Below are 57671 nucleotides of genomic sequence, written 5' to 3'. Positions count from 1 at the left end.
ACAGTCAAAAATCCCGAAAATTTTCAATTATCGACACGCAAAAATCCATCATTACATATATAGACGTTTTCGAGGACGATACTGTCGCTATGGATCCGATTCGTTTTCCATATACCAACATCAAAGAAGAAAACCTACAGGAATTCAGGAATGAGAAGAGGATAATAAACGGCTATGAATGCTTCAAAGTAATTTACACCTATAAAATCGCCTTTTCTGAAGATGAAGATCATCTTGAAGTGATAAGCAATAATGAACAAAGCACCGCAACTTATTGGGTTACCGAAAAGATTCAATCTTTATTTCATCCCGTTTGTGCCGAAAAGAGCATCCTAAAAAAATATTATCCTTTAGAAATTGCCTACAATAGTCCCTTTCATAAAGGGCTAACCCTTACCTACAAGCTAAAATCCATAAACCTCTCAAATTAATTTCTATTCAAGAAATCTCTGCCCTGCGGAGTGATAGATGCGGCCCATTGAACGCTATCTCTATCTATCTTTACATAGCCCAAAGCCTCCAGTTCTTCATAATCAGCTTCCCTACCCCCTAATATAGAGGAGCTTACCTGTTGCTCGATAACCTCTAGCAATTCTATTAATTCTACTCTTTCCATCGTATTGTTTTGTTTACGTAATAAACAATCGACAATGGATTAAAGTTTACTTTTCCTTTGTAAAATAAACCTTATTGAAGCGAGCACGAGGGGCGAACCGATCTTTAAGGAAGGACAATGTGAAGTGGAAAGAAGGACTTGCAAAGCCATAATTCACCCCCATTGTTTTCCAAATAATTAGCACTTGCAATTCCTCCAATATTTTCTGCCACTCATTTTTCTAAATTTATTTTCAATTCAAAAAATATTTAATACCTTTGCAGGCTAAAATTTAGTTACAATTGAAAGCATTAAAACAATTTTCAATCCCGTTTACCGGTTTAAAATTGGGAAAGCATCAATTCGATTTCGAAATTGATAAAAGCTTTTTTGATGCATTTGAGCATTCTTTGGTTAAAGATGGAGCGCTTAAAGCAACGGTTGAACTAGATAAACAAGAAACCATGTTGATTTTAGGTTTCCACATTAAAGGAACGATAAAATTAAACTGCGACAAATGTTTATCTGACTTTGACCAGCCAATTGAACTGAATGAAAGACAGATTGTAAAGTTTGCAGAAGAGGCAGAGGGCGAAGAGGAAGATTTAGAAATCATCATTCTGCCTAGAAAGGAAACCGCAATTGACGTTTCTGAATTGATTTATGAATTCATTACCGTTGCAGTACCTTTTATTAACAAATGCGAGCAAGCTGGACAAACCTGTGATGAGCAGATGTTGGATACCTTAAACAAGCTGCAAGCAGGAAACGAAGAACAAGAAGAACAAATTGACGACCCACGTTGGGAAGCGTTGAAAAAATTAAAATAGTAAATAAAAAACTCAGATGGCACATCCAAAGCGTAAAACTTCTAAACAAAGAAGAGATAAAAGAAGAACACACTACAAAGCTGTAGCTCCTTCGTTGACTACTTGCCAAACTACTGGTGCAGTACACGTACCTCACCAAGCTTACAACGTTGATGGTAATCTTTACTACAACGGTAAATTAGTTATAGAAAACACTTCGATAGGTTAATTTTCTGAAAAATTTTTGTGTTCCGTTAGTTTAAGGTTAACTTAGCCAATGGAAATAAAAGCCAGCTTGGCTTACACAAAAGATTTTTTACTATGAAAATAGGTCTCGATATTATGGGCGGAGACTATGCTCCCAAAGCAATTGTTTTGGGAGCAATAGCAGCTCATCAATCCCTGGCTCCAGATGAGCATTTAGTGCTAATTGGAGATACCCAGCAGATTAAACCGCTTCTTTCTGAGCAAGGATTCAATCCCGATCATTTCGAATTCGTACACACCGAAGAAGTGATTGGCATGGGCGAACACCCTACCAAAGCCATCCTTCAAAAACCCAATTCTAGCATTTCTGTTGGCTTTCAATTATTAAAAGAAGGCAAAATTGATTCGTTTGCAAGCGCAGGCAATTCTGGCGCTATGTTGGTGGGCGCTGTTTTTAGCGTTAAGCCCATTGCAGGTATTGCCAGACCTTGCCTCTGTACCATTGTGCCCAAACTAAAAGGAGGCGTTGGCCTTTTATTAGATGTTGGTGCAAATGCCGACTGCAAACCAGACAACTTGGTAGATTTTGGTATTTTGGGCAGCTTGTATGCTGAACACATCATGCAGATTGAAAAACCAAAGGTAGCGCTGATGAATATTGGCGAAGAAGATGAAAAAGGCAACATGCTTGCCATGGCTACCTTTCCCTTAATGAAACAATCCCCACATTTTAATTTCGTAGGCAACGTAGAAGGTAGAGACCTTTTTAACGATAAGGCCGACGTAATTGTGTGCGATGGTTTCACTGGAAACATTATGCTTAAACTGGCTGAATCTTTTTATGTATTAACCATCAAGAAGGGTTTAAAGGATGAGTTTTTTGACCGTTTCAATTACGAAAACTATGGTGGCAGCCCTGTATTAGGTGTAAATGCTCCTGTGTTGATTGGACATGGAATATCGAGCCCTGAAGCTGTGAAGAATATGATCTTCCAATCTAGGGACATGATTAATACTGGATTGGTTGGTAAAATACAAGCCGCATTCCAATAATTAAACAAACAACAAAATGAATAAAATTCACGCTGCTATTACCGCAGTTAATGGTTACGTTCCCGAATATGTGTTAACCAACAAGGAGTTAGAAACTATTGTTGACACCTCTGACGAGTGGATTACCACCAGAACCGGTATTAAAGAGCGAAGAATATTAAAGGGCGAAGGCCTAGGTACTTCAGATATGGCTGTACCTGCCGTAAATGGTCTTTTGAAAAAAAGGGGCATTGACGCCAAAGAAATTGACCTGATTATTTTTTGTACCACCACTCCTGATTTTACTTTCCCTGCCACGGCTAATGTATTAGCAGACAAGATCGGAGCTGTAAATGCTTGGGGTTACGACTTACAAGCAGCTTGCTCTGGATTTGTTTTCGGACTAACCACAGGGGCACAGTTCATCGAATCTGGAAAACATAAAAAAGTATTGGTAGTAGGTGGCGATAAAATGTCATCTATCATCAATTATGAAGACCGCACCACTTGTATTATTTTTGGTGACGGCTGTGGATGTGCTTTGCTAGAGCCTAATGAAGAAGGTTTTGGCATACAGGATTCTATTTTAAGAAGTGATGGTTCGGGCGGTAAATACCTAGGCATGAAAGCTGGAGGATCTGTACGCCCTGCTACCCACGAAACCATAGATGCTAAAGAACATTTCGCTTATCAGGAAGGACAAACCGTATTTAAGTTCGCGGTAACTAACATGGCTGATGTAGCTGCTGAAATTATGGAAAGAAATAGTCTTTCTTCTGATGATGTAGCATGGTTGGTACCCCACCAAGCGAACAAACGCATTATTGATGCTACCGCTTCTAGAATGGGCGTAAATAGCGATAAGGTAATGGTAAACATTGAGCGTTATGGCAATACCACCAATGGTACTATTCCACTTTGTTTATGGGAATGGGAAAAAGACCTCAAAAAAGGCGACAATATTATCATTGCTGCTTTTGGTGGAGGTTTTACCTGGGGATCAGTATATTTAAAGTGGGCCTATAACAGTTAGTTGGTTGGTTAGACGGTTAGTTGTTTAGAGGGTTACCCCCCAAGCAACCAAAAGCCAAACATCTAAAAAACTAATAAAAACCTTAACTTAGTTAATCAAAATAAGACAACAATTATTTAACATAACAAAAAGAGAATGGATATTAAACAAATTCAGGAACTTATAAAATTTGTTTCTCGGTCGGGAGTGAATGAAGTTTCTCTAGAACAGGAAAACTTTAAGATTACCATCAAAACTAACCAAAATCCAGTTTATGTAAATGCTGCCATTCCTACTCCGGCACCAGTTGCAGCAGCTGTAGCACCAGTAGCAGCACCTGCCCCAGTAGCAGCAGCACCTGCGGCACCAGCCGCCTCTTCAGCTTCAGAAGACACTTCTAAGTACATCACCATAAAATCTCCTATGATTGGTACTTTCTATCGTTCTGCAAGCCCTGAGAAACCTTCGTTTGTAAACGTTGGTGACGAAATAGGCACTGGTAAAGTGGTATGTATCATTGAAGCAATGAAACTTTTCAACGAGATTGAAAGTGAAGTTTCTGGCCGTATCGTGAAGATCTTGGTCGATAATGCTTCTCCTGTTGAGTACGACCAACCTTTATTCTTAGTAGAACCTATCTAAGGGATTTCGCAGATTATTAGATTACACAGATGATGTTTTTAAGCATCAATGTAATCCTTAAATCCGTGTAATCATTTTAAATTAGAAAGTATGTTTAAAAAAATATTAATTGCCAACAGGGGCGAAATCGCTTTGCGTATTATCCGTACCTGTAAGGAGATGGGCATTAAAACCGTGGCGGTTTACTCTACAGCTGATAGAGACAGCCTACACGTACGTTTTGCCGATGAGGCTGTTTGTATTGGCCCGCCACCAAGCAAAGACTCTTACTTGAGCATTCCTAACATTATTTCTGCTGCGGAACTAACCAATGCAGATGCCATACACCCGGGCTACGGCTTCTTATCTGAAAATGCTAAATTCTCTTCAGTTTGCCGCGATTATGGAATCAAGTTCATTGGTGCCACGCCAGAGCAAATCAACAGCATGGGCGATAAGTCGTCGGCTAAAGAAACCATGAAAAAAGCTGGAGTACCTACTATTCCGGGTTCAGAAGGTTTACTGGAGAGCGTTAGCGAAGGTATCAAATTGGCCAATGGCATGGGCTATCCTGTAATTTTAAAAGCTACCGCAGGTGGTGGTGGCCGCGGGATGCGTGTAGTTTGGAAAGATGAAGAATTTGAGAATGCCTGGGACAGCGCACGTCAAGAGTCGGGTGCTGCTTTTGGTAACGACGGCCTTTATTTAGAAAAATACATCGAAGATCCTCGCCACATCGAGATTCAAATCATTGGTGACCAATATGGCAAAGCTTGCCACTTATCAGAAAGAGATTGTTCTATCCAACGCCGTCATCAAAAATTGGTGGAAGAAGCTCCTTCTCCTTTCATGACTGATGAATTGCGTCAGAAAATGGGAGAAGCTGCGATCAAAGGTGCTTTGGCTGTAAATTACGAGGGTGCTGGAACTATTGAGTTTTTGGTAGATAAACATCGTAACTTCTACTTCATGGAAATGAACACTCGTATCCAAGTAGAACACCCCGTAACTGAAGAAGTAATCAACTTTGACTTGATCAAAGAACAGATTAAAGTTGCTGCCGGCATTCCTATTTCTGGTAAAAACTATACCCCTGATATGCATGCGATCGAGTGTCGTATCAATGCGGAGGATCCTTTCAATGGTTTCCGTCCTTCACCGGGCAGAATTACCAATTTCCACTCACCAGGTGGTCATGGGGTTCGTGTAGATACGCACGTATATGCAGGTTACCAAATTCCACCTAACTATGATTCAATGATTGCCAAGCTGATCACCGTAGCTCAAACTAGGGAAGAAGCAATTTGCACCATGGAACGTGCCTTAAGCGAATTTGTAATTGAAGGTATTAAAACCACGATTCCTTTCCACTTGAAATTAATGAAAGACCCTAACTTTAGAGCTGGTAATTTTACCACCAAGTTTATGGAGACTTTTGATTTCTCGGAATAAGCGATATTTAATTTTAATGAAAGTGCCCCGACAAATTGTTGGGGCATTTTTGTTTTAAAAGAAACCACCTCAGACACCTAAGAAAACCTAAGTTTTTAAATAGTATTTGTTCTAAAGTGAACTAAGGTGTCTAAGGTGGTAAAATATAATGATTCGATAGCTTAAAACTTTTCACTTTCAACTATCAACTATCAACACTACCTTTACACCTATTAAATATGCAGGGATTAGTCATTAAATCTACCGGGAGTTGGTACCAAGTATTTGCCGAAGACGGCCATACTTATTCTTGTCGCATCAAGGGTAAGTTTCGTATTAAGGGTATACAAACCACCAATCCTATTGCCGTTGGCGATCAGGTAGATTTTGAGCTGGAACCTAATGCCGAAACAGGCGTGATCAATCATTTGCATGACCGGAAGAATTACATCATCCGTAAATCCATTAACCTAAGTAAGCAATCGCAAATCATTGCGGCCAACTTGGATCAGGCTTTTTTAATTGTCACATTGGCCTCACCCCGTACCTCCCTAGGCTTTATAGATCGCTTTTTAGTTGTTGCCGAGGCTTATGATATTCCAACTTGCCTGGTTTTTAACAAATTAGACCTGTACAGCGAAGATGGCTTAGAAATATTGGCTGATTACAAATCTATTTACGAAAACATTGGCTACCCTTGTTATGAAGTTTCTGCACTCGAAGGCACTAACATTCCTCAAATTGAAGCATTGCTAAAAGACAAGACTACGTTATTTTCGGGCCACTCAGGCGTTGGAAAATCGAGTTTAATTAATGCCATTCTGCCGGATTTTGAGTTAAAAACTGGCGAGGTGAGCGAATGGAGTGATAAAGGACAACATACTACTACTTTTGCCGAAATGCACCAGTTACCTTTTGGCGGTTATTTGGTAGATACTCCCGGGATTAGAGAGTTAGGTATTGTAGACATTGAAAAAGAGGAGCTCAGCCACTTTTTTGTAGAGATGAGGGAAAGGCTCAACCAATGCAAGTTTAACAATTGTAGACACATCAATGAGCCTGGTTGCGCCGTAATTAAAGCTGTGGAAAAGGGAGAAATTGAGCCTTCACGTTATGACAGCTACCAAAGCATCTATTTCGGGAACGATACGAGAGCTTAACTTTAATTAGGAACTAGTGAATAGGGGTTAGGTATTATAGTGATTGGCTTAATCTAAAAAGCACCCTTATTCCTTACAATCTGATCAAAACAGGAGGTTTTTCGAAGCGCAATGACAGTATCAAAATGAAAGTTAATCCTTTTTTCCGCTATATTTTTAAGGATCGCTACGCTTCCTTAAAAGATACCGCTGCAATAAGGGCTATTAAACTTAGGCCGTTGCAAGCAAGCCCCCGTCATCCTTGCAGGCATTGCTAACTAAACCTGATGGCAGCGTAAATCCTTTTTGTTTGAAGTCCCCTCCAAATCGTTTGTCATGCTGAGTTTATCGAAGCATTTTTTGCGATGAAAAAGACCCTTCGACAAGCCCGGATGACAGTGGTTGAAACAAAAAGATTACAGCGTACAGCAGGGCAAGCCCCCTGATAGTTGCTTCTGTGATTGATTTTCAAATCCTTTTAAAAAGACTATCTTCCGACGGCTTCCCGCCACAACGGCAAGTGTTTTTATTTTTGTCTGAAATAAATTTGGATAGGCACGCCCGAAAAATCGAAGTTTTCACGCAGCTTATTCTCAATAAATCGCTTGTAAGGCTCTTTGATATATTGTGGTAGGTTACAGAAAAAAGCAAACATTGGTGCCACCCCATTTATTTGGGTAATGTATTTAATCTTAATGTACTTTCCTTTGGTTGCTGGCGGCGGGTACGCCTCAATAATTGGCAATAATACATCATTAAGCTTTGAAGTAGGGATTTTCTTCGCCCTGTTTTTCTGTACTTCTAAAGCAGTTTCTATGGCTTTGAAAATACGTTGTTTATTTAGCACCGAGATAAAAAGAATAGGTACATCGGTAAATGGCTGCAGCTTATGCTTAATTTGCTCTTCAAATGCTTTCATGGTCTTGTCGTTCTTTTCGATCAAATCCCATTTATTCACCAAAATCACCACTCCTTTTTTGTTCTTCTCCGCTAGGTGAAAAATATTGATATCCTGTGATTCTAAGCCTTCTTCCGCATCCAACATCAGCATCACCACGTCAGAATCTTCCAAAGCTTTAATGGTCCGCATTACCGAATAAAATTCGATATTTTCCTTTACCTTGGTTTTTTTACGCAAACCGGCGGTATCAATAAACATAAACTCGTGTCCATATTGATTATAATGGATGTGGATCGAATCACGTGTAGTTCCAGCAATTGGGGTTACAATATTTCTGTCTCTACCAATTAGGGCATTAATTAAAGAAGATTTACCTACGTTCGGTCTACCTACAATGGTAATTTTTGGCAAAGTATTTTCTTCTTCCTGAATATCTTCGAAGTGCTTAACAACTTCATCCAACAGATCACCTGTACCAGAACCAGTCATCGAAGAGATGGTATAAATTTCGCCCAAACCAAAGCTATAGAATACTGAAGACTCAGTTTCCAGACTGGTGTTATCGACTTTGTTCACCACTACAAAAACAGGCTTTTTGCTCTTGCGAAGTAAATTGGCAATGTCATCATCTAAATCGGTAATACCAGTAGTTACATCAACCATGAAGATAATTACAGAAGCTTCTTCTATAGCAATTACCACTTGCTCGCGGATGGCTACTTCGAACAAATCTTCAGAATTGGCCACATAGCCACCAGTATCAATTACCGTAAATTCTTTATCTGTCCACTCGGCTTTGCCGTAATGTCTATCTCTGGTTACCCCACTAAAATCATCAACAATAGCCTTACGACTTTCGGTTAAGCGGTTAAAAAGGGTTGATTTTCCTACGTTGGGTCTGCCTACAATGGCGATGATATTGCTCATTTTAATATACGATTTTGCTTGCCTGCGTTTAGGCAGGGGTTTACGATTTCAGCATTTTGAACGACATACGATCATTCGGAACCTGTTTCTCGTTTCATTCCCTTTTTGCGTAAAGGGTTTGACTTGCAAAAGTACGCTTATTTTTTGAACAATTGGCGAGGAACTTTACAAGCGGCTATGAAGGGATACAATAAACATCGATTTCTATTTATGCTGTTGCAATAGCTTCATTGCTTCTGGTCCTTTCATCGCAGCATAAATAATACCTCCTATAATTACCAAAAGGATATAAACCAAAAACACAAAAAGCAAAATGAGAAATACTTTGAGTATAATAATTCCTATAGATTGATCAGGATAAAACCCTCGATAAAACCAAACAAAAATGAAAGGTATAGTGAATACCGACCCCGAAAATATCAACATAAACGAATCAACATTACCCCTGAATGCAAACAGAATGGGATAAATAACAACGATTGTAGTTAGGGTATAAAAAGAGAGACCAAAAGCATTCATCACAATATGCTCGAAATAATTTTGCCCCCATGTACGAAATACAATCCACGTAAAAATGGCAAAAAAAGGCACCATTGCTAGCATCAAGAATGAATTATAGCTGGAGATGAAAGCAAATATGCTATTAGACATTTCAGGGGCACCCGATTTGGCACTAACTTCACGTATGATTTCATTCATCCCCAGAAACTTATATGATATAAGCGCTGAGATACCGCTTAATACAAACGCCAAAAGAAGTGGTTTGTAATGGTTAACCCTATTTCCCTCGATAAAATCCCTAGCTGTTTTACCAGGATTTTTAAGAATGTTTTTCACGGAATACAAAAAGCCCTTATTGGTATGCACCAGCAAGTATTGCGCCTCATCTACAACGTATTTTCGGTCAATTCGTTTAAATTTTTTCTGTCCGCAGTTGCCACAAAAGTTTTCAGTAATAGGAGTTTGACAGTTCAAACAGTTACTTGCCATTTTAATAAGTTGTTTTGCTTTCTATTTTATTTTTCACCAGCCATTCTTCGGCTAAAGATTAAAATCTAAAGCCAAAAAATGATGTTACAAGTATAAAAAAAAGCCATAAATAAGCCAAGGTAAAACCTTAGGCTCTAAAAGAAAATTAGCACATTTTCCAGTAAAAGTTGTCGGCTATATTAACTGTCGTAGCCGAAGTTTTTAAGATAGTTCTTTTTGCTTCTCCAATCAGGAATCACCTTCACAAAGGTTTCCAAAAATACTTTTGAATCGATGAACTTCTCTATATCCTTACGGGCTTCCATACCTACTTTTTTCAAACTAGCCCCGCCCTTTCCTATCAGGATATTTTTTTGCGACTCACGCTCTACAATGATTTCAGCACTAATCCTGGTCAAATTTTCCTCTTCCTTAAAAGCGGTAACAATTACTTCTGTACTATAAGGAATTTCTTTTTGATAGTTATTAAAAATCTTTTCCCTGATGATTTCCGAAGCAAAGAAACGCACATGTCTATCGGTAAGATCCTCTTTATCATAATAAGCCGGGTGCTCTGGGATTACATCCAAGATTAACGGCAACAACCCTTCTAGATTATAACCATGCAATGCCGAAATGGCGAAGATGTGCATAGGATTTAATTTCTCCTTCCAATAGTTCATCTTCTCTAGCACCTGTTCCTGTGTGGCATTGTCTACTTTATTGATAAGCACTACCAGAGGAATGCTGGTATTGGCAATTTTTTCGAGTACATCATTTTCGTCATGACGTTCGTTAATATCGGTCACAAAGAAAATAAGATCGGCATCTTGCAAAGCTCCACCAACCGCAGTCATCATCGAATCTTGCAACCCATATTTAGGTTTAATAATTCCTGGGGTGTCAGAAAATACAATCTGAAAATCTTCCTCATTTACAATTCCCAATATACGATGACGGGTAGTTTGTGCTTTTGGGGTAATGATGGAGAGCTTCTCTCCGATCAATGCATTCATCAGCGTAGACTTTCCCACGTTTGGCTTTCCGATAATACTTACAAAACCTGCTTTATGTGCCATATAATATTTTTTTAAAAAAAATTTGCGTTACAAAGAAACGAATTATATCTTTGCATTCCAATTCGGAAGCAAGCTGTGTAGGATTAGGCAGCAAAAATTGAATTGTTTATAGTGCGGGGTGGAGCAGTTGGTAGCTCGTCGGGCTCATAACCCGAAGGTCGCACGTTCGAGTCGTGTCCCCGCTACCAAGTAAATCTACAAATGTAGATTTACGATTTACGAATGGTTAATCGTAAATCAAAAAAATTGAAAGATGGAAGAAATAAGATTAGCATTGTTTAGCAATTGTAAATCTAAAATCCTAAGTCTAAAATCAATTTGGCCCGTTCGTCTAGGGGTGAGGACGCCAGATTTTCATTCTGGAAACAGGGGTTCGATTCCCCTACGGGCTACTATCAAAAAGGCTGTAAATTAAGTTTACAGCCTTTTTTGCGTTATGGCCTTCGCATAATGTCCCAAATCTTTAAATATTCCTTCCGAAATTTTACTGTGGCTTTCTTTTTTACATCTCCATTTTTGGAAGAGTTTTTGCGGCGTAGTTCCGCATTTAACTTCCTATGGACAAGCATTATAAACTTATTTTTGAAGAAAATCCGCTGCACATTAAAAATGTCGCCAAAAATGTACCCAAAACCTGCATGTATCCACTCAAATCGGCCACAGAAGTTTTGGAGTACAACTTCCCAAAGGCTACTCTTTTCAAACAAAAATGCTGTTTTGAAAATTTTCTGATAGAGTCCTTTCAACTGGACACTACCGTACCATTCACCATTGGTTACGAGCTGCTAACCCCTCGTATATTCTTTACTTTTGTGGCCCATAATGATATTGAATTTACCACAGGTACGGGCCAGCCCATTGTTCAGGTAAAAGCCTGCCATTTTTATTTATCCACCGAGCTTGAAGGCATTTACCACGTTCATTGCAAAACCGGCAGGTCAGTAGTTATTGCAATATCTGTACATCCTGAGTGGCTCATGAAAATAGCCAAAGATTATCCCATTTTGAGGACATCCGTTCAGCATTTACTTAGCTCAGATGCCCAATTTGAAGTCCTACCCCGCTGTAAGATTGATGAGCAAGTGCATCAGTGGCTGTTTGATGTACGCAAATTTGCACACCAGAATAGTTTTGCCGAAGAGCTGTATCTATCTTCATGCTTGGTAATGGGGCTTGGACATTATGAAACACTATTGAACAGCACCACTTTAGGCAAAGTATACCACATTAAACAGTATATTGCCCAACACTACGCTGAACCTGAGCTGGACCTAGGCAACCTGCTCAAAAAATTTGGACTGGAAAGAAGAACCGCAGCACGTCAATTCAAAAACCTATATGGCATGTCCATGCGCAGCTACCAAATGTGGACAAGGCTCAGCAAGGCACACCAATTGATCAACAACGAAAAAGTGCCCATTCCAAAGGTCATTGAAAAGGTAGGCTATCTTAATGCCAACTCATTCCGAAAAGCCTATCGTAAATTTCTTGCCCACCAAAGGGAAAAATCCCCAACGTCATAAAGGGACTGAAAAGACAGGCACAGAAAAAACAAGGCTAAATTTTGTCGCTTTAGCTATTTCCCAATCCCGCGGTTGCTCCGAAATTTACCCATCAAAAGCAACTAGAAAAACATGCAAAATCCAATTGAGGCAAGCATTAACACTAGGCACAATAGCAAAGTCTACGTAAGCAATTATCAACCAAAATGTTGCCATTTCCCTATCATGGGCATTCCTTATCATGTTGTGGAACATAAAAATTGTCAAATGTCTACACAAGAGATTGATTTTTTAGGCAACCACCTACAGCTCATAGAAATAAAAGTAAAAAAGGAAGTATCTCTGGCGTTAAATGTCATGAATCCCTGTGCTTTCTTCGTGATCATGGTACAAGGCCTTTTGCGCTATTACCATCACAATACCTTCAATTTTTATGGTGTTGGCCATACCATGTATATGGCCTATTGTCCTGCTACCCAACTCCAGTTGCACATAGGCCCTGGAAAACACAGCTTATTGGTAGTGGCCCTTCACCAAGAATGGTTCCCCCACTTGAGCGGCAACACCGCAGCACTGGCACCTCTGGTACGCTCACTTGAAGAAGAAAGCCAACACATCAGCATTCTTCCCATGTGCAAAACCGACCATTTCATCCAACATCTTTTCTACAAAATCCGCATGGTAAATTCCAATCCGTTTAGGCGGAAGGCCAAAATTGCCGCCATCATTTCAAAATTGATGGGCAGGTACCATCATCAACTGGCCAAAAACAATGTCATTAAAAGATATGTATCCATGGAAACCGCCAACCTGATCTTCAATTATGTATCACAAAACTTTAATGCCGCAAAAAAAATCACCGAAGAAAAAATAGCCCGCCATGTTAACCTACCGTGCTGGAAATTACGTGAATGCTCCAAACTGATCTTTGGCAAATCATTGCACAAACAAGTGCAGGAGTTAAGGATGATGAAAGCGGCCGAACTGCTCAGAATGACAGACATTCCTATTTATGCCATTGGCCTTAAACTAGGTTACAACAGCGATTCCCATTTCTACAGAATTTTCAAAACGTTTTTTGAGGTCTCGCCAAAAACCTACCGTAACCAACATAGAACGTAGCTTTTTAGGGATTGACCGCCCGATTTGTGATAAAATTCGAAAAATAGGCACTTTTTATCACAAATCGGGCGGTAGCCTGCTTTCCATTACCCTTTAATTTTGGTATAACCAATTAGAAAGGAGGTATACCCTTAGCAGTTGAAACAAATGCCTAGGCCCCAGCCCAGCCTAAACCATTAAAAACATCCGTGCAGATTTCGGGCTGCCAGGGAAATCTAAACCCTAACCGCCCGAAAACGGGCATAAACAAAAATTACAATGAAAAGTAAATTAATGTATGGCCTTGCAGCGCTGGTATTGGCGTTCGGCCTAGTGCTTGGCTTAAGTGCTTTTAAGCAAAGCGCACCAAATAAAAAAATGTATACTTATTGGAGATACAATCCCAATACTGAAGCTGGCACTCTTTCAGGGTACAATTATACCAAAATAGACGCCCCAGAGGAGCCAGGATGTGAAGATGAGAACGAAATTCCTTGCGTTATTCGAGTAGATGAGACGATTACTTCACAAACTGCCCTCGACACCTATTTAAATAACGCCTTCACCACAGAAGATCAGGTTATCCAAATTGCAGTACATACCAAAGCTGAATTGTAGACCAGAATGGCGGACAATGTCCGCCATATTTTTGTACTAAGGCTCATTCTGTTTCATCCCACTTAACTCTATCACATCTTCCGGTATTGCCAATGCATATGAATTACTGCGGGGGATTAACGTAAAGGTTTTCCCATTAATGGTACGCCTGATTACGATTCCATCTCCCTCTTCATTAAAACGCCTAATATCCAACCATCGCATACACCTAAAAGCAAGCTCTTTTCTTCGTTCAGCTTTAACCAGCACTAGAGCATCTTCTTTAGCGACTACATTTATTGACGAAAAGGTCCCTGTCTTGTATCTATGGCGTAAAAGCGTATTTAAATCATCCAATCCTTTTTGGACATCTCCATTCCTTATTAAGCACTCTGACCTGCTCAATAACATCTCGGCTGTAGTAATCCCATTAAAAATAGAGGCCGCAGCTTCATAACTTCCCTTAAATACAAAATTTTTACCGCTTGCCTTAAAGAATATGGTTTTGCGCAAATCATTAGCTTCATACAATTGATATAAGTCGGGCTTAATCAGGGCTCTTTCTTGGACTAGCGGTGCCGCCATTTCGCCTCGTCCTTCAAAAACAACTTCTACGTTCAGTTTTGGCACAGGGTAATTGCTACCTGCATTTAAAGTATTGTAATCCAACAGACCGCTTTTCAATTGTAAGCAGCTATCGGCGTATTTCTCGGCTTGTACATAGTCCCTCATTTGCAGATAAACGCGGGAAAGCATGCCGTACGCCGAGGCTTTAGATGGCCTCATTGGGGTTAGGGCATGTAGCGGCAAAACTGCACAGCTTTCTTTAAAATCAGCTATAACCTGTCTATATCCCTCAGCGATAGTTGAACGGGTTGATGAAAGATTGAAATTTGCATTTAGGCGAAGCGGGATACCAGGCAGAGCACCCGCGCTATTTACGTTGTAAGGCATGGTCCAAACATTCAATGCATTAAAAAATGCTTTTGCCCTAAAAAATAGGGCCTGTGCCCTTATCAGCGAAATTCCATTCCTATCGTTTATTCGCTGCTCCTTATCTCTAACGGCTTGTAGCACAATGTTTGCAATATTGACCTGTGTGTACACATTGTTCCACACATTTAGTTTGGGCTGAAAAATACGAGCATCCGCAAAGACATACATATTTCTATCATATTCATTTCTGGCATTGAACACCTCATCGGCCATAAAATAATTATCACCGTACACCTCGGCCATGGCTGGATCACTGTAGTTTAACTTGGCATAATCATCCAACAATGCCTGCATATCCTTAATGGTTTCTATAGTAGCCAACCGTTGATCAGGCTTTTCCGCTAAAAACTCTTCGCAACCTAATAGGCAGCATACACTCCCTAATAAAAAGGCCATTTTGTTTAGTTTCATGATCTAAAATTTTAAATTAATGCCAAAACTGTATGTCGCCGATGGTCTAAGCACTTGAATATAATCAGGATCAATATCATGGGCATTGGCAGCCCATAATATTCCAAGGCTACTTGCATTCAAGAATACCCTAACACTTTTTAGCTGTTTTATTTCCTGCGGCAATTTCGGCTCCCATGCTACATTGATATATTGCAAACGTATATGGCTAGCCGAGGACACCAGTACGTCTGATTTTTGATAAAAAAGATTCCGAGCAGCATTTACGGGATACTGGAAAGCAGGTACTTTAGTGATAGTCTCATCTCCAGGCCGCTGCCAACGCAGCGCATAGTCCGGATGCCCACGATTGGCACTCACCAGATTGGCATAGTCAATACTACTCCGCCTAAAAAAGTAACCCAATTTATAACTAATAGATAATTCCACGCTAAACTTTCCGTAAGCTAAACGGTTCAGCACATTGCCAAATTTGGTGGGCAATGCAGAACCGTGAAACTTCAAATCACTAATGGAAGTTCCCGTTCCGGTAATGGCGGCATAATCCTTGGAGTAAACACGTTGCAAATAACCTATCGGATCACCAACAGCATCAAGTCCAACATAAGGATAAGAAAACACCGAATAAACCGGCCTGCCTACCAATCCCGTAATGGTAGCATTGCCAATATAATCGTTTCCTTTGGTGGCCGTAGTATAGTAATGTGTAACCTTATCGCGGTTAATACTCAGGTTAAGAACGGTATGCCATGAAAATACTTTGTCCTGAAAATGCCTACGCTCTATATTAATGTCAATCCCACTACCAACCATTGAAGCTACGTTTTTTACAATAGTTGGCCCAACGCCCGAAGTATAGTCAATCGGATAGACACCAAATAGATCGCGGGCTGTTTTCTGATAGTAATCTATACCTAAATTTAAACCTCCGGAAAATAGCCGAAAATCCAACCCAATATTCATTGTACTTACGGTTTCCCATTTAAGATCTGGGTTATAAAATTGATTGATGGAAGCAAATAAAGTATTGGTGTATGGTGATACACTTTGATAGGAAATAGTTGTTAATCCAGTGCGATTGGGATCTGCATTACCGCTCCTACCGTAGCTTGCCCTCAACTTTAGCAAATCTACAAAATCGGGCAGTCGCCATTGCCTACTTGCTACCCATCCTAATCCTAAACTCCACAACGGTTTCCATTTATCATTAATATTTACACCAAAAAGATTGGAGGCATCAAAACGTGCACTGGCATATGCAAAATAGGTATCACGAAAGCTATAGCTCATATTACCCAACAGGCTCAAAAATTTATTAGTTGTACTTGATTGGCTCTGTCCATTGGGGATATAACTGTTGGCCCCTGTTAGTACGTTAGGATAACGGTTCACTAAATCTACTGGGGAAGCAATCATGGTATTAACATCATATCCATAATAGCGATTGGCACTGCGCCCAATATTCAGACTCCTAGCCTCCGCACTTGTAAATGCCGTAAATCGATGAGCATCAAGCTGTTTTTCATAACTAACCTGCAAGCGAAAATCTTGTGCAAATAAGTTGTTGGTGGTAAAATTTCGTATACCTCCAAAAGGTACGATGTAGTTTACGCCCGTTGTGGTCAATTGACTAAATCTGTTGATTAAATTTCTGGCTTCATAGCTTTCTAAATCCTGTATACTATTGGTAGTAGCTGTTTGCCGCTGTATACGGTATAGCAGATTAATTTTAAAACTACTATACTGATAAGCCAGAGAGGTGTTGATATTCACATCGTCCGCTTGCCCCACTGTAGTATAGTGTTCGCTATTAGCTAGGGGATAATATTTCCAATCGAGCAGACGTTGGTCCAAGCTTTCCAAATAGCTTAAGCTATAATCCCTAACTATGGCTAGAGCATTGCCTTCGGTATCTGCAAGCGATGCATAAGGATATAAGGTACCATTTAATGGTGCTATGCTATTATAGTCATCTTTCCCACTATTGCTTCTGCTGGCAGCGTAATTAAGCGTTGCACTAAGTTTAAGCCGCTTAAGCAGTGTAGCGTTCAGTGCATATCGTAATGCTATTCGCCCGTAAAGAGCGTTTAGATTGTCTCGGTTATAATCGTACACCACACTGGCCATCCAGCTATAGTTATTAGCTCCCGCACTGGCCTGTATATTGTATTGTTGGTTAAGCCCCTTAGCATATATCCATTTGTTAAAATCATCCCTTACATCTTTATTGCGCCATTGGCTAATCAGATCTTGTTTTTCCTGTTGCGACATATTGAGGTTGGTCATCAATTCTATTACTGGTGTTTGTCCCAACCTAGGGTTACTATTGAGTGCCGCATTATAATACCCCTTTTCAAAAAGGAATAGCTCCACATCAATATAATCGCTACTCCCCATTTGCTTTAGGCTGTACAGATTGGGCTTGTTAATGATACTTGTGGCTGTAAGCGCCTGTAATTGCATGGGCGTATTGAGTCTGCCGCTTTTACTAGTGATTACAATAACGCCGTTGCCCGCTCTACTTCCCCAAATGGAAGTGGCTGCCGCATCTTTTAGTATGGTAATACTTTCAACATCATTGGGATTAATACTGTTGATGTCACCATCATAAGGAAAGTTATCAAGAACGATAAGCACCCCCTTTGGCCCATTTATACTGCTTAGCCCACGTACCGAAATCCCGTTTGGCGTAGTACTCCTATTTACCATAAGCCCATTGGCCAAACCTTCTAATCTGGAAAGCACGTTAGTACCTATCTGATTTTGCAGTAAATCATGGCCTATATGGTCTACCGCTCCCGTTATCTGTTCTCTATTAATCTGTTGATAGCCTGTGCTTACCACTACCTCATTTAAGGTGCTTACATCTATTGCCATATTCAGCACAAGGCTGCTTATTGGCAGGTTAAATGTCGTATCTATGGAAATATAGCCCATATGCCTAGCCGTTATCCTTAATGGAAAGATTATTTTCTCAGCCTTGAAATAGCCGTTGCTATCAGTCTTTAGCTGTAGCCCATTCATTTGTAAGCCAGCAGACAATCCCTTTTTTGTAATTTTATCTACCACCTGCCCTACAATCATTTTCTGTGCCCGGCCCTTACCTATTACAAAAATGACCAGTCCTATCAATAAACAAATTCTATTTCTCATCACCCTTTACCTTTCCTTTATTGGCACGTAACCGCTCAATACAGGCTGCTATATTTCCAGTTGTAAAAAAATCGCTTCCTGTTGCTGCCACAAATTGACCCGCCTCTATCCATATGTAATGGGGCAGTATTTTGTGCGGGAAAAGCTCCTTTAAATAGTTATCACCTATTGTGGTATACAGGCCATGTCCATAGCTCTCCATCGTAGCCCCTATTTTTTCCGGTGTATCTTTAGTATGCACGGCATTTACAAGCACAATACTCAATTGACCTCTGTGCACGCTTTGCAGGCTATCGGCAAAAGCAAACTTCTTGATGCAGCTCCCGCACCAAGTAGCCCAAAAATCAAGAATGAGCAGTTTACCCTTATACGCGGCCAAAGTCTGTTTAGTGGTTTTGCCATTATGGTATACCATGTGCTCCTGCTGCCAGAAACTTTCTGGTAGCTTATCTCCTACCTTTAATGGCTTGATGGGATTTGGCTCCTGTGCTAAAGCCCAAAAATTTAGGCAAAGCAGAGCCATTACGCTCAAAAGCGTTATTTTTTTAATGATCATAAGTTTTTGGTTTAAATGGTTATAGGTTGCAGGGAAAAAGCGGCCATAGCATTACTAACCTAAAAATATAGCCGCTGCACACCTCTACACAGGTTGCTTGGGCTTTAAGGCATAAAGCCGATCAAAAGGATAGCAAATACAGTTCATATCATTTGAAACTTTTGAGCAAATATGGTTTTCATCATTTTTTAACCAATTAAAAATAAAACAACCAAAAAGCAGCCCTCAGGGCATGTTTTACATGCCCATACGGGAAAACGTATTGCTTATTTAGGGAAATTTGCCTACCTTGGAATTGCAACAAACCAAGCAGCGCAACTTGTGGCCCGTAAGCTATAAGGGCTGGAAACCAAACAAAATGTAAACCGATCTAAAAAATTGCGGTTCGCTCTCACGCACCTCTTCTTTTTATTTGGCCCTTTTATTTGGAATTTCTTTGCTGCGCTACGACGGGGAACGGATAACGTTTTGGGGTAGTTTTTTTTGCGAGTAGCCATAGCCCATCTCCTTGAGGTGGCGGTATGGAACGGAGCCTGATTTTTTCGTTTTCATACATGGTTGATATTTGGACGATGCGTACCCAAAAAGCTTAGAGAAGAAACCGAATGGTGTAAAAACCAATAGGGCGAACCTCGCTGCTTTTGAACTGGTACCGTCAAGAACCAACCTAGCAAGCTAGGCTCCCCAAAAGGCTTACGCGAAATTCGCCCTATTGAATAAGTATGCAAAGATACAAATACTCAATAGAAAGCGAACTCACGATCTGCTCACGGGGAAATTGACGGTTTCGTTCATGAGGGACATCGTTAAAGTAAGGAAATACCCTACTCCTATTTGTCGCTATAATTAACTGATAACAAACATACTAAAATAAAAATATAAAAACAAAAGATTTTATATTAATTAAGATGAAGGAAGTACTTGTTATTGACGAATTCGCTAAAATCTTAAGGAAATACATGAAAAAATTTTCTTTGGAGCCTATCGATATTGCATATTTAGCCAATTCGATCAAGAGAACCATTTCTTCTGTTTTGGATAATTCAGGTAGTTTGCAACTCGAAACAGCCGAAGCGATAGCTCAGGCGTTTGGGTTGAGATTTTTTGAATTTGGCAATCCCGATTTTCCTATTCCTTCTTTCAACTCGCTTCCCGAAAAGACCAAACAACGCATCGCTTACCGAAAAAAAGAAGGTCCTGCTAAAGCAGTTACCTATACTCCAAGCGATATAAATGAGCAAATTAACAAAGTAATCAAGGGCTACACAGCTGGTGACGAGTTTTTAGCCGAAGACATTGCAAATAGCATTTTAGAGGAGCATGGAGAAACCTATTCTGTAAGCCAAATTATAGACCGAATTAACAAATCTTTTAAAGAAAAAATAGAAAAAACCGAAAGAAAGGATATGTCAAAAGAAGGACGTGGCCCAAAACCTGTTTTTTATAAGCTAAAAAAGAAATGAGGGATATATAGTGGTTATTGATAGGGGAAAAGTATTGTAAAAATGCTAACTAACTCACTACTAAGCACAATAAAAGTTATTTTCCTAATGACCGAAATGCTAATGGGATAGAATGCCTTGTTTCCTTTGTTGGCGCCTTCTGCCAACGACAATTTAATTTTTGTTTCTTTGCTTTCCAACTTCTTTTTGATTGTTGTAAATAAAAAATTGAGCCTTTGGTTTATCTACATTCTTAAAAGCCCGTACCCCAAAATTAGCAGCGCAGCCACTTGGTGGCAATACCAAAAAACCTGTATTTTACTGATTTTAAGACATTTAAAACAACAGACCATCTACAAAAGGGAATGATATTGTTGTAGTAATATTTTCTTTATTAAATAAAGAGGAATACAGTATTTGCTTCAAAGCGCACAAAAATCAAAATATTTTTGCAAAATAAACCTAAACTTCTACCTTTGCAGACCAATCGGTCAAAAGACCAAAAATTGGCCCGTTCGTCTAGGGGTGAGGACGCCAGATTTTCATTCTGGAAACAGGGGTTCGATTCCCCTACGGGCTACCAAAAGGGACAAAAATTATATATTATAATTCTTGTCCCTTTTTTCTTATAAGAAACTAAATATCAGTTATTTAAACGATAAATTTATTTTTTCTAACTTTTTTCCTCTCTTAGGCATCAAGAAAATCTAATTTTTGCAAAAAAACACACAACAAATTAATTTTTAACAAGATCTACATAAATCCAATAAGGGAGTTCTGTCCATCCCAAACATAGAGAGAATTGGGCTATGATGATTGGTTGAACTTGTTGCTCTGACCTATTTTGCAGTCTCAAGTTGCTTGGCCTGATGTAGGGAATCCGATTTGGAGAGTTCAATATGGGATTGCATTTTTTTTTCAGCTGCAGACTTCGGGGAAATCAGCTGTGGATTCCTAAGCCATAATATGCAGGCAATTGCCAAAAGACAGATACCGCAAGCCGTGACCAGAAAAGCGATATGCTTTTTTTGTCGGCCCCCGATATCGGACCTCGAGCTTCCGCCATCGCTGATCTGGCCATGTAGGCAATATCCCTTTTTAGGCAGAGTATGGATGAGTTGTTTGTCCTTATCATCCAACAGCTTCCGTAGATAGGAAACCGCCTGGTTTATACCATCTCCCGAGCCTGGGTAATTGTCCCACACTTTTTCTGCAAGAAGTTCACGCGTCACTATTTTTCCTTGATTTTCGATCAGGATCAAAAGCAACTGCATAAGTCTGGGCTCAATCTTAGTCTGGATTTCATTGAGACGATCGACCACCTTGTTCATGTCTTCCCAGATTTCAAAACGGTTATTGAGCAGCAGAGCCATGTTGTTTTTGATTTAAAGTAAATCTAAAGCTTTCTTCAGTTTTTCCAAAGGTTTTTTGTTTGGGAGGAGATATCAATGGGGAGTAGTTTTGTCCCAAAGTTTTTGTCATGAATAAAATATTTCTTCCAGTAATCTTAATCTTTTTTGCGCTGTCCACTTTCACTGTCTCTCATGCGCAGCAACAGTCGGATTCGCTTAGACTTGACAGTCTTTTTAGTTCAATTGCCAGCTATGGACAGCTGAACGGCAATGTTCTTGTTGCTCAGATGGGCAGGCCCATATATCAACGTTCATTCGGTTTTGCGGACTATACCAGGAAGATTCCAAATGCTCCCAGCAGTGGATTTACCTTGGCCTCGATATCAAAGCTTTTTACATCGACTGCAATCCTCCAATTGGCCGAACGTGGCAAACTGAAACTGGATGAGCCTGTCGGAAATCATCTTACCGGGTTCCCATTCCAAGGGATTACCATACGTCATCTACTTTCCCATACTTCAGCTCTTCCTGACTATGACTTATTTGACGCACAACTCAAAAACGATACTTCGAAGGTATTTACCAATGCAGATGTCATACCGGCACTGATTGATTGGAAAAATCCACTAGGTTTTGCTCCGGGAGCCAAGTGGCAGTACTCTAATATCAATTACTGTCTTTTGGCCCTGATAGTGGAGAAGTGCTCGGGAATACCTTTTCGGGCCTATATCGAGCGGAATATCTTTAAGGCGGCAGGAATGGAACATACATATTTTGCCGACAAGGGGAATAAAATTGACATACGGAACAAGACGGTCAACCATGATTATAAAGATATGTTTGCCTTAAATGTTGAGGATGTTGAGGGAATTGACAGATTCCGCTGGAGACTGCATCACATGAACGGGCTCGAAGGGCAGGGAAATGTGGTTTCGACAACATCCGATATGTTAAGGTTCGATCAAGCATTATATACGGGCCTGCTGCTTAATGCTTCATCGTTATTACTGGCCTTTACGCCCACCCAATTATCGGACGGCAGCCTTGCCAATGCTTCAATTGGACTAGGCAAGGCCACATTTGGACTGGGCTGGTTCATCCTTGACGACCAGCGCCATGGCAAAATAGCTTTCCATACTGGTGGTGTACCGGGGGCAGTGACCATCCTGCTAAGGAATGTTGACAGAAGACAAACTGTGATGGTTTTTGATAACCAGTTCAGTGTGGGAGTTTATAAAAATGGGCTGAACGCGCTGAGGATTCTAAATAGGGAAAAGCCGGTGGTCGTTAGGCAATCTGTGGTTAGGGCATTTGCAAAGGCGCTGATGGAAAAGGACATTGATGCGGCATTTGTGAAGCTGATGGAACTAAAGGCTGACAGTACGCATTATACTCTTTCCGAAGATGACCTCAACGATTTTGGGCTACGGCTGCTCTATCAGGCCAAGTTCCCGGCACACGAACAATTTTCGCTGGAGGTGCTTAGGATGAACATCATATTCTTCCCCTCGGGCTTCAATACCTATGATAGTTATGCTGAGGCTTTGGCGTATCTGGGAAGAAAGCAAGATGCCATAATGATGTACCGCAGATCACTGGCTCTCAATCCAAATAACTTATCCGGCGCATCAGCACTCAAAAAGCTGTTAGAACAACTATAATTCGGGTGATTTGTTGCTATATAACAGCCAATCTAACTAAATCCTCAAAGATTTAGTTAGACCTCAGTCCCGTACAGCCTACAAAAATCCAACAGGAATTTTAAGTTTATTTGCAAAGGAATGCTGTCGAAATCGATGGCATTTTTGCTTTTTGGGAGTAAAGGTTATGTATAGCTCGTTGTGTCGGCTTTAAACGGTAAGTCCTGAATATCCGCCTAATTTTAATCACGTTTATAGCCTTATGACCACCTTGGAACAGCTATGATCTTCCAAAAATGCGTATAACTATAGTTCCCCTGATTTCAACGGACTAATTTAGCTTCGTCTGAAATCAGGGAATCTTGATTTTGCACAATAGAAGCAGTGCTTTTTACCAAGCAACGGGAGCTATCTCCATATTTAAAATTTTACTGTATTTAAAGCCTTATCTACCAATAAACCTTCCGATGCTTTCAGGTTAAATTTCAAGTTATGCTTAGCCCTTAGTTTAATGACAAACAGTATTTGTGATCCATTTAGCGTAGGTTGGTCTCCAACATTCACAAATGTTGGATAAAGCACCTTGCTCCTATCCGAATGTAGCCTGTCATAAGTAAAGTTTTCTGTTTTCTCCATGTTTAGCGGTTGTATGCCTACAAATTCATAATCCTGCACCTCATAAGGCAGGGCAAAACTCAATGCATTAACTGCTGAAAAATCCTCGGCTTTAACTTGTATCTCAATAATTTCGCCTTTGGTGTAGCTTTGTTTAGCTGTTGCTAAAGTTAATTTTCCGGATAATTTTTCATCCTTCTTAGCTTTCGCTACACCTTCAATTTGGGTAGCCGCAACGGAAATATCGTAAGCATCTATCAACCCATTCTTATTGATGTCGCCGTTACTAATGTAGCCCTCAAAATCACCATCACCTTTGCGCAAGCCGGTATAGTTCATGTAGGATGTAAGATCGTTCCTATCTAGCTTTTTATCGTTATTGATATCTCCTTGCAAGTAACTTTCCGTACCTGGTACTTTAAATACGTACATTTCTCTACCCGATCCAAAATTACCGGTCGCTTTGGTGACCTCTAGCTTTAGATAACGGGCTGTAGGTTTTCCTGCAAAAGCAAATTCTTTTGTTTTATCATCATTGGCCCAAGTAAAATCCGCAGCTTTAGTCCAGCTCTGCTTATCGCTGCTATAATAAAACGTACCTTCTTGTATAATTCCATTCCCTCTACCGTTACGAGGCACATATTGGATTTTCTCTAATTGGTTTACCGTTTTTAAATCTACAACCATATTGAAAGGCACTGCTGCAGTTCCCCATTTGGTATGCCACATGTTACCTTCATCAAAATCAAAAAGTTTGCGAATTTCATTACCTCCTTGGTTTGGTACTGAGGTTTCAGCCAATATGCCTTTAATGGCAAATTCCAGAGGGTCATTTTTGGTCTTTGCCGAAAAATCTACCCATTCTGATTGCCTACCTTTATTAAGCGCCCTAATTTGGAATTGATAAGTGGTTTCGGGCTTTAGGCCGTCAAACAGCAAATTATTTTCTTTGATGGTAGAGAACAGCACCTCATTAAATTTGATTTCGTAATAATCTGCATTGGCCACTTTGTCCCAACTAGGCTTCAAGGTGTATGGGCCAGCATTTTCGTCGGTTACTTTTACCGTAATCGGAGGCGTTAGCTCTCCTTTACTTTTTAAATGATGATTTACTGGCTCAAACTCGTAGCCATCTATTGTAAGCACTGTTTCGTTGGCAGTCACATCGGCAGTTGCCAGTTTAACCAATAACTGCGGATTTTTGGTCATGGCAACACGTTTAAATTCGCTGCCATTCGTTGCAAACTTATTGATATTAGGTGCAGCCTCGTAGAAATAGGCATTATCTGTTTTTGCAAAATCGCTATATGACAGCACCTCTTTCAACGCCACTTTTTGTTTGCCAACTTTAGCAGTAACGCGCTTAGGCTTGACAGTTAGGTTAACTTTAAATTCCGTGGATTGCAGTTTTTCAAATCCGTTGAAAATCCCCTGCGTTGGTTTAATGGTGATGATGGCAGTTTGTTTATCGACCGAACTTTGTATTAAAGTTGATGCCCCTTTTTTATCCTTATATGCTTCTGTTAAACCATCATCATCATATAAAGTAAAACTGGTTTTCCCTGCTGGATACAGCTCGAAAATGCGCAGTTTTTTGTTTATCTGCAATGGGTTATTATTTGGGTTGTTCAATGGAATAATGGCTCCTGCCTTAACAAATACAGGCAATTTCCAAATCGGCGCATCAACATTATTGATGACCCGGTTACCTTCATATTTTTCGCCTGTGAAATAGTCGATCCAAACTCCATCGGGCAGATAAATGCCATTACGGATATCGTTCCCGTTTTCATCACTATTGGTGGCTTGATAAATGGGCGCAACTAAGAAATTTGGCCCGTACAAAAACTGATATTGTGTGGCTGTACCGTAGGTATAGGCATTAGGATTCTCCAGAAACATTGCCCTGATCATTGGCAAGCCATTTACGGCTTCCTTTGCAATACTATAGGCATAAGGCATCAACTCCGATTTTAATTTTAAATAATTCCGGTTGATAGAGGTTATTGGTTCGCCTAATGCATGTGGGTATTTCTCATTGGTCCCCCAACCATCCATATTCAACTGCATGGGCGTAAAGGTTTTCCACTGGAAATCACGAGTGTTTACCGTTGGATTTTTGCCTCCGAAAATACCATCCATATCTGAAGAGATATTAGGCTGACCAGATAAGCCTGACCCTAAATAGGTAGGGATATGAAAACGAATGTACTCCCACTGCCCGCCTGTTTGATCGCCAGACCAGATGCTTGCGTAACGTTGTGTACCAGCCCAACCATCCAAAGAAATGATAAACGGACGGGCATTATTACCGTACTTTGGCATAATTTGCCCTACATCGGCAACACCATTTAAACCAAACGAGTAGCCTGCACCTACCCAAGCTACATCAGTTTTTAATACCCTTACTCCTGCATCTTTTACCTCTTTTATGATATCACGTTGTAATAATGCCGATATGCCTTCTTTTGGGTGCAAATCTGATTGTGTCCACAAGCCTATTTCAACACCATTTTTTCGAGCATATTCACCGAAACTTTTAAGGTTAGCAATATTGCTATCTAATGTTGAGGTTTGTCCATAGCCTGCGCCATAACCATCATTGGGTAATATCCAACCCAAAGGCATATCATTATTTTTGTAACGATCTATTACTGCTCTTGCCGAAAATTGGTAATTACCTTTTTCGCCATTTAGCGACTCTTTAGTTCCTCCGTTATCCTTTTGGCTTTCTTTATAACGCTTGCCGTCTTCAAACAGAATGCCCTTCTCGTCGGCTAACCAGTAATCTCTGTTATAAGCGTTTAAATGCCCCTGATAAAATCCGAATTTTGGGAGTAGAACAGGATTGCCTGTTAACTGATAGAAACTGTTTAACAGCGGCACTGCACCATCAGCAATCATAAAAAACACATCCAGATAATCAGTTTCGTGATATAAATTCACCAAACCTTTGTCTTTCGAACCGAAATCATATCTTCCTTTCTTAAATGTGTACCACATTACACCATATCCCCTAGTAGACCAGTAAAAGGGTGTTGGAGATGCTACTCCTCCATCAGTCCAACTGTTTTGGTTTTCAATGGCAATGGCTTTGCCTTTGTGCGAAAAACGACCATTCTGTACCCCTCCACCATAAAAATATTCGCTTGCGTTTTCTTTCAGGCCAATGGTCACCTTATCTGCTTCGAATAAAATCGGCTTTGCAAATTCTAATGCGATTGTGTTCTTAGCTTTATTCAATACCTTGAACAACTGTGTTTGCTTATCAATCTCAACCACAATATTTGCTGTGGTGATGGTGATCTGGTTTTCGCCGTCATTAACGTCCAACTTGCTTAGTGGCTTTCGTGGATTGTTCACCAAAATTTGTGCTGCTGGTTTGGCTTGTGGCGCTCTCATTTCGCCTCCATTGTTATCCTGGAACAACCTAAATATATTCTCTCCATAAAAGTCAATCAGCATTTTTTTGCCATTACCATATTGCACTTCTATAGTGGTTGCATTAATTTTTTTAGCAGATTTAATGGGATTTTCTTCAATAGCTTTAACAAGTACCCTTTTGGCAGCGCACAACTGAAGTCCGCCAAAAAGCATCATCATCATAAGTAGAGAAACACGCCATTTTTTGCCCTCGATATTAAGACATTTATTCATTGTCAAATCTAAACGCTTCGCAAGCTGCATCATCGTGATTGGTTTTTTCATATTTGTGAATAGGTATTTTCTATATTTAGACGAGGTCAATCTTTTAATTCTATTTGATAATGATTTGATAGCTGTCTTTTAGGAGTGCTTTTTTAGCGACCAGCTTAATTTGATAAATTTGATTTCCCCAAGCCTTTATCAGTCTATCATCATCCATTATTTTTTGATTAATGACGACATCGAATTTGGAAGCATCAAATTGCAATGTTGCTTTGTTGTCGAAATTTAATTTACCTGTGGTTAAGGTTGGCTTGATCACGGCAATGTAGTTAAGCTCATTGTTCTTTATCGTTTTATTCAATCCAAATTTATCAGTGATGTTAATTTGCTTTTTTGACCTATCCAATATAATTTCTCTATCCCAGTATTCTATTCCGGCTTCTGTAGGGTAAGATTTTGAGATATCCATTGATATTTGCTCCATATTATCTTTATGGATTTCATTTACTTTTGAAGCTGCATATTTTCTACCATCTTTCTGTTCAAATCCGTTAATGGTTGGACAGTTATGCCAATTGGATTGCACATTCCAGATTTCATACCGTTGCTTACTGAATGTTTTCGCCGTATAAGTTCCAACACCAACATCAATTAATAGGGGATTGCCATCTACGTAAACAATAAAATTCCCAATATCGTTGTGATTATGACTTTCGTTGTTATGGCCACCCTTAATCGCGAAAAATAACCCTTTATTGGAACCTTCTTGCTGACGTCCCGTAAAAACCTGTAAATTAGGTAGCGATGTACGCTTAGGATATGGTGCTTTTGCCGGGGTGGCACTTAACTTTTGATGGACTTTCAAAAGTTCTACGAAATCAACGATATCGTTACCCCATTCTTTACGTCGTTGCTCAAAAACGAAAGCTGCATACTCCTTCAACTTCTCGTCGTTAAACATTGATCCGTATTGAAATATACTCACTGGATTTTGAGTGTAAATAGCGTGAGCGTCAGCAAAATTGGTATAAAATTTATCGCTGATATGCATTTTATAGGTATAGCTTCCCATGTTATGCAACAATTTGTTCTCCGCAAAATCAATGTGATTTGATGAAATGGCTTTTAGCTGATCTAACAAATTAATTAAACGACCGCCTGCCATGTCCCAATAAGAAGGACCTTCGTCACAACCTCCATCAGCTGGATAATGATTTAAAAAGGCATCGGAGCTGAGGATAATTTTTTGGGCCAATTGCTTGAGCGTATCAGCTGATACTTGCGAATAAATTAAGGCGTTGAAACAATTAGAATTATTAAAGGCATTCCAATTATTAACGACCCCTCCATTTAAACCCATCCAAAAAAACCTATCATTATTTAGATAAGGTTGAATGATTCTCTTATCTAGCTCGTCAGATATTCTTTGGTTGACAACTTTAGAATATTTCTCTAGTTTATCTTTTAAAAGAAATTGAATTAACGCCGCACGATAGCCTGTTCGGGAAGCGTGCAAATCGATATAAGAAGTTGATACGGCAGGCAAATCAGCGCCTTGTTTTTGTACTACAATGTGAGCCGGAGCCACCCAAGTGCTTTCTTCGAGTAAAAGCCATAGTCCGTTTACCAATTGGGGAATATAGGTATCATCATCAGAAATGATTGCACCTATGGCTAAAAGTGAAATCATTTCTTGGCGCTTGTTGTGCAAATTTTCGAAATCTACGCGTCGGCCTTTGTGTTTATAATCTAAATATAAAGATGCAGTAATACTGGGCCAATCATACTTGTTGGCTTTATTAGCTAAATTAATGTAATAGGCTTTTTGCGTAGCGGATAAGCTGTTGATTTTATGGCGCAAATCAACTAATTCGTTCATACGCCATTGCGCAATGTCCTTGTCAAATGCTTCTTGGTGGTATCTTTCGTTAAACTTCCTGGTGATATAATTTTTTTCTTGGGCATCACCTTTAAAAGCTATGCCCAAGAAAAGAACCATTGACAAGCCTATTAACAATTTAGGTCTTTGCATCACCATAATTTTTATTGTTTCCGTTACTTTCACTTAAATCAAATACGACCACAAAGGGCTTGTCTGCTTTAAAATCTGCAGGCAAGGTAACATCAAAATATGTATTGCTATCCCTATCTATGCCCATATTGGTTTTTTTAACTTTTAATGACTGGCTGCCGACCAAAAAAGAAGCTTTTTGTATCCCTTTCCCATAAGATTGAGGAATTGCCAAACGCAATTGATTATTTACCGGTCGGTTGAAAACCGTTAAATAAAGCTTATTTCCTTTTAGGGTATAATACCCATATTCTGGTTTAGGCAGGCCTGCATATTTAGTACCGTAAATGGCTTCAGAATTTTGCTGCATCCATTCGCCAATGCCAGCTGCAATTGCACCTTCTTCGGGACGGATAGCGCCTTTCCCATCTGGGCCAAAATTAATCACCAAGTTACCATTTAATGATACCGAATGCAATAACATCTGGATCAAATCGTAGTCTGTTTTAATGTACGATGACTTCCAATCTGCATTGTAGCCCCATTGATTTGGCGGAATGGTCATTACGCAATCCCAATCACGCCCCTTTACTACGTCGATACTGGCTGGTAATTTACGTTCCCAACCTTGCTCATAATCGCCCATCATTTTACCGTTCGAGTCAAAGTGACGTTTACCATTTTCATCGGCCCTAAAACGGCTGCCAATAATTAAACCTGGATGTACCTTGCGCAATTCCTTTTCCAATTCATCAGTATAAGCGGCCTCTTTAATCCAAGCTTGATCCCATGAGCCATCAAACCACAGACCTTTTACGGTTGGATAGTTTTTAAGTAGTTCGAGCAGTTGGTTGCGTGTAAATTTTTTGAATGTTTCATAGCCCGCAATTTCTTCCGCAGTTTTTGGAGCCGCACTTCTGTAACCTTTATGGTTCCAATCAATAATCGAAAAATATAAGTAAACATCTATACCTTCAGCATTGTAGGCATCCACTACCTCTTTTACAATATCTTTTTTATAAGGGCTATTTTTGATGGTATAATCAGTGTATTTACTTGGCCAAAGGCAGAAACCATCATGATGTTTAGTGGTGAATATCACATATTTTGCCCCAATTTGCTTAGCCTGCTTTGCCCAAGCTTTCGCATCAAAACTAGTAGGGTTAAATTGTTTGTAGAAATTGTCGTAGGTATTGGTCCAATTTTCCGGCGCCGTAGATTTGCTCCAAGAACGTATCCATTCCGCTGCCCCGCCATAGGTTTTGCCGTCCCACTGACCTCCCGGTATGGCATACACCCCCCAGTGGATAAACTGGCCTAGACCATAACTTCGCCAACGTTCCATTTCGGCATCGGTTCGGTTTCCTGTTCTGTGGGCTCCATATTTCAAAGGAATGGTGTCTGTTTTTACCGTGGAAGGCTGTGCATTAACGGTTAAACTTGCTACGCCAATTAACAACGGGGCTAGGATTGCTTTTAGTTTTTTCATTTGTGTGTGTGGATAAGTCAATTTTAGCAATTCTTATTAAATAAAATGCTTTTAAAACATAGAGGATGTACTTTCGTGCATCCTCTATGATCGTCATTATAATTTTATAGCTCTTGCAGCCGTGTTGCCGTTTGCACCTATTAACCTAATGATGTAGGTACCTGCCGCTACCGATGCTAGGTCGATATCAACCGCAGTATCTGCACTATTAATTTTTCCAGAGGCAACGGTATTACCCTGTACACCAACCACCGTATAAGTAGTGTAAGCTCCAGCAGCCAAAGCTACCGTTGCCACACCTTTAGTTGGGTTGGGATAAACGCTCAACTTGTTGTCAGCTAAGCCTACCTTTACAACTTTTGTATCTAAATGGTTAATTTTCCCATCTGAATCCTCTTGCTCTAACTTGTAGTAATAAGTACCCGATGGTACATTTTTATCAACCAAACTGTAACCTGTAGTTGTTTCTACTAAGGTAAATTTCACTCCATCATTACTACGGCTTACGATATATTGCTTATGATTAGTCTCTGAAGCGACTTTCCAGCTTAATTGCACACCACTGGTAGTGGACTTAGCAGCAAAGCTGATAAAGTTTACTGGTAGCGGAGTGTCATTATACGTATACAAAGCTGCAATACTTGCCGAACCTGCATTAGCAGGGATACCAAACTTCGCCACATCATCTTTCCTACCATCTCCATCTATATCGCCAAAGGCGAAGAAACGATAATTTGAGTTTGAAGCATAATCCCAAATAAAACTGGCAAATGCTGTAGTATTAATAGTATAAACAGAAGGATTGTTGCCGTATCTAGAATAAACAGTGAAATCAGTGTAGGGCGCTCCTTTGCAGATAAGCACCTCTGTAGTTACATATCCGGTAGCCGTTTGCCCTGTAGTAATCAAATCTTTTTTAAAGCCCGAGCCGGTTAAATCACCAAATATTACTTGACCATATCTTTTACCCCCTTGATGATTAGTTTGACCTGTACTACCGTTTCCGTAGGTTAACACCGTTGTATAAACATCTGGATTACTCGGATCTTGTTTATATACTTTGATCATCCTAGAAGTTGTGTTAGTATTGCCGCTTGTATTACCTTGAACTGCTATATCTGTTGCGAAACCATCTCCGTCTAAATCTCCAAAATCAATACTACCATTCCCCATGCCTGTAAAATTAGCATTTGGTGTACCATCTAAAGTAATTGAAACTTTAGAAAAAGTACCATTACCATTGTTTTTATAAATAGAAGTATAGGTATCATTAGCACCGGTTCCAATTTTTGCGGAAACAGCAATATCTTGTTTGCCATCCTTATTATAATCGCCAATTACTATGCCAGTTACCTGATAACTATTTAGAATCATTACTGGGAAATTGCTAGTTCCATCTACTGGATTAACCAACAATGTATATTGGTTTGAACCTAAATTTTGGTACAGAAAGCTTGCACCAGTCTCATTATCAACCAAAAATATATCGTCTTTGCCATCACCATTGTAATCAATAAAGCCTACAAAACCAGTGGTACCCGGAAATTCACTTGTACCATTAACAGGGTTAACTATTTTAACATAATTACCACTTCCATCTCGAGCGTACAGAATAGTTGTTTTAACATCGCTGCTGTTAAGTCCATTAGTTACAATGTTACCGTCGGTTTTACTCCATGCTCCATTTCCTTTTTTTAATACATCAAATGTAGAGGCATTTAAAGTATAAGTCCCAGTACCATTGTTTTTATACAACTCAATCCCAGTAAAAGTAAGCGTAGCGCTTGTTGTTTCGTTACCTACTTTGAATATTAACAAATCCTGATCTTTACCATCATTAACTGCATCGATGGAGCCAAAAATCATCTTTTGTGCTCTAACGTTATTTAATATTCCACCTGAAATTGACGTTGAGTCTACACGGCTATATGTTTTTTGAGCCTTTACATCAGTTAGTGCAAATACCCCCATCCCAAGCAATATAGCTACGCCATTGGTTAAGGATTGTTTTTTTAAGTTGTAGAATTTTCTCATCCTTTAAAGTTTAGTTGGTTATTTTTAGTTAATAGCATGGATTGCTTGAAGCAACCCATGCATTAGAGGTTAATTTAAATATCGCTCGACCTGATGACCTTAATTTTCTTATTGCCAACATCTGCCACATACCAATTGCCAGTATACCTATCATACCAAATACCAATTGGGCCATTAAATCTTGCCGAGCTTGCCGCTCCCAAAACATCGCCACTAGCAGTTGCTCCAGCGACCAAACTAAAGGTTGAGGTACCAGTTTCGTTAAGTGCATTTACCATAGACAGGTAATGACCTTGACCAGTGCCCGGGTTATCGAAATTAGACACCACAATTTTACCCTGTGAGCTCACGTAGATGCCTCTTGGTGATTTGAAATTGGTTGTAGCTCCGGTTCTAATAGCCGTAACGCTGTTGTTTGCCAAATTGATTTTACTGATAGAATTTCCGTTCCAAGCAGTTACATAGAGGTTTTGGTTATTTTCATCTAATGCTACTCCCCATGGATTGGATCCAGTAGTAGCAATAAAACTTACTTGGTTATTCGTTAAGTCTATCCTTCTTATTCTTGCACCACCCCACTCTGCCGTATAGAGGTATCTGTTTGCTTTATCGATGGCCAAACCCGCTGGTCGGTTAAATGTAGCCGCGGTCCCTATACCATCTGCGGCACCAGAGGCACCAGCACCCGCAATAGTGGTTACCGTAGCCGCTCCATTTGGCGCAATATCTAATCGACGTATAGCATGAAAAGCAGTGCTTCCAGAACCATTATTGTTGGCCACATAAACTGCACCATTGTTAGCTACTTTAATGCCATACGGAAAGGCAAAAGTTGCGGTAGCTCCCGGTCCATCAGTTTTTCCGGCTGTACCATTGCCTGCCAACACAGAGGTATTTCCATTGGCATCAACCTTAATAATTCTGTGAGTATTACCATCTGTGATGTAAATATTACCTTTTCTATCCGTGGTTACATCTTGCGGATCTGCTAGGGTAATTCCATTATTTAGAGCAAGCGTAGTCACTCGCAAGTTGGTCATTACAGGTTCATTGTAAGCTGGCGGCTTTAAATATAATGGCGCACTTAACACATGCGTAGCATATTTAGGCACATTGACATTAAATACAGTATCCTTAAAAAATTTAAGCCCTGTTATTTCAACTTTCACTTCTGACGGGAAAGCAACAAAAATACTTGCCTTACCTACTGCCGAAACGGCTTTTGTATCGAGCAAGGTAAAAGTGCTCTCCCCTTGTTTTTTGATACTAAATTTAACATCAGCATCTTGGACGTATTGATTATCTAGGTAATCGAATACATTAACATCTAAACCAACTAACGTCGATATTTTTAGCGTGACCGCTGTGCCTGTATCATCTTTATGCTGTACAAAAGCCGAATCCGCCTTGTAAACATCTGCATCTGCTACTTTTGCCTTTACGGTAGATGGCCACGGTAATGACATCAAAATTTTACCCGATGCATTTGTTTTTTCTGTGCCTACAATGGTAAAATCATTCTTCCCAGAAGCTCTATAGCTTACAGCTACGTTAAAATTTGCGATAGGCTGCAGGGCGGCACTATCTACCACATTAATTTCTACAGGCGACATTCCAAATTTTGGATTTGTACGCAGTACTATACTATTTGGTGTAGCTGTACCCATTACCAGATTAACCGTATCGGCAGTGTAAAACATGGTATCTAAAAATACCCTGTACTGATTTGGATAGCGGGCATCATAATTAAACTCGCCACTAGCATTAGTTCTAATGGTATCCACAATCTGATATTGTCCCTGAGCGCTAATTTTTCGTCCAACGAAAACCTTTACTCCGGGTTCCGGTAAATTCTTTTTCGCGTTAATTACCTTAATATTTAACGATGTACTTGGTAAATTTTCGTCGGTATTCAGTGCATCATTTTCTAATTTGCTACAAGCGAAAATAGTAGCAATAGTTAATGCAGGAATTACGTATTTAAATAGTTTGATGTTTGACGCTTTCATGTTGCAATCTTTAATACGATCTTATTTTATAAACTCAGATTCAAAATCTGATAACCAAACTTTACCATTGGTTACCCATTTGGCTTCGATATTAACTCCAAACCAGTAGTAAATCTGTTGTGATATATCTGAGTTATGGGTAAGGTAAAGCTTACCTGATGTACATGTCCATGCTGCTAAAGGAGCCCAAGCGAAGTTTGCTCCGCTTGTTGCAGTAATTGTTAAATCTTTACCCGTAACATTTGGGGCATAGTTTTTAAGGATATTGCCTTGCGCATCATTTCCTGGCCAATAACCAATTAGATTATTAAAGTAAGGGTCGGTATTGGGAATTTGCTCTTGACAAACAAAATCTTGAATAGCTTGTGGCGAGATTGCTGTATTGTAAATAGCCAATTGATTTACGTTTTGCGTGCATGTCCCTAAAGAAGAGGAAATGGTACCAATTACCAAGTCCGAACCTGTGCCCATAGCAAAACCCGTAATATCCGTAGGTTCTTTAATGGGTTTTCCATCTTGAAAAAGTTGTGCATAACGTTTACCACCTTCGGTATGTACCCTTAATGCCAAGCTGTACCATTTATTAAGATCAGTAACTTGGGTACCTACTAAAAATTTTAATGTTGCAGAACTACCGCTACCTAAAATCACACGGAAATATTTGGTAGACGCTTCGTACATAAATTCCCAACCGGTAGCATTACCATAAGCCGCATTGATTTTTGAAAGTATAGTGGCATGGCTAGAACCGCTGGGAACGGCTTTTAAATTCACCTTGAATTGGATGGTAAAATCGCCTGTGGTACCTAAGCCATAAGCAGTAGAGTTTCCCGCCGAAAGACTTGCCAATACATTTTTGGAAGAGGTAGTTACCCCATCTACCACGGGCTGTGCCGGTAACTCTTTACCTACAAAATTTGGTTGATGGTAAATGGTAAATATGTTACGTGTACGCTTGCTACCCGATGTAAAGGATTTTCCGTCGCCACCGTGGGTGGAGGTAATGACCACCAGCCAATCTTCCTTGGCATAGGTAGGTCTTGCTTTAATACCTGCAAGTAATTCGCCAATGTAAGTATCCAATTGTGATACTGCATTTTTGTACTCCGGTACATTAGCATCGAAACCTGCAGTTAGGCCAACTTTGTTTGCGCCGTTAAAATTAGCAATGACCAAATCCATATTGGGTTCTGCTATTTTTTTCAGCGTAGAATCTTTTACCAACGCATCATTTGCGACTACAATTGGAAAATCTGAATAGATAAATAACTTTTGCGACAGTTTTTGCCAAGTGGTAATCGCGGCTGAATATCTAATTTTGCCACTTCCTTGTAACCTTTCAATAAACGTAGGATATACTGCCCTTGCATCGTGTTCGCCACCGATGACGGTAGATGAAGCGTCAAAAGAACTATCAGCTACTCCGTGGGTTCCTATGCTTACACCTGTCATGATATTTTTCCAACTACCAGCATCACTAACGGGCATATCTGTCCAACCATCATAGCTGTATTTACTTTTGGTTAATATCTCCTGAATTTTTGGCGGGGCAATAGCTTTTAAGTCTGCACCCGTTATCCCATCAAGTCCAATCAGCAAAACTTTTTTTCTTTTGACATTTACGATGGTTTGTTCTTCAAATACATCTGGTGGGTCGAAATATTTTTTACATCCCAAAAAGGCAAAGCAAAGCATCAAGAGTAAAAGCCCTTTGTTCACCATTTGTCTAGTATTTTTTAATGTCTTCATCTTATTTAAATTAGATTGGATTTGAAAGCCAAACTTGTTCTGTTAACAAAGGATATTGCGCTGATATTTTCGCTTTTGAAACGGTACTCACCGTAATGCCCCATGCTGTTAAAAAAGGTTGCATATCGGTATTCGTGTAAGTAGATAACTTTTCGTAGAAAAAATCAATTTTATCTTGGTTGTTGTTTGCTCCAAATCGGGCGTGTCTGGCTTCTGTGGTGAGATAGGTCATAAACTCGTATCCGTATCTTTCAAATATTTGAATGTACATGGCCAGTCTAGCATCAAGCGAGGTAGTGGTGGCACTGTAATTTTTTGTACCAGCGTTGATATAAGCCAAACCAGCATCAAGCATTCTTTTATAATTACTGTGTTTAAAGCCGTTTTGCTTGGCTACTTTTAAGCTGAATAAGTTGCAGGTCACCTCGCCGTTGCCTTCAAAATTCCAAGTAGAACCCATTTGCATATTGTGTCCAATTTCGTGGTAGGTACCCCAGTTAAATCCAATCACCTGGCTTTGCGTAACTGCCTGCTTAAAATAGTTATCATTTGCGGTGGCCACTACGGGATAACCACTATGCTGCGCACCAACAGAAGGTTGTATATCATGCACAATGCGCCAAGGCAACATGGCATTTCTATCTCTCACGTCAACGGCATCAGGAGATAAGCCGTACCATTTCCAGATACCATCTTCAACTTGTTTGTCCCAAGTTTCCATGAGCAATTGGGGATTATCGATAGGATAGTCGGCTAATTTATTTACAGGCAAAGTGAAAATAATACGTTTACCTCTTAACTCGAACCAAGGAACTTTGGTGTTAGCAATCATCTGCTTCCACTCTGCATTAGTCGTTTCGCCCAGTACAAAATCTGGTGATTTTACTACACCTGTAAATTGAAAAGTTACTTTTTTACCTAACGGACGGGGAGGAATAATCCAAACATGACCGCCATATAGATTGCGCAACAAGTTTTTACCAGGAAACAATTCTTGGCGGCTATAAATTATTGGAGCTCTACTTAAAGGATCCTTGCCGGTTAAATTATCTGTCCATGCGCCAATTTGAGCCGTTAGTCCATATACACCTGAAGGAACTACAATTTCGATCAGTTCTCCGGCAGGCGCATACATGCCAGTACTAAAATAGCCACCAGGGGGTACAGAAACCCTTAAATGATCATTGTTACTTACTACATAATCTAGGTCTAAGGTAACTTCTATACCTTTCAAACGCGGTTCTTCAATGCCCACAAGACCAGGAAATACTCTAGCTGCATTAAACTGCGAACGGTCTACTTTATAAATTGAGGTATCTAAAATCAATTTTTTCAGGGTATCGGGAACACCATTTGGATTGTACCCATCCTCAAACGAATAGCCGTATTTCTTTTTACATGCCGCCAAACACATTACAACGATTAAAATAGCCGCAATGCTAAAACTATATTTTTTCATGTTCGTCATTATTATTGGGTGATGTTATAAACTGGCAACCAAACTTTTCCGTCGAGGCCATAATTATCTGTTTTTATTTTCAACCAAGAGTAGATATATCTTGGAATATCTACCCCTCGTGGCAGTTTATTATATATTTCTGGTGAAAATGGGATACAAAATTTTGCATCTGTATCTTCAAAAGATTCCCATACTGGGCTTCCTCCGATGGTAAAATTTCTGGTCCCCGATATTTTATCGACAAAGGACACTCCCGTTCCATCTGTAGCTGGCCAATAACCAATTAAGGAGTTGTAATAAGGGTGCGTGGTAGGCACATTTACCTGACAAGCATATTCTTTAATGATATTATCTGGAACAGCTGCTTTAAATAGTCTGATATCAGTGATACTTTGTGTTGCCGTGTTTCCGTAACCGTCTATTTGTCCAGCAATAAGCGGAACCGCATTATCTACATTTCTACTGGTAACGTCTACCGGATTGGAAATTTTCTCGCCATCTTGATAAAGCACAACCCATCTTTTAGCGCTTTCATTATATATCTTAAACCCGATGGTGTACCATTTACCAACGGTAAGCAAAGGAGCAGAAGCGCTTGTAATCGTTGTTGAAGATAATCCAGCGAAACGCCATGTACCATTGGAGCCGTTATGTATAATCCACCATCCTGTTGAACTATTTGCGGGACTGCTACTTTTAGAAAATATCGGAGCATTTAGGGTACCAAATGCATGCACTTTCAATTTAAATTCTACGGTATATTCTGGTGCCGTTACACCAGTACCAAAGTTAAAAATGGAAGCATCGGCAGCGCTCAAAGTTCCCCGCAAAGCAGTGCCGTTTAATTTAATATTGTTACCACTATAAGGAATTGCACTTGTATTGGGTTTTTCGTAAACACTGATGTTAAAGGCTGGATTGTAGAACATCACGTAGCTATTAAGCAACGGTTTGCTAAAGAGGGTACCATCATTATCTGCTGGATTAACGGGATAAGCGCCACCCTGGTTAGAAGCGATAATGACCAGCCAGTTTTCATTCGTATAATTTTTACGACTCTTTAGCTGTGCCATAATTTCACCGATGTAACCATCTATTTTAAGAATAGCATTTTGGTATTGCGCCACCGAATTGTCGTAGCCGTATTGTGCCCCTGCTTTGTCAACACTATTAAACTCTGTCAACACCACCGCAGCATCGTCCCTTTTCAGCTCATCTACTGTTGCTGTTTTTACTGCCAAATCATCATCATTAAAAGATTGATTCACATCGGCATCGCTAACTAAATTTTGGCTTAAACGTGCCGAAGCACAAAAGGCGGCTGTTCGCAATGTAGAATTATCCTTAATTCGTTTAAAGAACATAGGATAGTTTGTCAACTGCTTTCCAGCAAAATTAGCGCTAGTTACCCCATGCTTTGCTTTATTTACGCCCGTAAGCATATCTGTCCAAGTGGTTGCATCTAAGCCACTATCATCACTTACCGATTCGTAGGCGTAATTGGCATTTGCTTTGATTTTGGTTAGATTGGGCGCCATACTGGTTTCGACAGATTTACCTCTAGCACCATCAATAATTACATATAAAATTTTTGAGGTTCGGACATCTAGGACAGTATCTTGTGTTTTGGCAAAATCACGTTTACCTTCAAAATCTTTGTTACAAGCCGATAGGCCACATATTGCCAAAATAAATAGGATACCATACCATGTGCCATATTTATTGGTTTTATTTTTTTGTGTTCTTTCCATTGCTATTTTAATCAGGAGGTAAATAATTTATGGTTTAAGGACTATCCTAATGATGTTGTTGACGGGCTTGGCATCGAACGTGGTGATAAACCCAGCTATAATTACCGTTGGGTAACCTAGGCTATTTGTTTTTTCATAGATGTCGGAAATTGAACCAATAAACCTACCTGTATTGTTGTAACCTTGGGCTAGGGTTCCATCGGCATTCAGGATCATAAAGCCTTGCCTTATAATATTGTTATAACTTGCAAAACTTCCCGACACGATGATTTTCCCACCAGAAAGTTGTGCAGCAAAAGTTGGGAATCCACCTGCCATGTCAAGCGCTGTAAATGATGCATCAATGCTTCCATCAGCATTGATGCGCACCAAGCCATTTACCGGCGTGCCATTATAGGTAGTAAATGCACCCGCCAACATATATTTTCCATTGGCAACATTATATCTCACACTAAAAATGGGTCCGTTAGCCGAGGCGGTAAAAGATGGATCTACTCTTCCGTTATTATCTAGCCTTAAGATGTAGTTAGCTGTTTGAGCCTGATATCTCGTAAAACTGCCCACCATAATCAACTTACCATCGGGTTGCATTGCAGCATCGTAAATACTTCCGTTGCCGGCTTCCAATGCTGTACCAGCCGCCTTATCAAAATTGTATGTAGAGTCCATTTTCCCTTCCAAACTCATCCGCAACACGTTATTTATTTTGGTATAGCCCACTACTTTTCTATCTCGGGTAGATCTTTCATAAAAATGTTCTGCATAATTGTTGAAGTTGCCTTGTACAATAATTTGATTGTTATGGATAAATAGCTTACTCGCCGTTCCACTAATCCCTCCATTAAATCTGGCAACGGTATCATAACTATTGCTGGGAATAAGTGGGGTCAAATTCACCACTTCTACACGTGCAGTATCTAACGACCCATCGGCGTTTAACCTGGTGACACCACTCATGCCCTTTCTATTATTAAAACTAGAAAACGATCCGCCTATCATGAATTGACCGTTGCTCAAACGGGCTATAGCATTGACAGAACTGTTTGCGCCTTTTTTTGAGTTTAAAGTATTAAGGTAAGTTCCATTTTGATTTGTTAACACGATACCGTTAATGGGCTGTTTTTCTGAGGCAGCCTGTGCATAGTTATTAAAACTACCCACCATCATTAAATTACCATTTGGCAACGGCAAGATTTGACTGATCATGCTATTTGCGCCCAAATTAGAAAAAGTGGCGTCTACTTCTGTTTTGCCGGCAATGTTTACCATTGGACCAAAAAATATCTGCTCATCCACAATGATTACCGCTGGTCCAGAGCTCAAATTATTTGGCGTAGTAACGGTTACAGAATTTGTAGTAACTGAGGTAATTGTTGCCTCTACATTGTTGATCAGTAGATGTAGCTTGTCTTTATAAGGGACTAAACCTGTAGCACTAAAAGTCATGCTATTCCCCTCAATTACCGCAGCGGTAGTTAAAAATCTAATACCTAACGCGTCTTTGCCACCTGAGTATGGATCTTCCGGCAATGGTTCCGTTTTTTTACAGGCCGTAAAACAAACAACAGCTAGCATTAATACGAAGAAAAAATGAACTGGATGCTTTATATCTTTAAATCTTTTCATGTCTATTTCTTATTAATTGCCAATGCCATATTGAAGTGCTATCTCGGAAAATATTCCGGTGTTAAAACCAAATGCGTGGCGTTCTATTTTTAGCGCATGTACAATTCCATTTTTAGGGTTGATATCTGAAGAAGAAACCAGGGCATTAATCCAATACTTTTTTGGATTTGTCCAATCAGGAATGTAGGAAATCATAAGTTGACGATAGCCTGCATATTTGATAACGATATTATCATTTTTGGCATCGTGATATACTACGCCAATGTTATAGGGAACATTATTATAAGCTAAGTAGCCTTGCCCAGCGTAGGTATCCAAAGCCAAGGTATCTACCTGTCTGTAATCTTTCAAGCGGTTTGTTCCTTTAAAGATGTACGATGAAAGTAGTATTTTCCAAGCCTGAGGTTTAATATCTTCCAATTTACTTACCGTATCTCTACCTATGGAAAGCAAGCGCTGATTCAATCCCCTAATAGATACTTGTATGGTAGGATCTGGGGGTGCAAAAAAGGTAATCTCTTCATTATTGAAGGTATTTTCCATACCTGCCAACTTTATAATTTTAGCTAGGGTGTCAAAATGCAAGGGCTTAGACTCCAAGTATTGCAATATTGTGCCATTGAAATTGGCTTTAGCCAAACCTGTGTCTTTATAATAATCTTTTTTACAAGAAGTGACGGTTATCATCGCCATCAATAGCAATAACAAACCCATGCCTAATTTTCCAGTAAAACTCATTTTTATAGCTGTTTTCATCTGTTTATTGCCAATAGTTGTTTAATGTCATGTACGGATTGTTTGCTAGTGCAGCCCGGTCTATAGGCCAAGTCCAAGCGCCAGCAATAAATGCCGAATAAGTAAGTGGGTTATAGCAGTAATCTGGATTTAAGATTTTTTTGGTGCGCACCAAATCATAGAAATAGTGTCCCTCGCCCATTAGTTCTTTACATCTTTCCCAAAAAATAGCATCCTTAAGTTTCCCTTCTCCAGGATCCGCCGGGTAAAGATCTGCTCCCGCCCTAGCTCTAATTTTATTCAATAAATCTGTGGCTTTGGCATCGTCGGTCCCCAGCTCGGCCAACGCTTCGGCCTGTAATAAATAAGTATCTGCCAGCCTGAAAACAATAGGGTTATCATCGCTACTTTGCGTTGTTGCACTTTTGTTAAACATTTTGTAAAACACCGCCGTACCGTCGGTTTTATACATGTTGGCATCAAACCATACCTGTTTCCTTTTATCCGTAAGTGTTTCTGGATAAATTTTGCTCATGTATGCAGGATAGAAAGTGAGCTCAGTGTAATTTCTATCACTAATAGCGGGTGCAAAAATTTGATTAACTAAACCTACACTGAACTTGAACCTATTCCTTGCAGTACTTTCTCCGTAGTTATCACTCAGCTGTATTTCATAAAGTCCTTCTTGCGAACGACCAAACATAATTTGATAGGTTTGCTCGATTGGCAACAGACGGTAAGCACGTTCCTTTATTACCCCTATCTCTTCAATTTCATCGCCAAATGTTATTGTTTCTTCGTAATATTTTTTTGCATTTCCGGGGTCAAAACCTGCATTCCACATGTTCATGTGCATCATTAAAGCCAAAGCGCCTCCACGCATGGCTCTTACACCTCTATTGGCCGGATCAGTGTAAGTCCATGGTAAATTATCTTTTACTTTTTTTAGCTCCGCTACACAATCGTTGAATATGCTGACCATATTGGTTCTAGGCATTGCATTTTGCTGATATGCTTCTTTGTAATAAGGAACGTCACCATACAACCTCACCAAGAAATAATAGGCCATTGAACGCATAAATACAGCCTCTGCTTTGTATTGATTTCTTTTCGCCTCGGAAATTTCAGTTTTAGGGATTAAATCAATTTCCTTGTACATGATATTACAAGACTGGATGACCCTAAAAAATGGAGTCCAATTGGGAATTAAGTCATACCTGGCATTGTTTTGAAACCATTCTAAAAGCAATTGCGCATTGGGTAAATTAAGAATTCTTGGCGGCCCATCTGCTCTAGCTGCAATAGCTAGTTTGAGATTATTTTTGGCCATATAATCAAAATCGTGACGATATGGATTTGCACCAGAATAGCCCCTAATTGGAGCGCAACGCTCATCGCCAACGGCAAATAATACACTCGACATGGTGGCATTTCTAAATAAACGATGAATATCGGTGGCAAAACTCTCAGCGTCTTTTTCGCTTGTCCAAAAGTTATTTCCAGAAAGCTTATTTAAGGGTTCTACATTAAGGAATTTCTTGCAACCGCTATTGGGCATACCTAGCGCTAGGGCAAAAATTAATACGATATAGCTAATTCTTTTCATAACGATAATTTAAAACTGAACGTTTAGGCCTAAACTGTAACTACGTCTTGACGGGTACCCGGCGGACATGTCCCTACCTAAATCACTTACATTTTCGGGATCTGGACCAGAGTAGCTTGTAAATGTGTATACATTGTTGGCCGTAACATACATCCGCATAGAACTTACCCCTATTTTTTTCAATGCATTTCTATTGAAAGTATAAGAGAAGGTAATGGTATTGATTTTTAGATATGAGCCGTCTTCCTGAAATAAGGTTTGGTTATAACGGAAGGGTAAAAATTGTGTCCCTGTATTTGAAGTAGGGCTGTAATCACCAAATCTTAAATAATCATAAGGATTTGGATAAGTGGCATTATCACCTGCGCTTCTCCAGTAGTTAAACTGCTCAATGGGAACTAAATTTGTTGCCGCTAATGGATTGGAAAAATTTTGGAACATACTGGATAAAGCATTATTTAAGATATCTCTCTTATAGGTATAAGACATGTTCACGTTAAGTGAAAACTCTTTGTATCTTATGAAAGAAGTGGCACCGCCTGTAATTTGAGGAAACGAGTTACCGGCAGGTACCAAATCCCTTTGATCTAAGATATAATCTCCATTAATATCGGCATAGTAAGGATCGCCCCCCTGAAAGTAAACAGGGGTTGTAGTGCCGTTAAAAGTTTTATAACGCATACCCGTAGCTGGATCAACCGCTACAGCATCTGTAGTAGGATAAACGCCTTTTGTATTGTAAAGGATGTTGGTTAAGCTATTTCTTCCCAGTCTGTAAAGGATGGCCTGGCCTGTTGCCCCGCCCTCTATTAATTGTTGTCTAGCTCCGTCAGGCAATGAAGTAAGCACATCTTTGTTGATGGCTCCGTTAAAAGATAATGTCCACTCTACTTTGCTGGTTTTAGATAAAGGTCTAACCGTAGCAGAAAGTTCGTAACCATAATTAACCAAACTTACTTCATTAGTTTTGATATTAGCAAACCCGGTCATGTTTGATAATGCTTTTGATCTTAACTGGTTATCAACCATTTTATAGTAAGTATCAAACGACAATGATAACCTGCCATTCAAAATACCCATATCAAAACCTGCGTTATATTGTGTGGTGGTAGTAGGTACCAAACTGATATTTGGAAGTGTACCAAAATCAATACCTACCGCTTGGTTTCCGTTATAGAAACCTGTATAATCATAAGTACCAAAAGCATCGAAAACAGAACCTGTAGGCACAATATTTTTACCCCAGCTGGCACGTAACGAACCATAATCTAACCACTTAGATAGTGTTAAAAAATTTTCTTTATTAAAGTTCCAACGTAATCCTACTGATGGGTTTTTTGACCAAGGTGCATTTGGACCACTGGTAGATAAACCATCTAACCTATATGAAAGCTCCACCACATATTTTTTATCAAAATCATAAGCCACTTGAGATGCAAATGCTACTGATCTTAAATCAAAATAATTATCTAGAATACCACTTTTAGATGTTGCTCCGTTACTTCCTACTGGACCTTGATATTGATCATTTGTAGTTTGCTCATTATTGATGGCCTGTGCTTGGAAGTTTCTGATGTACATTTCGTTAAAAACGAATGCGTTAATACTATGCTTTTTTATGGTTTTACTAAAGTTTAGCATGTTTCTGTTATACAGCGTGCTACGTTTATCGTTATACGAATACACTTTGGCCACATTATTTCCTAAAATGGCAGGCGTAAACGTTTCTACTGTACCGGTATTATAATCATAGCTAAATGTACTTGTGGCGGTAAGCGACTTGATGAACTCATATTTACCTTCCAATACAGCTTTCAAATTCCCCGTTTTGTTATCATTTTCGGTGATTAAGGCCCCTAAGGCAGCATTTCCGTTAAATAAACTAGGGCCGGGCAATAAAGAAGATGCAGAGGCTGCCGAAGCTATTCCCGTTTGCAAGACACCATTTCCGCTACCATTTTGTCTGTTACCCAGGTTGGTAGAAATATTAGCGTTAAAGGAAATTCTAGCGTTAGGTCTGTACCTAGTATTCATATTTAGGGAATACCTTTTGAAACCTGTATTTTTTATGATCCCATTTTCATCATAATAACCCATATTAACTTTATAGTTAAAATTATCATCTCCACCCGATGCAGAAATATTATGGGTTTGGTTAAAGGTTGTTCTATAAAATAAATCTTGCCAGTTTGTTGAGTTATTATAGAAGGCATTTAAACTATCAGCCAAAAATGGAGAATTGTCTATGGTTTGGCGAGCCGAGTAGATGTCTTTACCAAATGTATTGATCTGCCAAATACGTAAAGCCCGTTCTCCATTTCCGCCCAGCACCTCCTTTAAGTTTGGAGGGGTATTTATAAATACGTTAGAGGTATATTGGATAATAGGTGTTTTAGATTTCCCTCGCTTGGTGGTGATGAGAATTACACCGTATGCTCCTTGTGAGCCGTACAAAGAAGTTGCCTGTGCATCTCTTAACACGGTAATTTCTTCCACATCTTCGGCAGGAATCAAGGAAAGTGGACTAATACCTGGACCTCCACCTGAAAAACCATATTCATAGTCGGTGTTGGCATCAATAGGTACACCATCTATTACGAATAATGGCGAGGTTGGTGTTAAAAAGGCATTGTTACCAGAACCTTGAACATCAATACTACTTAAACCACGTACAAAAATAGAACCTCTTGCACCAGGACTACCAGTGTTGTTCTGGATGTTTAAACCTGCCACCTTTCCTTGCAAAAGTGAAATTAAGTTGGCTTCAGGTACGTCTTGAATATCTTTACCGCTAATGGTAACCGCAGCTCCGGTAGTGACTTCCTTAGTTTTCGGGGTGTAACCAATTACCTGTACCTGTTTTAAACTGGTAGCATTATCTTCTACCATTTGTACCTTTAAATCTGTTTTCCCTTTTACTTTAATGGATTGTGTTTTAAAACCCATGTACCTGAAAACAAGTTCAGCATCTTCGGGTACAGTTACACTGAACTTTCCATCTGAATCTGTATAACCTGCTGATTTTTGAGTACCGCTGATCATGATGACCAATGATGGTATCCCTAAACCGTTAGCACGCTCTACCACAACACCTTTTATGGTAATGTTTTTTGGAGTTTGAGCATGAGCATTGATAGCCGTTAATACAGCTAACATGAGCATTAAAACGAAGTGAACACACTTTTGCTTCATTATAGATCTGTTTGTGAAAAGTATCTTATCCAATTTTGTTTTACTTGTATGTTCCATTAGTCGTCTGTAAATTTTGGATTGTCCGTCTTAAACCAAATGATGATATCCCAACTTCCCTTTTGAAAAATTGTAAAATCAAATCCCAATTTTGCTACCTCTCTTGCCCCACCAAATCCCATTCTATCGTAAAGAAAATTCACGCTAGCTCGGCGACCATCTGCTGTGGTGTAAGGTGTAGGAATGAATACGCAAGGGATAGGATAGGCCACATCATAAGTCACCTCGGTAGCGGTCATCTTCATGTTAAACCCATGTACCAATTTTGCCCAGTTGGTCAGCTTAAATTTTGCGGGATCTATGGGGTTAGATAAGGTATCCAAGAACTTAAAGCTCAATGAATTTCCATCTCCCTTTCGGTGAAATGAAATATTTACATCTCCAAAATTGAGGAAACTAGAACTCGCCTCCCCCATGATATTATCAATTCGCGTAGGGAATATGTTTCCGCCGGTAGAGGTACCTGTAAGTGGATTAATGTTATTTGGCTCGTATGCTCTTTCCTTATACGGTTGTAGCTTAAGGCCATTGTAGTATTTACGACCTCCTGAGTTGCTTACCTCAACGTCGAAAACGTAACCAGAATCTGGAAATGATTTTACAATGTTCGAAGTTGCTTCCGACCACATGATCAGCTCTCCAGAATGTTGCCTGATTTCAAAGAAGGGATGTTCTTCAATTACTCTTTTTCCTTCAATTTCGGCCAATGTTTTCTCGCTACCGTCGTAAGCTTTTTTCCATACACTTATGGGGAAAGATTTTAGTAATTCAGGTGCAGATATACCGTCACTATTTCTTATACCAACAATCTTAAATGTTAAAGGCAAAGAAGAGCCTTGTGAATTAAAGTTATTGCTCATTACAGTGGTTCTGCCTAAAACAGGTTGGTAAATCGTTTGGGTAAAACCCGCCTCTGCATTAAATGCATCTTTATCTGTAGGTAAAAGCTTTTTACAAGCACCAAATAACAAAGTGGCGAGTATGAGTATCAATAATGCGTTTGTTTTATATTTTAGCATCGCTGTATTTTTATGTTCTTGCTTCAAATCCTATCTATTCATTCGATTTACAAACTCGCCGAAACCAAACTCGTGCGAAGCTGCAATGATGTGTACAATAGCGTTTTTACTATGGATATTTACGGCTTGGGTAGTGGTGCTGATCCAATCTTTTGTGTATTGTGAGTTTTTCACATCACTGTAGATAATACTTTTGGGGCCGCCATTTACCAGTCCACTTGCATTGGAACTTTTATCCACTGCGTTCATTTCATAATCTAAGCGGGCAGTTCTAAGAAACGCGCCATCGGCAAACTTTAAACTATCTGTAGTTAACTTGCCTTTGATCACATAGCGATCCATTAAAATTTCTAGGTGACCTACATCGATAGTTGCGATGCCTAAAGATGGTTTGTTTTGTGATGTCCTAACCTTGTTAAGGCCAACAAAGGCAACTTCGAAGCTTCTGTTGGTGAGTGCAAAAACGGTAAGATTTTGCTCCTGTGTCATCCAGTCTTTAAATCCAGGCACTCTATCTATCGCTTTGGTAAGCGAATCAAATTGCTTTTGGCTTTTGAGATAGGCATAAACATCACCATCGTAAACGTTTACTTCGTTTACAAAATCATATCTGCCTTTATCTTTCTTGCAGGCTGTAAATATTAAGCACAACATCAAAAAGCCTAGTAAAATTTTACTCGTATTTTTCTTGTTAAAATTCATCGCTTGTTTACCTCCAATATTCATTTTGCACCAATAATGAATTGTTTCTTAACACCTCTTCGCTAATTGGCCAATAAATGCCTCCGCGATCCAATAACTGATTAAATGCAGCATCTTTTCTCTTTATCCTGTTTAGTCTAACCAAATCAAACCATCTCCAGCCTTCACCCATTAACTCTCTTCTTCTTTCCAAAAAAATGGCATCAATTACACCTTCCGCAGATCCGCTATAACCTCCTAACCCGCGTAGGAATCTAACTCTATCCAACTCGTCTATTGCAGATGAGGTATTTCCTAAAACTGCTTGAGCCTCGGCATACAACAAGGTCAGCTCTTCAATTCGGGTAAATACCATGGCCGAAGTGTACAAAGCCAATGAGCCATCCGTTTGCGGGGCATTTCTGATACATTTTATTTTACTAAAAACCGTGTTTGAGCTTCCGTAACCGGTAAAATAGTCTGTTACCGGCTTGCCATCTGCGGGGTTAATTCTAAACCTCCCATCAGTAGGTTCATTAAAAATTTGCGTAATAGTTTCATCTGGAACATAGATATGAGGTTTAGCTCTGGTAATTAAAGGTGCTGCCAACGTCAAATCTTCGATATGGCCAACCTGCGAAAACTCTTTTGTATCCCATCTAAAAGGAAAAGCAATTAAATGTGATGGCTTATTGTTGTAAAAGAAGCCATTTGATAGCGTTAAATTAGTTGTTGTGGTAAACGAAGCACCAGTTTTTGTATAATTTCTGATGGCTATTTCTGCATAGGTAGAGGCCTCTAAATATCTTTGATCCCAAGCTGCAATGTGTGCCAAAATTGCGTAGGCTGATGTTCTGGTCAGCAATACTCCATTCCAATAGCCCACATCGGCGGCTACTGTTCCATCAGTGTACTTACCGTAATAAGCACCAGGTAAATCGGCATCCGTCAGAAATCCATATTTATAAGGCAAATCAGTGGCTGCAAGTGCCAACTCGCTTTCTGCATATCTTAATACAATTGACTGCTTAGTTCTCTCCTTCTTCTCAAAATAAGCATCGTGCGAAGAAGTGATCAACGGCACATCTCCCCAAATTCTACACATTAAAAAATAGGTAAAAGCTCTTAGGGCACGCATTTGAGCGATGTCTGTTTTATAATTTTTTTCGGTGTATTGCCTATCTTTTTTTAACACCTCCCCTGCTCTTTCAATAAATAAACTGGTGCTGTTAATTACGGCATAAAACCTCCGCCAGTTGCTTAAAGACTGTAGAGTTGGATAGGGAGCGTTCAATTTATTATCGATGATGGCTTTAAGGTCTAACCTAGTGGTTGCAACGAAATCGCCTTGCCTAAGTTCGCCATACATCCAATGGGCATTGTTATCTGCCAATGCGGCTCTTAATAGTCCGTAAGCCCCTAAAAGTGCGCCCCTGGTATCTGAAATAGTTTCCCAGTTATTATTTTCGTTTACTAAGTGCGTGGAATTAACTTCTAATTTCTTGTTGCAAGAAACCAAAACCAACACCGTCATCAAAAATCCAATGGCTTGGAACTTCAACGTATTAAATCTGATTTGATGTAGTTGCTTTGATAACATTTTCGTTCTTATAAATCTAATTTTATACCTAAAGAATATGTTTTTGGAATAGACATGCCGTATCCGGTGTCTACACCCGTGTAATTCACCAATTCGGGATCTCCACCAGTGTAAGGCGTAATGGTAAATACATTTAATGCGGTAGCATATAGGTATAACCTTCTAAAATTATTCCTCTGTTTTTTGAAAAACCCTGCCTTAGTTATATCATAGCCTATTGAAATACTTCTCAACTTAAGGTAAGCACCGTTTTCGATGAAAATATCCTGATCGGTACGATAGGCTTGCACAGCACTCCAAGGATTGTACACTGGATAATTGGCCATATCCAAACCTTTTTGCCAAAAAGTGATTTCGTTGATGGAATTGATATCATTACTACCGGCCCTAGCTGCAAAATCAAGTCTATTTGCCGCAGCCTGGTTTAAAATATTGCGTTTACCTACAAAGGCAAAGTTTAGGTCTAAGGTGAAGTTCTTATAGGTAAGGTCTGTACTTACATTTCCGGTGATACGGGGAATAAAGTTGCCTAGTTCTATTTTGTCATTTTCATTGATGATGTAGTCACCATTTAAATCTTTCCATTTTGGATCTCCTGCAAGTAGCGGTAAGCCTTTATAATTTAAGATTTGATAGTTAACTGGATTTACCGGAACATCTATGTCTCTTTGATAAACGCCTGTACTTTGCAACACCCAAAACCTATCTATAGGTTTACCTACCACTAGTTTCTGATTACCAACGGTAATTTCGTTAAGTCCACCTGGAAGCGCATTTAACTTATTGGTATTGTAAGCTGCATTGAAATTTACATTCCAAGTAATACCTCCTTTTTTGGGTGCTAAAATAGCGGCTTGCAATGCCAATTCTACTCCCCTATTATTTACATCCATACCTGGTTGGTAGGTGTTGGCATAACCGTACTCCGCATTAGTTGGCACATCCAATAACATGCGCTTATTGGTTTTAGAATACAAGTCTATTTTTGCTTGCAACCTATCCTTTAACATGCCTGCTTCAAAACCAATGCTGGCTTCCTGCACATAAGCCCAGGGTATATCATACCCCACCCAACCTGAAGAGTATGGCCTGGTAATGGTTCCAAAACCGTTATAAGAGCTCATGTTGGGATTTGCAGACCAGCCAATTTCAGAAGTATATTGAGGTCCGGCAGCATATCTATCAGAAGTATATAGCGTACCCAACCTCCCCCAAGTAGCATTAACTTTTAATCGTGAAACTGGCAGGTTGTTTTTAGCTATAATTCTTTCAAGGTTCCATTGTGCACTTACAATTGGCGAGAAAAACCAACGATTGGTAGGTTGCATATTAGATGCACCATCTGTACGCAATACCGCAGTTAAGAAAAACTCTTTATGATAACTGTATTCTACTTTACCGTATAAAGAGCTAAGGTTAATTTTTTGCTTATCCGTAAATCTATTTACAATAAGGAATAATGATTTTAGATATTCGTCCTTTTTATCTGGATTTCCTCCTACCGAATTGATTCTTACATAATCGCTAGGACCTTTGTAACCTTGTCCGTAATTGTATTTACTGATATCATTGGTGAAGGTATGTCCTACCAAAAAATTAAAGTCGTTTTTACTATCAAGTGTATAGCTATAACTTAAAACGTTATCAATATTTAATCTCTGGTTATAACCAAAATAGTTAGAAACATAGTTATTACCATCCAACAATTGGGAGTTATAAAAAACATCCCTCATATTTTCATTATAGTCAAACGATATTCTCGATAGGAAATCAAACTTCTTGATTTTTGCATTTAACGAGAAGGAACCTTGTATGACATTGTTAGCGTTATTGTCGAAAGATTTATGCTTATACTGGTCAAGCAAATTGCTGTATACTATTTTATTTGGCGCAATTGGGCTGCTTAGGTCTGGTACATATTGCATCTCGGCAAAGCGATCTCTTAAATTTCTATTGCGGTCTCTAGTTAATTTAGTGGCGTTCACCATACTAGATACTGTTAACCATTTTAGCGGCAACATGTTAATAAAGAAAGAAGCGACGTACTTATCGAGCTTTGCGTCATCGGCATTACCTGCACTTGAGCTGTTTGCTCCGTAAAATCTAAAGTTCGACCTACTAGTTCCTCCCGTGATACTTCCATTAATCGTATAAATTGGAGCTCTTTTATAATAAAGGTCGGTCCAATTAGAAGCACCATAATAGTTTTCGTTACTTACATCGCTCAAAAAACCAGGTACGTTAGCTCTTTCTTGAGCTGTAGCAAATTTGTCGTAAAAGATTTTCCTGAAACTACTCTCATCCACACCGTTAGTTGTAGTTACCATATCCTTATCCACAAAACCATAGGCGCTACTAAAAGAAATTTCACGTTTACCTTCGTGGGCATTTTTGGTGGTAATTAAAATGGCACCATTGGCAGCTCGAGGACCATAAATTGCGGCTGCATCGAGCCCCTTTACCACGTGTATGGATGCAACATTATCTAAATCAATTGCCGAAAGCAGATTAGTTGCCGACCCAAGTGGGCTAAAATCATACTTTTGTATCTTATCCGAAAATGTATTGTCTTGCATTAGCGGAATACCATTGATAAAAATTGCAGGTTGAGCCAATGCCACATCGCTTTTAGTAAAAAATGGACGGCTTATCCCTCTAATGAGCATCCCTTGTTCAGAAGTTCCAGGCTCTCCGTTAGGTTCTTGTACGAATACTCCACTTACCGACGCTTTCAATGTTTGTTGCAAAGAATTGAAAGGAAATAACGCAGCTTTCTTTACGTCGATGGAATCGACGATTTTTTTAGAAACATAGTTCCTGAGCACCACCGAGTCTATTACCTTAGTATTTTCAGTAGGCTTATCCTTTTTAGATTTTGCTGAATCTACTTCTTGATAAGGCGCAGCGATTGGTATATTTTTTAAACTAACACTAGCTACTATAGCTTCTGGCAGGCAGGCATTAATAAAAAGTAAAAAAGTAAAACACGCAAAATAGTTTTTCATTTTTCTAATTGTTGATTTAATCAATTTCGAATGTTGGAGCCACACTGAACATACACTCAGGGGACTCTAATTCTAGTATTAAAGAAGAATATTTATTTAGCTTATTTTCTTCGTTGTCGAAAGATGGCGTTGGAGCATTCCCTCCTCAGCAAAAGGAATTTGTTTGGTTAGTTTCATCATTAGTTTAGGTTGGTTTCGTTAATCCAAATATGTTTATTAACCATTTTAAAAAAGATGAAAATCCAAAACAATTAGGTAGATTATTCTGCATAAAACCTTCAAAATGCAACTAAAAGCCATTTTTCAAAACACTAACGGCATTTACTCGGTAAAAAAGCTGGAGAAAAACCCAGAATATTTTTGCAGAAAAAAATCAATTTCAATTGAATAAAAAAAATGCTACGCTCAACTGCATAGCGCTATAAATAGACGTTATACAAAATGCCATTCGTAAAAGCTTCAAACCTCACGCATCATCAAACATCCAGATTGAAAATAAAATGCTTTCTAAATAGAATGGAGCTAACTAAAAAGCTGCTCCGGGCAAATACCTAAGCGATAGACATTCATTGCTCGCTAGAACAAGTTCTTTATATAGAAAATTATTGGCTTAGAAAGCTATATAAGATATTGTATCACTTACCGATGTGTTCTACCAGCACCGGATCGACTAACGTATTAAAGAAATATTGTTCGGTACTACCGTTGTTGTGAATGAGGTGCAACAACGCATCTATAGCTTTTTGCCCCTGTTCAGACGGGAACTGTTCTACAGATGCCAAAGGTGGAAATTCCATATACTTTGAGATGGGCGAATTGGCGAAGCTAACAAACTCTATTTCCTCATTAATCCTGATTCCAAGTTTTAGTGCATGTCCTATTGCAAAGGATGCCACATCATCACTAAATACAATAATTGCCGTGGGCATGTATTGGTGTTTGAGCAAAGTTTCCAGTGCCGTGGCAACTCCTTCTTTTGTCAGATTACAATTGATTAATAAGGAAGAATCAAATTTTATGGAATTTTTTTTCAATCCCTTTAAATAGCCTTCCTTTCTTTGCTTACTTTCTGACAGTTTACGGGGGCCATTAATAAAGGCAATATACTTATGTCCCCTTTTTACAAGGAAATCAACCGTTTCCATGCTACCTTTTTCTATATTGCAGGTTACATAATGAATATTTTCTATGGGTGGGATCCGATCAAAATACACTACTGGTATTATGGACTTTCTCAGTTGCTCAAAATGCTCAAAATCCATCGTATTTTTAGCTACCGAAACTAACAGCCCATCAACGCCGGATGCTTTCATCTGCTCCACCATCTGTTTTTCGCGTTTTTGATCATCACGAGACTGGGCAACCGAAATGACATAATTGTTCTTATAAGCGATATCTTCAATGGCACTAACTGCAGAAGAAAAAAAGCTCTCCGATAGTTCGGGCAGGATGACACCTATATTAAATGTTCTGCCCTGCTTGAAAAAGATTGCTTTTTGATTGGGCAAGTATCCCATTTCATCGGCGGTTTCCATGACCAGCTGCTGCGTAGCCAAACTAATACTCGGATGTTTATGCAACGCCCTAGAAATGGTGGAAAAAGAAAGATTCAATCTCTTCCCAATCTCCTTGATGGTTACATTCTTTTTCATGCCTAGTAAATATATTTAGCTGGTAGATGCCCATTCGTGCTGTGGGCATCCAAAGTCCCAAGCTGCTCAATCAACCATCTATAAGTAGGTAACATTAATAATCAACATGGTAATCTTTTGGAAAACTCTTGGCAGACCATGCCTTTTTTGCGGTCCATTCGGCAAAAGGTGCCGACCAAAACGGGTCTGTAGCAGGCAAACCCAAAGGTAAAAAAGACAAAGTGGCCATATAAAGACTCCCTGTTGAGGTATAATAATCTGCTATCTCAGGCTGATGACCGCAAAAACCAAGCTGTAGCCATCCATTGTTGTCAAAAGTTCCCTTCACATCATACATATTCTTTTTTACCAATGTTAAGGCACATCTAACTTGTGCTGGCTCAATATTTTTCGGTAGCTTATTCATCAGGGCAACCTGGCTTAATACCTGAAACGCACTAGTTCTGTAAGTAATAGACCTACCAATAGGGGGAAATGTACCCTCTGGAGAAATCATTCTTTCCTGCCCTACTGCATGGCGTTGCATGCGTTTTAAAGCTAATTCGTATTTAGCTGGCTCTATCATTTGATGTTGTACTAGCACTGCCAAAGTATCTACCATCATAGGGTGAATCACAAAAGAATTATAATAGTCGAACGCTAAATTTGGTCCATCACCATACCAACCATCACCTTTATACCACTCGTTAAGTTTAATAATACCTTCATTCAACCTTTCTTTATCCACATCCTCACCTAAGGTTAGCAAGAAGGCTTCAGTTATGGAGCCGAATAACAACCAATTGCTTTTGAAAGGCTTTCTGTTCCTAAGAGATTTAAATGATTTTACAATGGCCTGCTTAGTTGTTGCTTTTAATGGTTCCCATAGTGCTTTAGGTGCCCTCAAAAAAGCATGGGCTAAATAAGCCGAATCAACAATGGGCTGAGCATCCCTATTAAAGGTGAGCTGATCGGGACTACCATCGGCAAAGCAACTATCCAACCCCTTCACCGCTTCTATCCTCATTTTTTTTCTAAGCTTTCCTTCCTCCGTATCGTCATCAGGCAAGGCTAACCAAGGAGCTATGCCAGCATAAGTACGACCAACGGCCTCTAAATAAGATACTTTTGGCGACCTCGAATCAAATGTTGGAGAAGTAACCAAGGGCATATTTTTAACCAATGTACCTGCTGCCAAATTAGATACCACAGGATTGGCTATTTTATAAAGTAACTGATACCAGTAGGTTCTATCATTGATTGGTTTTATTGCTTTCTCATTTTTCTTCTCCTCGGCTAAAACCGTTTTAGGTTTAATTATTCCGGTTAAACCCGCAATGGAAATTGCAGTTAAAAAATTTCGTCTCTTCATGATTTTACTTTTTACAGGTACCAGTTTTTATAACGCATCAAAGCTTCAAGGTAATAATAATCGGCATAAGTCAAGGGTACGTCAATCTCGGATTTTAAGGGCAGTGCCCCGGTACTATGCTTTAATAAAAATCCACCATTGGAACCCTCCTGTGCCGTATATTCTTCAGAAGATAGTGATACTAACATTTCTTTTGCTTGGGATACATAATATTTTTTGTCTTTAGAAGAACTGTATTGCCCTAGTTCTAATAAAGCCGATGCAATGATGGCCGCAGCTGATGCATCTCTATAGGTATTTGGAATATCTTTGGCATTAAAATCCCAATACGGGACTTTATCTTTTGGCAACGTGGGATTGTTTAAGATATACCGAGCGATGTTCTGGGCAAAACCAAGGTATTTCTTATCTCTCGTAAAACGGTACATCATGGTGTAGCCATATAAAGCCCAGCCTTGTCCCCTGCTCCATGCAGATTCATCGCTGGCTCCTTGAGCAGTTCCTTTTCTAACGACCTCCCCATTAGTCATATCATAATCTACCACATGGTACGAACTGAAATCAGGCCTAAAATGGTTAGCTAATGTCGCATCAGCGTGATTTAAGGCAACCTCTTTATATTTTTGATCTCCACCATTTTGCGCTACCCATAGTAAAAGCTCCAAATTCATCAAATTATCAATAATTACAGGTCCTTTCCATTTCTTACTGGAATTCCACGATTGGATTACCTTCGCATCTGGTCTATAACGAGTAGTCAATGATGCTGCAGCTGTATCTATTGTTTTTTTATATTCCGATTTTTTATTGAGGCGATAGGCGTTCCCGAAACTACAATACATCATAAAGCCTAAATCATGGTTTCCCGTGTAATGTTTTTCTTTCTCAAGCGAAGCTAATCTCAGCTCAG

The 57671-nt window shown here is 39.5% G+C and carries 40 protein-coding genes and 3 tRNA genes (1 of these 43 running past the window's edge); 16 read left to right on the top strand and 27 right to left on the bottom strand.

Features of this window, described 5'->3' with window-relative positions:
* On the top strand, positions 1–431 hold the 3' portion of the coding sequence (locus ABDV71_RS13290) for a hypothetical protein (RefSeq protein ID WP_343533335.1). 337 nt of this gene lie to the left of the window's left edge; only the last 431 of its 768 coding nucleotides appear in the window; its start codon lies beyond the left edge, outside the window; it ends in the stop codon at positions 429–431.
* Here the strand turns inward: ABDV71_RS13290 and ABDV71_RS13285 are convergent.
* On the bottom strand, positions 428–616 hold the full coding sequence (locus ABDV71_RS13285; protein ID WP_343533333.1) for a hypothetical protein: 189 nt from the start codon (positions 614–616) through the stop codon (positions 428–430). The two genes, ABDV71_RS13290 and ABDV71_RS13285, sit on opposite strands and share 4 nt — an antisense overlap.
* Before the next feature lie 281 nt (positions 617–897).
* On the opposite strand from ABDV71_RS13285, the gene ABDV71_RS13280 reads away from it, so the two are divergent.
* The 7 genes from ABDV71_RS13280 (at position 898) to rsgA (ending at position 6867) form a co-directional block, all read left to right on the top strand.
* Positions 898–1425, top strand: a complete 528-nt coding sequence (locus ABDV71_RS13280) for a DUF177 domain-containing protein (protein ID WP_343533332.1) — start codon at positions 898–900, stop codon at positions 1423–1425.
* Between the two features lie 16 nt (positions 1426–1441).
* The gene (rpmF, locus tag ABDV71_RS13275; protein WP_113637233.1) at positions 1442–1633 is read left to right on the top strand and encodes a 50S ribosomal protein L32; all 192 of its coding nucleotides are present in this window, start codon (positions 1442–1444) and stop codon (positions 1631–1633) included.
* 92 nt (positions 1634–1725) lie between these two features.
* Entirely contained in the window at positions 1726–2664 is a 939-nt protein-coding gene (gene plsX / locus ABDV71_RS13270) for a phosphate acyltransferase PlsX (RefSeq protein WP_343533328.1), read from the top strand.
* Positions 2665–2680: 16 nt separating this feature from the next.
* Complete coding sequence (locus ABDV71_RS13265; RefSeq protein ID WP_343533326.1) at positions 2681–3676, top strand: beta-ketoacyl-ACP synthase III; 996 nt, start codon at positions 2681–2683, stop codon at positions 3674–3676.
* A gap of 135 nt (positions 3677–3811) precedes the next feature.
* On the top strand, positions 3812–4297 hold the full coding sequence (gene accB, locus ABDV71_RS13260) for an acetyl-CoA carboxylase biotin carboxyl carrier protein (protein ID WP_343533324.1): 486 nt from the start codon (positions 3812–3814) through the stop codon (positions 4295–4297).
* A 90-nt stretch (positions 4298–4387) separates the two neighbouring features.
* Positions 4388–5728, top strand: coding sequence for an acetyl-CoA carboxylase biotin carboxylase subunit (gene accC / locus ABDV71_RS13255; protein ID WP_113662918.1), 1341 nt, complete (start codon positions 4388–4390; stop codon positions 5726–5728).
* Positions 5729–5946: 218 nt separating this feature from the next.
* Entirely contained in the window at positions 5947–6867 is a 921-nt protein-coding gene (gene rsgA, locus ABDV71_RS13250; RefSeq protein WP_343533319.1) for a ribosome small subunit-dependent GTPase A, read from the top strand.
* Between the two features lie 505 nt (positions 6868–7372).
* Here rsgA and der read toward each other — a convergent pair.
* The 3 genes from der to era all read right to left on the bottom strand — a co-directional run bounded on the left by der (position 7373) and on the right by era (position 10722).
* Positions 7373–8674: a ribosome biogenesis GTPase Der gene (gene der, locus ABDV71_RS13245; RefSeq protein WP_343533317.1), complete on the bottom strand. Its 1302-nt coding sequence runs from the start codon at positions 8672–8674 to the stop codon at positions 7373–7375.
* Positions 8675–8878: 204 nt separating this feature from the next.
* The gene (locus ABDV71_RS13240) at positions 8879–9664 is read right to left on the bottom strand and encodes a DUF3667 domain-containing protein (RefSeq protein WP_343533315.1); all 786 of its coding nucleotides are present in this window, start codon (positions 9662–9664) and stop codon (positions 8879–8881) included.
* Positions 9665–9843: 179 nt separating this feature from the next.
* Positions 9844–10722: a GTPase Era gene (gene era / locus ABDV71_RS13235; RefSeq protein WP_343533313.1), complete on the bottom strand. Its 879-nt coding sequence runs from the start codon at positions 10720–10722 to the stop codon at positions 9844–9846.
* A 112-nt stretch (positions 10723–10834) separates the two neighbouring features.
* Here era and ABDV71_RS13230 point away from each other — a divergent pair.
* The 5 genes from ABDV71_RS13230 (at position 10835) to ABDV71_RS13210 (ending at position 13943) form a co-directional block, all read left to right on the top strand.
* Positions 10835–10910: transfer RNA gene (locus ABDV71_RS13230), tRNA-Met, on the top strand.
* Positions 10911–11042: 132 nt separating this feature from the next.
* A tRNA-Glu gene (locus tag ABDV71_RS13225) sits at positions 11043–11114 on the top strand.
* A 165-nt stretch (positions 11115–11279) separates the two neighbouring features.
* The gene (locus ABDV71_RS13220; protein WP_343533311.1) at positions 11280–12245 is read left to right on the top strand and encodes an AraC family transcriptional regulator; all 966 of its coding nucleotides are present in this window, start codon (positions 11280–11282) and stop codon (positions 12243–12245) included.
* Positions 12246–12491: 246 nt separating this feature from the next.
* Positions 12492–13346, top strand: coding sequence for a helix-turn-helix transcriptional regulator (locus ABDV71_RS13215; protein WP_343533309.1), 855 nt, complete (start codon positions 12492–12494; stop codon positions 13344–13346).
* Between the two features lie 258 nt (positions 13347–13604).
* Positions 13605–13943: a hypothetical protein gene (locus tag ABDV71_RS13210; protein WP_343533307.1), complete on the top strand. Its 339-nt coding sequence runs from the start codon at positions 13605–13607 to the stop codon at positions 13941–13943.
* A gap of 36 nt (positions 13944–13979) precedes the next feature.
* On the opposite strand, the gene ABDV71_RS13205 is transcribed toward ABDV71_RS13210, so the two are convergent.
* The 3 genes from ABDV71_RS13205 to ABDV71_RS13195 are packed head-to-tail and all read right to left on the bottom strand — an operon-like array spanning position 13980 to position 19038.
* Complete coding sequence (locus ABDV71_RS13205; RefSeq protein WP_343533306.1) at positions 13980–15329, bottom strand: RagB/SusD family nutrient uptake outer membrane protein; 1350 nt, start codon at positions 15327–15329, stop codon at positions 13980–13982.
* 3 nt (positions 15330–15332) lie between these two features.
* Complete coding sequence (locus ABDV71_RS13200; protein ID WP_343533305.1) at positions 15333–18482, bottom strand: SusC/RagA family TonB-linked outer membrane protein; 3150 nt, start codon at positions 18480–18482, stop codon at positions 15333–15335.
* The gene (locus ABDV71_RS13195; RefSeq protein WP_343533304.1) at positions 18472–19038 is read right to left on the bottom strand and encodes a thioredoxin domain-containing protein; all 567 of its coding nucleotides are present in this window, start codon (positions 19036–19038) and stop codon (positions 18472–18474) included. The genes ABDV71_RS13200 and ABDV71_RS13195 overlap by 11 nt, the downstream gene beginning before the upstream one ends.
* A 959-nt stretch (positions 19039–19997) precedes the next feature.
* Between ABDV71_RS13195 and ABDV71_RS13190 the strand changes: the two genes are divergently transcribed.
* Entirely contained in the window at positions 19998–20501 is a 504-nt protein-coding gene (locus ABDV71_RS13190; RefSeq protein WP_343533302.1) for a hypothetical protein, read from the top strand.
* Positions 20502–20988: 487 nt separating this feature from the next.
* A tRNA-Glu gene (locus ABDV71_RS13185) sits at positions 20989–21063 on the top strand.
* Between the two features lie 256 nt (positions 21064–21319).
* Here ABDV71_RS13185 and ABDV71_RS13180 read toward each other — a convergent pair.
* A complete protein-coding gene (locus tag ABDV71_RS13180; RefSeq protein WP_343533300.1) occupies positions 21320–21853 on the bottom strand; it encodes a helix-turn-helix domain-containing protein in 534 nt (177 codons plus the stop codon).
* A gap of 107 nt (positions 21854–21960) precedes the next feature.
* Here ABDV71_RS13180 and ABDV71_RS13175 point away from each other — a divergent pair, with 107 nt between their 5' ends.
* Positions 21961–23493, top strand: coding sequence for a serine hydrolase domain-containing protein (locus ABDV71_RS13175; RefSeq protein WP_343533298.1), 1533 nt, complete (start codon positions 21961–21963; stop codon positions 23491–23493).
* A 399-nt stretch (positions 23494–23892) separates the two neighbouring features.
* Here ABDV71_RS13175 and ABDV71_RS13170 read toward each other — a convergent pair whose 3' ends face one another.
* The 19 genes from ABDV71_RS13170 to ABDV71_RS13080 all read right to left on the bottom strand — a co-directional run.
* On the bottom strand, positions 23893–27795 hold the full coding sequence (locus tag ABDV71_RS13170; protein WP_343533296.1) for a TIM-barrel domain-containing protein: 3903 nt from the start codon (positions 27793–27795) through the stop codon (positions 23893–23895).
* A gap of 49 nt (positions 27796–27844) precedes the next feature.
* Positions 27845–29767 carry a heparinase II/III family protein gene (locus tag ABDV71_RS13165; protein WP_343533293.1) on the bottom strand — a complete coding sequence of 641 codons (1923 nt, stop codon included), beginning with the start codon at positions 29765–29767 and terminating at the stop codon, positions 27845–27847.
* Entirely contained in the window at positions 29754–31235 is a 1482-nt protein-coding gene (locus tag ABDV71_RS13160) for an alpha-L-fucosidase (RefSeq protein WP_343533291.1), read from the bottom strand. The genes ABDV71_RS13165 and ABDV71_RS13160 overlap by 14 nt, the downstream gene beginning before the upstream one ends.
* 96 nt (positions 31236–31331) lie before the next feature.
* On the bottom strand, positions 31332–33269 hold the full coding sequence (locus ABDV71_RS13155; protein ID WP_343533289.1) for an FG-GAP-like repeat-containing protein: 1938 nt from the start codon (positions 33267–33269) through the stop codon (positions 31332–31334).
* Between the two features lie 74 nt (positions 33270–33343).
* Positions 33344–35278 (bottom strand): hypothetical protein, encoded by a 1935-nt coding sequence (locus ABDV71_RS13150; RefSeq protein ID WP_343533287.1) that lies wholly within the window; start codon positions 35276–35278, stop codon positions 33344–33346.
* A 21-nt stretch (positions 35279–35299) separates the two neighbouring features.
* Positions 35300–37027 (bottom strand): LamG-like jellyroll fold domain-containing protein, encoded by a 1728-nt coding sequence (locus ABDV71_RS13145; protein WP_343533285.1) that lies wholly within the window; start codon positions 37025–37027, stop codon positions 35300–35302.
* A 10-nt stretch (positions 37028–37037) separates the two neighbouring features.
* The gene (locus tag ABDV71_RS13140; RefSeq protein ID WP_343533283.1) at positions 37038–38486 is read right to left on the bottom strand and encodes a M60 family metallopeptidase; all 1449 of its coding nucleotides are present in this window, start codon (positions 38484–38486) and stop codon (positions 37038–37040) included.
* An 11-nt stretch (positions 38487–38497) separates the two neighbouring features.
* On the bottom strand, positions 38498–40237 hold the full coding sequence (locus tag ABDV71_RS13135) for an alkaline phosphatase family protein (RefSeq protein ID WP_343533282.1): 1740 nt from the start codon (positions 40235–40237) through the stop codon (positions 38498–38500).
* 27 nt (positions 40238–40264) lie between these two features.
* Complete coding sequence (locus ABDV71_RS13130) at positions 40265–41863, bottom strand: DUF5008 domain-containing protein (protein ID WP_343533281.1); 1599 nt, start codon at positions 41861–41863, stop codon at positions 40265–40267.
* 12 nt (positions 41864–41875) lie between these two features.
* Positions 41876–42619: a hypothetical protein gene (locus ABDV71_RS13125; RefSeq protein WP_343533280.1), complete on the bottom strand. Its 744-nt coding sequence runs from the start codon at positions 42617–42619 to the stop codon at positions 41876–41878.
* A 4-nt stretch (positions 42620–42623) separates the two neighbouring features.
* Positions 42624–44204, bottom strand: coding sequence for a RagB/SusD family nutrient uptake outer membrane protein (locus ABDV71_RS13120; protein ID WP_343533279.1), 1581 nt, complete (start codon positions 44202–44204; stop codon positions 42624–42626).
* Between the two features lie 9 nt (positions 44205–44213).
* Positions 44214–47396, bottom strand: coding sequence for a SusC/RagA family TonB-linked outer membrane protein (locus ABDV71_RS13115; RefSeq protein ID WP_343533278.1), 3183 nt, complete (start codon positions 47394–47396; stop codon positions 44214–44216).
* Between the two features lie 56 nt (positions 47397–47452).
* Positions 47453–48472, bottom strand: a complete 1020-nt coding sequence (locus tag ABDV71_RS13110) for a DUF5007 domain-containing protein (protein WP_343533276.1) — start codon at positions 48470–48472, stop codon at positions 47453–47455.
* A 30-nt stretch (positions 48473–48502) separates the two neighbouring features.
* Positions 48503–49174: a hypothetical protein gene (locus ABDV71_RS13105; RefSeq protein ID WP_343533274.1), complete on the bottom strand. Its 672-nt coding sequence runs from the start codon at positions 49172–49174 to the stop codon at positions 48503–48505.
* Positions 49175–49181: 7 nt separating this feature from the next.
* On the bottom strand, positions 49182–50753 hold the full coding sequence (locus tag ABDV71_RS13100; protein ID WP_343533272.1) for a RagB/SusD family nutrient uptake outer membrane protein: 1572 nt from the start codon (positions 50751–50753) through the stop codon (positions 49182–49184).
* A gap of 8 nt (positions 50754–50761) precedes the next feature.
* Complete coding sequence (locus tag ABDV71_RS13095; RefSeq protein WP_343533270.1) at positions 50762–53758, bottom strand: SusC/RagA family TonB-linked outer membrane protein; 2997 nt, start codon at positions 53756–53758, stop codon at positions 50762–50764.
* 635 nt (positions 53759–54393) lie between these two features.
* Positions 54394–55410 (bottom strand): LacI family DNA-binding transcriptional regulator, encoded by a 1017-nt coding sequence (locus ABDV71_RS13090; protein ID WP_343533268.1) that lies wholly within the window; start codon positions 55408–55410, stop codon positions 54394–54396.
* 94 nt (positions 55411–55504) lie between these two features.
* Positions 55505–56761 carry a DUF2264 domain-containing protein gene (locus tag ABDV71_RS13085; RefSeq protein WP_343533266.1) on the bottom strand — a complete coding sequence of 419 codons (1257 nt, stop codon included), beginning with the start codon at positions 56759–56761 and terminating at the stop codon, positions 55505–55507.
* Between the two features lie 11 nt (positions 56762–56772).
* On the bottom strand, positions 56773–57671 hold an 899-nt coding region (locus tag ABDV71_RS13080; protein ID WP_343533264.1), incomplete at its 5' end, for a glycoside hydrolase family 88 protein.

It is taken from the genome of Pedobacter sp., from assembly GCF_039594775.1.
In the GTDB taxonomy this organism is placed as follows: Bacteria; Bacteroidota; Bacteroidia; order Sphingobacteriales; family Sphingobacteriaceae; genus Pedobacter.
The sequence above is the reverse complement of the archived record's forward strand: the minus strand, read 5'-3'. Positions and strand labels throughout refer to the sequence as shown.

Bases quoted from the DNA above. Each gene is read 5' to 3' on its own strand.
- ABDV71_RS13285 (WP_343533333.1), bottom strand. From the start codon at position 616: ATGGAAAGAGTAGAATTAATAGAATTGCTAGAGGTTATCGAGCAACAG.
- rpmF (WP_113637233.1), top strand. From the start codon at position 1,442: ATGGCACATCCAAAGCGTAAAACTTCTAAACAAAGAAGAGATAAAAGA.
- plsX (WP_343533328.1), top strand. From the start codon at position 1,726: ATGAAAATAGGTCTCGATATTATGGGCGGAGACTATGCTCCCAAAGCA.
- ABDV71_RS13265 (WP_343533326.1), top strand. From the start codon at position 2,681: ATGAATAAAATTCACGCTGCTATTACCGCAGTTAATGGTTACGTTCCC.
- accB (WP_343533324.1), top strand. From the start codon at position 3,812: ATGGATATTAAACAAATTCAGGAACTTATAAAATTTGTTTCTCGGTCG.
- accC (WP_113662918.1), top strand. From the start codon at position 4,388: ATGTTTAAAAAAATATTAATTGCCAACAGGGGCGAAATCGCTTTGCGT.
- rsgA (WP_343533319.1), top strand. From the start codon at position 5,947: ATGCAGGGATTAGTCATTAAATCTACCGGGAGTTGGTACCAAGTATTT.
- der (WP_343533317.1), bottom strand. From the start codon at position 8,674: ATGAGCAATATCATCGCCATTGTAGGCAGACCCAACGTAGGAAAATCA.
- ABDV71_RS13240 (WP_343533315.1), bottom strand. From the start codon at position 9,664: ATGGCAAGTAACTGTTTGAACTGTCAAACTCCTATTACTGAAAACTTT.
- era (WP_343533313.1), bottom strand. From the start codon at position 10,722: ATGGCACATAAAGCAGGTTTTGTAAGTATTATCGGAAAGCCAAACGTG.
- ABDV71_RS13220 (WP_343533311.1), top strand. From the start codon at position 11,280: ATGGACAAGCATTATAAACTTATTTTTGAAGAAAATCCGCTGCACATT.
- ABDV71_RS13215 (WP_343533309.1), top strand. From the start codon at position 12,492: ATGTCTACACAAGAGATTGATTTTTTAGGCAACCACCTACAGCTCATA.
- ABDV71_RS13210 (WP_343533307.1), top strand. From the start codon at position 13,605: ATGAAAAGTAAATTAATGTATGGCCTTGCAGCGCTGGTATTGGCGTTC.
- ABDV71_RS13205 (WP_343533306.1), bottom strand. From the start codon at position 15,329: ATGAAACTAAACAAAATGGCCTTTTTATTAGGGAGTGTATGCTGCCTA.
- ABDV71_RS13200 (WP_343533305.1), bottom strand. From the start codon at position 18,482: ATGAGAAATAGAATTTGTTTATTGATAGGACTGGTCATTTTTGTAATA.
- ABDV71_RS13195 (WP_343533304.1), bottom strand. From the start codon at position 19,038: ATGATCATTAAAAAAATAACGCTTTTGAGCGTAATGGCTCTGCTTTGC.
- ABDV71_RS13190 (WP_343533302.1), top strand. From the start codon at position 19,998: ATGAAAAAATTTTCTTTGGAGCCTATCGATATTGCATATTTAGCCAAT.
- ABDV71_RS13180 (WP_343533300.1), bottom strand. From the start codon at position 21,853: ATGGCTCTGCTGCTCAATAACCGTTTTGAAATCTGGGAAGACATGAAC.
- ABDV71_RS13175 (WP_343533298.1), top strand. From the start codon at position 21,961: ATGAATAAAATATTTCTTCCAGTAATCTTAATCTTTTTTGCGCTGTCC.
- ABDV71_RS13170 (WP_343533296.1), bottom strand. From the start codon at position 27,795: ATGAAAAAACCAATCACGATGATGCAGCTTGCGAAGCGTTTAGATTTG.
- ABDV71_RS13165 (WP_343533293.1), bottom strand. From the start codon at position 29,767: ATGCAAAGACCTAAATTGTTAATAGGCTTGTCAATGGTTCTTTTCTTG.
- ABDV71_RS13160 (WP_343533291.1), bottom strand. From the start codon at position 31,235: ATGAAAAAACTAAAAGCAATCCTAGCCCCGTTGTTAATTGGCGTAGCA.
- ABDV71_RS13155 (WP_343533289.1), bottom strand. From the start codon at position 33,269: ATGAGAAAATTCTACAACTTAAAAAAACAATCCTTAACCAATGGCGTA.
- ABDV71_RS13150 (WP_343533287.1), bottom strand. From the start codon at position 35,278: ATGAAAGCGTCAAACATCAAACTATTTAAATACGTAATTCCTGCATTA.
- ABDV71_RS13145 (WP_343533285.1), bottom strand. From the start codon at position 37,027: ATGAAGACATTAAAAAATACTAGACAAATGGTGAACAAAGGGCTTTTA.
- ABDV71_RS13140 (WP_343533283.1), bottom strand. From the start codon at position 38,486: ATGAAAAAATATAGTTTTAGCATTGCGGCTATTTTAATCGTTGTAATG.
- ABDV71_RS13135 (WP_343533282.1), bottom strand. From the start codon at position 40,237: ATGGAAAGAACACAAAAAAATAAAACCAATAAATATGGCACATGGTAT.
- ABDV71_RS13130 (WP_343533281.1), bottom strand. From the start codon at position 41,863: ATGAAAAGATTTAAAGATATAAAGCATCCAGTTCATTTTTTCTTCGTA.
- ABDV71_RS13125 (WP_343533280.1), bottom strand. From the start codon at position 42,619: ATGAAAACAGCTATAAAAATGAGTTTTACTGGAAAATTAGGCATGGGT.
- ABDV71_RS13120 (WP_343533279.1), bottom strand. From the start codon at position 44,204: ATGAAAAGAATTAGCTATATCGTATTAATTTTTGCCCTAGCGCTAGGT.
- ABDV71_RS13115 (WP_343533278.1), bottom strand. From the start codon at position 47,396: ATGAAGCAAAAGTGTGTTCACTTCGTTTTAATGCTCATGTTAGCTGTA.
- ABDV71_RS13110 (WP_343533276.1), bottom strand. From the start codon at position 48,472: ATGCTAAAATATAAAACAAACGCATTATTGATACTCATACTCGCCACT.
- ABDV71_RS13105 (WP_343533274.1), bottom strand. From the start codon at position 49,174: ATGAATTTTAACAAGAAAAATACGAGTAAAATTTTACTAGGCTTTTTG.
- ABDV71_RS13100 (WP_343533272.1), bottom strand. From the start codon at position 50,753: ATGTTATCAAAGCAACTACATCAAATCAGATTTAATACGTTGAAGTTC.
- ABDV71_RS13095 (WP_343533270.1), bottom strand. From the start codon at position 53,758: ATGAAAAACTATTTTGCGTGTTTTACTTTTTTACTTTTTATTAATGCC.
- ABDV71_RS13090 (WP_343533268.1), bottom strand. From the start codon at position 55,410: ATGAAAAAGAATGTAACCATCAAGGAGATTGGGAAGAGATTGAATCTT.
- ABDV71_RS13085 (WP_343533266.1), bottom strand. From the start codon at position 56,761: ATGAAGAGACGAAATTTTTTAACTGCAATTTCCATTGCGGGTTTAACC.